The sequence below is a fragment of the Priestia sp. P5 genome (genome assembly GCF_029522155.1).
Lineage (GTDB): Bacteria > Bacillota > Bacilli > Bacillales > Bacillaceae_H > Priestia > Priestia megaterium_E.
Genome location: NZ_JAKWFJ010000001.1, coordinates 922,744 through 980,414, shown reverse-complemented (window position 1 = coordinate 980,414; position 57,671 = coordinate 922,744). Strand labels below are relative to the sequence as shown.

Below are 57,671 nucleotides of genomic sequence, written 5' to 3'. Positions count from 1 at the left end.
ACCGTCGTTACGACAACTCCTTCAGACGTATCGCTTGTTAGGCCTAGCTGGTTTTGTTTTGTTGCAGCTGAAAGCTGACCTACATCCTGAAGACCTACCCCCATATATGGACGCGTTATTTTTCCATTTTTCATCAGCTGTTCAATCGTCGGCTGCACTTCATCACTTGGAAGAGCAAAGCCGATGCCTTCTACATTGTCTTCTGAAATTTTCATACTGTTGATACCGACTACTTCACCGGAAGAATTGATCAAGGCACCGCCGCTGTTTCCTGGATTAATTGCCGCATCCGTTTGAATTGCATCTACGTTCCAATTTTCTGAAATAGGGACAGAGCGTTTTGCTGCGCTCACGATACCTTGTGTGACCGTACGAGAAAATTGTTCACCAAGAGGATTTCCGATTGCAAGCACCGTTTCACCCGCTACTAAATCCGATGATTTCCCGAACTTCGCCACTTGTTCAACATTTTTGTCAGACATCTCAAGCACCGCTAAATCCGTTAGCGCGTCAGCTCCGACAATTTTAGCTTTTTCTTTTTGTCCGTTTGAAAGTGACACTTCTACTTCGCTTGCGCCGTCAATAACGTGGTTATTGGTCACAACGTAAGCTTTTCCATTTTCTTTTTTGAAAATAACACCGGAACCCGTTCCTGCTTCTTGCGTTTGGGTATCTCCAGAAAATGGATTTGTTTGTTGTTGAATATTGTTCACGCCTACAACAGCAGCTGATACTTTATTTACAACTGAAACAAGATCTGACTGATTCACGGTTGTGCTTACTGTTCGAGGCGTTGTGCTCGTTGTTGTTGCGGTTTGAGTCTGCGTTGTTTGATTCGCTGTTTGCGTATCAGCTGAATCCATTAACCCCAGCTGCGGAGCACCGTATAGCACAATTCCTCCCCCTAGCACTGCTCCGGCGATAGAAGATGCAATCACTGGAAATAAGCGTCTTCTTGGAGGCTGTGATGATGACGCAGGCTGATACTGATCGTAGCGCTGCTGGCGATTTTCATATTCTTCTTTTCGTTCTTGCTCTCTTTCATAATCACGTGGATCCATGAAAAACACTCCTTTTAACGTAGCAAATTTTATGTTATCTATACTATAAAATAAAAGTTTGGGATAAGTATCAAAACAATGTGTGAAATTGTGAAAAATTTCTTTATAACAGCAAACACGTAGTATAATAGCGGGTACATAGACCTTTAAAGAAACGCGCATAGATGGCGTAATATTCTTTATTTACCTTAATTTTCATATATTCAGAGGGAGGTGTCAAATTTGAGCTTTACACTATATTTAGTAGAGGATGAACAAAATTTAAATGAAGTTTTAACCCTTTACCTTCAAAAAGAAGGCTGGGACGTTCGCTCATTTTTTAACGGCACGGACGCCAAAGAAATGATTGCAACTCCTCCGCATCTGTGGATTTTAGATATTATGCTGCCTGACATTGACGGGTATCAGCTCATTCGCGAAATCAAGCAGCAAACGCCACAAGTGCCTGTTATTTTTATCTCAGCCCGCGATGCCGATATTGACCGGGTTCTTGGGCTTGAGATGGGCAGCGACGACTATTTATCAAAGCCTTTTTTGCCTCGTGAACTAGTTATTCGAGCAAACAAACTGCTAAACCGCGTATATGGTTCCAATCAAAAGAAAACCGATACCATTACGCTGACTCCTTATGAAATCGATTTACATACCCGTACAGTCAGTGAAGATGGAAAGCCGATTGATTTAACGTCTAAAGAATTTGATTTTCTTGTCACTATCTCAAAAGACCTTGGACAGGCTTTTTCACGGGAGCAGCTGCTGAATCTCATTTGGGGAGAAGATTATTTTGGCACAGACCGAGTGGTGGATGATTTAGTAAGGCGCGTGCGTAAAAAAATGCCGCAAGCACGAATTGAAACGATTTATGGATATGGATACCGGATGATGAAAGCATGAAAAACAAGTCGCTTGCATTTCAAATTTGGCTCGTCATCTCCGGTATTTTACTGCTTATTTCAATTTTGCTCGCTATTTTATTTCCAACGACGCTCAGGCAGTTCTTCACGAATGAAATTTATACCACTATTGAAAATGAACAGCATATTTTAAAAGAATACGGCCTGCCAAGCCGCTCAGGTGAATACTACTTTAGCAATGAAGACAGTGAACCAACACTTGGCAATCGAACCGTGGATCATATTTTATTGCCTGAACATGCGGATATCTCTTATTTTTCATCACGGGTTTTGCCTCAAGACTTTTTGAGAAAAGCACAGGAAGATGCAATCAATCAGCGAAAAATCGTCGCTCGCTATGAAAAAGATCTTGGCAACCGGACACTTTTTTATGTAATTCGAAAAGTAAGTGTAAACGGACAGCCTGCTTTTTTGCTTTCATTTTCGTGGGATACGTATCGCAACGCGCTCACTTCTACTCTGTTTAAACAGCTGCTTCTTGTAATTTCAATTGTATTTCTATTCAGCTGGCTTCCATCTATTTGGCTATCAAGATATTTAAGCAAGCCGCTTGTATCGCTTGAAAAAGATGTGAAAAAAATTGCCGAACAAAATTGGCATGAGCCCGTTACAGTGAACCGTTCCGATGAAATTGGCAAGCTAGGCGCGTCCATCGAGCAAATGCGCAAAAGGCTCGTATCTAAAGATGAAGCACAGCAAACGCTGCTTCAAAATATTTCACATGATTTAAAAACACCGGTTATGGTTATTCAAAGCTACGCTCAGTCGATTCAAGACGGCATTTATCCAAAAGGTGATTTATCTCAAACGGTAAAAGTTATTGAAGATGAATCCAAAAATCTTGAGAAAAAAATCCGCGATTTGCTTTACTTAACCAAGCTTGACTATATGTCCACTCATCAGCTTGCACAAGATGACTTTGATTTTACTGCACTTCTTCATGAAGTAGTGGATCGCTTGCGGTGGAGGCGCCCTGAAATACAGTGGGAATTTGACGACGCAAACGCAACAATTAAAGGAGACAAAGAGCTATGGACAAAAGTTCTTGAAAATGTACTCGACAATCAGCTGCGCTATGCCGAGACGAAGGTTTCACTTTCACTTGCTAAACACCAAACGAACGTTCAATGTACAATCAGCAACGATGGTCCGCCGATTGATCAAAGCGTGCTTCAACACTTGTTTGAACCGTTTAAAAAAGGAGCAAACGGTGAATTCGGTATCGGCTTAAGTATCGTAAAGCGTATTATTACGATGCACGACGGAGCAATTACGGCTGAAAATACAGACACCGGAGTAACGTTTTCACTTACTATTCCTATATAAACTAAAAAAGCAAGGGAGCCGAATCCCTTGCTTTTTTATGAAAAAATTGATGTATAGGCATAAAGAGCCGGTGAACCGCCTGAGTGGACGAACACCACATTTTCATCCTTATTAAAGTAACCTTTTCGAATTAAATCAATTAGACCAGCCATCGCTTTTCCCGTATACACAGGATCCAATAAAATCCCTTCCGTACTGGCCACAAGTTTGACTGCTTCCACCATCTCTTCAGTCGGAACAGCATACCCTGGACCTACGTATTCATCCATACACACAATCTCTTCTTCTTTAAAAGGCGTTTTACTATGTAAATGATCATAAAGTTCACTCGTCAGCTTAGCAACTTTTGCTTCTTGCTCTTCTTTAGCACGACTAACGTTCATTCCAATAACAGATACGTCACTTTGAAGACCTTGAAAGCCTGCCACTAACCCCGCGTGCATGCCTCCGCTGCCGCTTGTGCAAACCACGTGGCTAAGCTTTATTTGCTGCTCATAGCTTTGCATAAGCAGCTCTTGTGCACAGGCAGCGTATCCGGTTGCACCGATAACATTCGAACCTCCTACTGGAATTAAATACGGTTTATGACCTTTTTCAATTAGCTCTCGCTCTACTTTTTTCATTTCCGCTGTCAAATCAGAACCTTCAGCTACAAACCGCATGTCATGAGCGCCTAATAAATGATAAAGAAAATAGTTTCCTGTCGGCTGATCGCTTGCTTTATTTTCCCCTTCTTCTAATACGAGCACGCATTTCATTTGCTCTTTTACAGCCGCAGCGAGCGTCAAACGACAGTGATTGGATTGTATCGCACCGCACGTTACAAGTACGTCTGCTCCTTGCGCCTTTGCATCAGCTACTAAATATTCAAGCTTGCGCGTCTTATTTCCGCCTCCTGTCAGTCCAAGCATATCATCGCGCTTCATATAAATTGAAGGTCCATTTAACTGCTGAGATAAAACCGATAGCTTTTCTAAAGGTGTAGGGGAATCCGTATATTTTCTTCTAGAAAATTGAGTTAAGTTCATGCTCTCATCCTCTCTTTCATATTTGTTCTATTTTACCATATAGAAGCTTTTGAAGAGCTTTTTACGAAAAGGCTTTCTATAACTTGTATACATAAGAACAAGTAGTCAACATACATTAAACCATATAAACAGTTTGAAGGAGTGTTTTCAATGAGTGAAAAAGCAGTACTTTGCAGCGTCTCACGAGTAGTCAAATCACAGCACATTTTTCCAAATGACCTAAACAATCACCACACCCTTTTTGGGGGAAAAATTGTCGCTGACATGGACATGACGGCTTCTCTTTCAGCAGCTAAACATTCCCGAAAGTCGTGTGTTACGGCTTCCATTGATCACGTTGACTTTATCGAACCCGTCACCGAAGAAGATTTTATTTCATATGAAGCATTCGTTGTTGTTACAGGAAAAAGCTCCATGATTATTTTTGTTAAAGTGATTGCAGAAAATTTGTTAACGGGCATTAAGCGTATTGCAGCTACTTCTTTTCTCACCTTTGTTGCATTAGAAAACGGGAAACCTGCCCCCGTTCCTCAAGTTATTGCTCAAACTGAAGAAGAAAAAAGTCTTCAAAAAGTAGCTCTTGAACGAAAAGAGTCCAAAAAAACGCAGGTTGAGCACAGCAAAGCGATTGCGAGCATTTTATCTAAATCTTTGCGCAGCAGTAATTAAGCTCTTCATCTAAAAAGCAGCTGTCTGCTTTTTAGACGAAGTTTTTTTAGTTTGCACATTGTTATTTAATGTAATATGCGATATATTGGTTTTATGAAAAATAACATTCAACCTCTCAAACGACTTTCTTTAAGGGAAGAAGTCTATCAAACACTTAAACACAATATTGTCATGCTTGAATTTCAGCCGGAACAAAAGCTTCAGGATAAAGAACTGGCTGAGCAATTTGGAGTTAGCCGCACTCCTGTTCGAGAAGCATTAAAAAGACTTGAAGATGAAGGCCTTGTCCAAACGACACCCGGCTCTTCTACAAAAGTGGCTCCATTAAACCTTGAGGAGGCAAAACAATCTTTTATTGTCGTCGCAGCTCTTCATGCACTTGCTGCTAAGCTGGCTTGTACTTCGTTACAAGAAGAAGATATGGGCGAACTAATCAAGCACAATCAATCTCTAGAACATGCAATCAAAACAAGAAATGTCCTTAAAGCGATCGAAGCGGATGAAGCATTTCATTCCGTCTTTTTAAAACGGGCGAACAATATAGAGCTAGAACGTGTTGTAAAACAAACAAGCTCCAAAATTCAACGTCTGGAAATCGCTCGTTTTTCGTCTCTTGCTAGCCTTGCTTCCGTTGATCAGCACAAAGAAATCATAAACGCTTGCGGTCAAAAAGATGCCGCACTGACATCGCAGCTTGTCGAAACGAACTGGCTGACGCTAGGTGAAGCGCTGACAAGTGAGGAGGAATCCAAGTGAAGCCTCTTTCATTAGGCATTGCTGCTTCATTCTTTTTTGCTTTTACATTCGTTTTAAATAGAGCGATGGATTTATCCGGAGGCAGCTGGGCGTGGAGCGCGTCGCTGCGCTATTTTTTTATGGTACCTCTTTTGCTTGTACTCGTTTATTTTTGGGGTGGTATTAAACCTGTGGTGGCAGAAATAAAAGCCCAGCCGCAAAAATGGCTGCTTTGGAGCACGGTTGGATTTGGGTTATTTTACGCTCCTCTTTGTTTTGCTTCAGCCTACGGTCCCGGCTGGCTTATTGCAGGAACTTGGCAAATCACAATTTTATCGGGGTCTCTCCTAGCTCCTTTGTTTTACAAGGAAAGAAAGAAGCTAGGAGGCATTCCTTTCAAGCAGCTAGGTTTTTCGTTTATTATTTTAATAGGAGTTGTGCTCATGCAGCTTGAGCATGCGACTGAACTGTCGGCCGCTACTGCCTTGCTTTGTACCGTTCCCATTTTGATTGCCTCTTTTGCGTACCCGCTTGGCAACCGTAAAATGATGGAAGTGTCGTCACTTAATACGTTTCAGCGCGTGCTTGGAATGACGCTTTCAAGCCTGCCGTTTTGGATTATTCTTTCTGTCTATGCCTACGTGACCGATGGACTACCAAAAACAACTCAGATTTATCAAAGCAGTTTAGTTGCTTTACTTTCAGGAGTATGTGCAACGGTCTTATTTTTTGCAGCAACCGACCTTGTTAAAAAAGATTCTCAAAAGTTAGGTGCAGTTGAAGCTACACAATCGATGGAAGTTTTATTTGCCCTGCTAGGAGAGGTCTTCCTTCTATCAAGCCCTTTGCCATCGATTCTTTCTTGGGTTGGAATGGGAGTTATCATAGCAGGCATGGTGCTTCACAGCTACCAAACGAGTCATAAAAAAGCTATACCGCAAAAAGAATTGACCTACTAATCAATAACAAAAAAGAGCGTCTCAGTCGGCGCTCTTTTTGTTTATACAACAGATCTTCTTTCTAAATTGAAAACATTCACCTGCTCAGCATCAAAGCGGCTTAGCAACGAATCTACCCCGTACTCAAGTGCAAAAGCACGTTCATTTTCTGAAATCGGAACGGCCTGCAGGAACGTTACTTTTTTATCAGATAGTTCAATCGTTGAAAAATTATCCCATAAAAACGGCGGAATCAGCAAAATATGCTGCATATGAAAGCTGTCATCAAGGACTGCGATAACGTCTTTATAAATAGCTCCTGGGAAGATGGACACATGAGATTTCATCATATGGAAAATACAGTTTGCTAAAATAGCAGAATAAATACCGAATTCCTCATGACAAGCCCCAACGATTTCAATTCGAAGCGGGATCCCTCCAACTGTGTAGCCTGTCGGACATTGATGACCACCGAGCGTTGCATACGCGGTTACATCTTGACGCGGATGATTTTCACACGCCACAACGTGAATACCATGCTTTTTTCTTTCATCTGAATAATCTTCAATTCGATCCTTTTGACCAAATACATCTATTGCTTTATGTATAATTAATTCTTCATCTTTTGTAAAATTACTCATAAAAAACCTCCTTGCTTGCGACCTTAAAAAGCTCCCTACTGTACAGCATATACTACTGCACTCGCTTACGATATAGTTTTTAGAAAATGTGATAGAAATGTTATCGTTTCGTAACATACTATGAAATTGTATCAAGAAGCAAACAAGAAACCTTAACCAATTTTTTCTTTTCCCATAAAAAAATAGAGCCTGCACCACGGCAGCCTCTATTTTTTATGACATTATTATGAAATAATTTGTAATTCTTTTGGGTACTTCGTTAACGTTTCGTATCCATCTTTTGTAATGATTACATCATCTTCGATACGCACGCCTCCAAGTCCTGGAATATAGATACCCGGTTCAATTGTATATACCATGCCTTCTTGAAGCACATCATCATTGTTGCGGCTCATTGAAGGAAACTCATGCACGCTAATACCAAGACCATGACCAAGACGATGCAAGAAATACTCTCCATATCCTGCTTCTGTAATAATATTGCGTGCTACCATGTCCAAGTCGCCAATGCGAGTGCCGGGCTTGGAAGCTTCAAGTGCTGCCTGCTCAGCGCGCTGTACCGTTTCATAGATTTCTTTTTGCTTATCATTAATAGACTTGTAAGCGACTGTACGCGTAATATCTGAACAGTATCCGTCTAGCACTACACCTAAATCGAACAGAACCATATCTCCTGGCTTTAACGTGCGGAGACCTGGGTTCCCGTGCGCTTCTCCCGTTTTTTCACCAAATAAAACCATCGTTGAAAACGACATCTCGCGAATTCCTTTTCGCTTTAACTCGTATTCAATTTTAGCCAGAACATCCATTTCCGTAACGCCTTCTTTTAAAGCAGCTACGCCTACTTCTACACCAAAATCAGCTAAGGCAGCTGCCTTTTGCAGAATCTCAACTTCACGCTCATCTTTAATTAAACGCAGCTGATTTAATTTCTCTTCTGCTCCGACTAGCTCAGCATTTGGATATAAGCTAAGCAGTTCTTCGGCTCTCGCATACAGCAGCTGCTCTTTCTCTACAGCAACCTTTTTCACATCTATTACGTTTCGTTTATGTAAAGCTTCTTTAATAAGTTCCCAAGGATTTTGATGGTCTTCATATCCAATTACATCAAACTTCCAGCCGGCTTCTTTTGCTTGTCCCACTTCCATTGATGGACAAACAAGCATCGGCTCTGCTTCGTTAAACACAAATAAGCCAAGTAAACGCTCATGCGGATCCGTATGAAATCCAGTTAAATAAAATACGTTTTCGGTTGACGAAATAAAGGCTGCTTCTACGTTCTTTTCTTCCAGCCACGATACGACTTTTTGTAAACGTGCTTCCATTAAAAAAACCCCTTTCATTGTGCAATATTACTATTATAACATAGTTATTTAGCAATATTGTACAATGAATAGAGGTTAAGACAAAGCCGCGTGAAGAGTAGTAAGCTGCTCTTTAATCGCTTTTCGCTGAATACTTACTTTCATCAGCCAGCCATTTTCTCCGTATCTATAAATAAATTCATACGTACCTTTAGGAAAATATTCTTTTACCAGCATGTCTCGGTTTTCAACAAATCCCGGATCGCCAATGAAATAGGTACCTTCTTCAAGCGGAAGCTCATGAACTTTTTTTTCTAGCTGCTTCTCTTCGTCTTCGTCATCATCTATAACAATGTGCAGACCGCAGTCATCACGCACAACATCAAATTCACCGTTTTGTTCAAGCTCGAGCACCGGCACCACTTGCCCATTTACCGTTAGCAGCTGCTTCGTTCCTTCAAGGACCTGGGACCAGTGATCATCGTACAAAGTAGAAGAATAAAAAATATAGCCCTGAGATTTATATAATAAAAGCAGCTGTTCAAAATGATTTTTCGCTTGTTCTTTATCAAACAGAATAACAAAATGCTTTCGATAGAAAAAACTTGTAAAAGGCAGAATAGACGATTGATTAAGCTCTTTAATTATTTCAGCACTATCTTTACCTGAAATAATAGCTCCGGTCAATTCCCCCGCGCCATAAGGTTTCCAATGACTTAACGCCGCTTCTGGAATCAGCACAAGGTTCGAAGATGACACATATATACTCATTCGCTTCACTCCTTTTTTCTGCATTTAGACCTATATTTGATTCTCCGCAAACAGAGACTTTCCTCTTATTCCATTCTTAAAAGGCAGAACTTTTTCCCTAACTATGATAGATTATAACAAATATCCTCGAAAAAAATAACCTTTATTTCCTCTTTCTTCTATTTGTACACTTCTCTTATTTTAGCTGTCTTCGCAGATTTACTAGTGAACGTACTTGCTAATCTAATTCCTTAGTGTTAATTTTATTATGTCGTTTTATAATTTTTTGCATAGTTGGTTTCAAACAAAAAAGTATTAATATTTTTGAATGCGATGGTGAGACATTTGGAAGAACGTACAGAACGTAAACAACATAAAAGAAAAAAGCAAAGAAAAAAGAAACGCTTTAGAAAGCTACTTCTTTTCTTTCTCATTCTTGTAATCGCCGCTGGTGCGTATGTGTATTATCAATACCAACAAGGGTTAGCAGAAGCAGACGGAGCTTTTGGGAAAGATGGACAATTTGATTTTAATGGTGCAAGTGCCAATTTAGATAGCATGAATGTGCTGCTTCTTGGAATTGACTCTCGAGGTGAAGAACATTCGCGTGCCGATACAATCATGATTGCTCATTATGACAAAGACAGCAATCAGCCTAAAATTGTTTCTTTGATGCGTGATTCATATGTGGATATTCCCGGACATGGCAAAAACAAATTAAATTCAGCCTATGCATTTGGCGGGCCCGAATTAATGCGTAAGACAATTAAAGAAAATTTCGGCGTAGATGTAAACTATTATGCCGTTGTTGATTTTAAAGGTTTTTCTAAAGTTGCCGATACGATTGCCCCTGAGGGAATTACGGTTACCGTGCCGCACGAAATGTCATCAGGAATTGGCATGACGCTAAAACCTGGAAAACAAACTCTTCACGGAGATAAATTACTAGGATACGTGCGATTCCGACATGATAGCCAAAGTGATTTCGGGCGCGTAAAGCGTCAACAAGAAGTGATCGGTAAATTAATGGATGAAGCTCTTCAAGTAAGGACGCTGGCGAAAGCTCCTAAGCTATGGGGCGTCATTGATCCATATGTGGATACAAATATTCCGCCAAAAACATTTATCGTGATAGGAAAAGATTTTTTAGTTGGAAATCAGCCAGATTTAAAATCTCTTCGTTTACCGGTTGAAGGTTCCTATTCAAATGAACGAATATCCGGTATTGGTGCTGTTTTAAGCATCGACCTTGAAGAAAACAAACAAGCGTTACAGTCATTTTTAAATTAGGAAAAGGTGTCCATTAGCGGACACCTTTTTTATACTATTCAAAAAAACTTCTGTTTTTCCTCCCTATCCTTCAAAAAATTTTCAGCTTCGACAAAAAATGAAGCCATTTTCCTAGAAACAGCCGTTTCTTTGGAGTTCTATTTTTGCTGTTACATGCGTATATGAAAGGAGAAGGACTTCTTTTTATATTTTTTAGCCAAGGAGATGAAATGATGAAATTATATGGTTTTCAAGCTGAAGAAGAGCGTTCCTTTCTTCATTCTACCTATAAAGTAAACCCGTTACTTTCTCATACTGGAGATGTCAAAATCAGCTTTTTATCTTTTCAAGAAAATGATTATACCCCTCGTCAAGAAGCTACGATTCCACAGCTTCTTTTAGTCGTTCACGGGGAAGGCTGGGTAGCTGGCGATAACGGACTGAAAATTTATATCAAACAAGGTGAATCAGCATTTTGGAGAGCCGGGGAATCTTTTGAAGTCGGGAGTCTAACGGCTATGACAGGACTACTCATTGAAGGATTAGATATTGCTCCTCAAAAGCTGCTTACTTCTTTCTCACGAACAAACGCAAATTAAAAAGCCGCTGTGACACGGCTTTTTTTATTATCTTAGCAATCGAGCGTAGCTTTCCGCACTATCTTGAATAACTTTGTCACTCAGATCACCGCCTGCTCCTTGAAATAAAAATGGCGTTCGGAACTTCATACCTGTTAAATTTGCCATAGCTTGAAAAGGAAGAAGCAGATGATTCATTGGGTAACGGTTGTATCCCCCTTCTTGATAAGCTTCTGCAGGGCCCCCTGTCGAAGTAGCTACGACAAACTCTTTTCCCTGAAGTTTAGTACCTTTGCTTCCATAAGCCCATCCGTATGTTAAGACAACATCTTGCCACTCTTTTAAGAGTGCCGGTGAGCTGTACCAGTAAAATGGAAATTGAAAAACAATACGATCGAATTGAACAGCTAACTCCTGCTCTTTTTCTACATCAATTTTGAAATCGGGATAGTTTGCATATAAATCATGAACGTACACATCCTTCTCTTTTTTTACTCGCTCTGCCCACGCTTTATTAATACGAGAAGATGCTAAGTTTGGATGCGCTAAAATAACCAGTGTTTTCATTTTGATACTCTCCTTCTGATGTCTGTGCTTACTTTTTTCTTTTCTATTTTTTACGCTTGCCTCTCACGGCTTGTTCAGTCATTCTTTCCTTTTCCTTCAGAAAATCCGAGTTAGTTTACACTTATAAACTACCAGTATTATCATTCTGCTTCAATAAAATTGACTTTGCTTTTATCATTTTCAATTTTTTTATGTACCCAAAACGGCAGATAAAGGACAAGAAAGCTAAAAATCATGATTCCTTCAATCCATACTAAATACCAAGGATGAGGTCCAAGAACATCCAGCAAGGAAGCGTGCTCTGGCTTTTTCATCATGTATAAATAATTCGCCCCGAGTAAACGATTCATGACATAGATAAAACCTCCGTACAGATTAACAAATACTACGCTTACCCACAAAGAACGAAACGTCGGCTCATATCTGCAGACAGCAATTAGCATACAGCAAGCAAGTACCACACCGCCATGCGATACATAAAACTGCACATAGCGAAACTGGGCATACGCATAGCCGCCAAGGTCTGGGGTAATCATCGCTTGAACAGAGCTGCTGATTCCTGCGAAGTACACAAAATAAAAAAGAAACCTGCTTTTGGTTATCAGCATAACAGCAGCCAGCAGCACGACTATGTCACTGAGCTGAAGAGGCAAGGAAGTTTCAGCAGACCACTGATGACATACGATTTCCCAAGCCTGGTAGGCCGTTTCTGAAGTAATTAGAACGAGTGAAATCAAAACGAACACAAACCTCTTTTTTCGCAGCTGCTTTCGACACAAAAAAATAAATGCTCCTATGATCACGATAATAGCTAAAGTTACAAGATGTTCAACTGAAAAAAGCTGAAAGGAATGTTGTGCAGGATGACACGTAAAAAATGAATTCATAAAAGCGCCTCCCTTCCATCAGAAAACAAATTCGGTACCTTTAGCTTGTTCATAAGGCCTCATTTTCATTAATGCTTCTCTCGCATAAAAAAGAGATTGAGACCTAACAAAATCACGCCAATCTAAAGACGGACGAATGGAGTAAATAATCGAGTATGAATCAACTGCTAGAACCAACTAAAATAAAAAGATCCGAACGATTCATCATTCGGATCTTTTTTCAACTAACATACTGTTGTCCTAGCTTTTTTCTTCGTTTTTACTCTTTAATTAATCCTTTTTTCACTAAGAATTGATGAGCAACTTCTTCAGCTGTTTTTCCTTTTGCATTTACTTGATAGTTCATTTCACGCATTTCGTCATCACTGATTTTACCGCCCAGTTGATTTAAGATTTTTTTCAGTTCAGGATGCTCTTTTAGCGTATCTTCACGAAGCACAGGCGCTCCTTGATACGGAGGGAAGAACTGCTGATCGTCTTTTAAGACTTTCAAACCAAACTGTTTGATTTCAGGATCTGTTGCGTAAGCATCCAGCATATTAATATCGCCTTTTTCTACAGCGCGATAGCGAAGCTTCGGCTCCATCGTTTTAATATTCGGGAAGGTAAGACCATATTCTTTTTGAATGCCTACATAGCCGTCTTCACGATCTTTAAACTCCAGCGTAAACCCTGCTTTTACTTTATCTGTTGCATTTGCCAAATCTGAAACGGTAGTTAGATTATTTTCTTTTGCAAATTCTTTTGTTACGGTCAATGTGTACGTGTTGTTAAACTTCATTGGATCTAAATAGACAATGCCGAATTTCTTTTGAAATCCTTCTTTTGCCTGCTTGTACACCTCTGTTTCATCTTTGCTGTCCGGCTGTTCCTTTAGATGCGTCACAATGGCTGTACCCGTATATTCAGGGTACAAATCAATTTCCTTGTTACGCAGAGCCTCAAATACAAATACTGTTTTTCCAAGCGACGATCGAAGATTTACTTTCATATCGGTTTGATCTTCAATTAATTCTTTGTACATATTAATTAAAATATCTTGTTCTGCACCAATTTTACCTCCGATAACAAGGTCTGGTTTTGTTGCGCTCATAGCTGCAAACGGAGAAACAAGAATGAGTATTAATACGATGATCATAATAAACGAGCGTTTTTTGGACCCTTTTTTAGCTGAGTGTTCAATCGTTCGCAAAATTCCATCAAAAATAAGCGCTAATAATGCTGCTGGAATGGCTCCTAATAAAATCAAACTATTATCGCTTCGGTCAATACCAAGCAAAATTAAGCTTCCGAGTCCGCCCGCTCCGATAAGAGCCACGATTGTCGCTGTACCAATAATGAGTACCATCGCTGTGCGAATCCCGGCCATAATGACAGGAAGCGCTAGAGGAAGTTCTACTTTAATTAATCGTCTCCACGAGTTCATCCCCATGGCTTTGGATGCTTCAATTAAAGATGGGTCCACTTCTTTAATTCCGGTATATGTATTTCGTACAATAGGAAGAAGCGAATATAAAAACAGTGCAATAACCGCGGGAAAGGTTCCAATTCCGACAAGAGGAATCAGTAATCCTAATAAAGCGAGTGAAGGAATGGTTTGCAGTACGGCTGTTACGCCAATGATCGGTTCAGCAATGCGGTCATGTCTCGTTAAGTACAGTCCGAGCGGCACTGAAATTAATACGGCGATAACAAGGGCCAGTACTGAAATTTGAATGTGTTCAAGAAGAGCTTGAAACAGTGCGTCTCCTCGTTGATCTAGTAATGTGCTTAGTGCATTCATTACAGCGTTCCTCCTTCTTTCGTCTTATCAGAAAGAAACGCTAATAGAGTTTTGCGCGTTACAACGCCAATGCGTTTGCTCCCTTTTTTCACGGCTATTGCTTCATGGTCGTAAAGGGCGTCCATTGCCTGCTGAACAGTAGCGGTTGAAGCTAGCTCTTCAGTAGGTTCTACGTCTGGCTGTTCACTTTCTTTGAGAAACATATCCAATGTCTCAAATAAAGCATTTCCTTGATTTCCAATAAACGTTTTTACAAATTCATTCTTAGGCTTTTGAATGAATTCCTCCGGGGTTCCAACTTGAACAATTTCCCCGTCTTTCATTAGGCAGATACGATCTCCAAGCGTCATCGCTTCGCTCATATCGTGCGTAACAAACACAAATGTTTTTTTGATTTTTTCTTTTAAGCTAATAACATCTTGCTGAAGCTGTTCGCGGCTTAACGGATCGAGGGCACTAAAGGGTTCGTCCATTAAAATAACGGGGGGATCAGCTGCGAGGGCACGTGCTACACCTACACGTTGCTGCTGGCCACCTGAGAGCTCAGACGGCTTTCGATTTCGATACTGCTTTGGGTCTAGTCCTACCAAGGTAAGCAGTTCATCAATGCGCGTTTTGATTTTGTTTTTCTTCCAATGCTTCATCTCGGGTACAATAGCTATATTTTCAGCGATGGTCATATGAGGAAAAAGAGCAATCTGCTGCAAGACATAACCAATGTTCCAGCGTAGCTCATGTATGTTGTGGTCCGATACGAGCTTATCTTTTATGTATAGTTCTCCTTCGGTAATATCATGAAGACGGTTAATCATTTTTAAGGTGGTTGTTTTCCCACACCCACTCGGACCAATTAAAACGAAAAACTCTCCTTCGTTAATTTCTAGATTAATATTTTTCACGGCGGTCGTACCGTCTGGATATTGCTTTGACACATTCTTAAACGTAATCAAATTACCGTTCACACTCCCTGTTGAAATTTAACCCCCCCAGTTTCGTGTACCCAATACTTAGAGGCAATAAACATTCTTTTAAGATTATTTCTGAATATGATTCATAAGACATAGTGAAAAAGATACACATGTTTTCTCACAGCGTCCTAATAAGGCTATCAAACTGTTAAAATTTTCACAAGGCGGGGAAGAATAATTCGGAGAAGAATTTTAAAGCCAACACAGATAAAAAAACCTTCTTTCAACAAGAAAGAAGGTTTTTTAGTATGCTAGCGACAGGGATCGAACCTGCGACCTCTTGCTTACCATGCAAGTGCTCTACCTACTGAGCTACACCAGCGTCTTGGAAAATTATATCACGTTTAAATTCATTTAGGAAGCGCTTTTTTAAATTTTTTTATTAGTATATTCTCTAATTTGCGTCTTCTGAAATTCGCACTTTCTACAAAGTTCCATATTTTATGTTAGAACTCCTTACATAAATTGTGTGAATTTTCTTTTTTTATATTACCCTTAGTAAAAGAGCTTACAAAAGAAGGGAAGAAAATAGATGGAACAACAACCAACCATGACCAAATCAAAAACGGCAACTCCCTACCCAAGAGACTGCACGTTCAGCCTGGAAGATTGGACGACGCTCGCTAAGTATTGGTACCCCGTCGCACGCTGCAGTGATGTAACAGAGAAACCAACGTCCGTAAAACTGCTAGATGTAAATCTAGTTCTATACCGTACCACACACAAAGTAGTAGCGGCTCGTGATTTATGCGTTCACCGAGGCACCCCCCTTAGCATGGGCTGGGTGGAAGATGATGAAATTGTCTGTCCTTACCACGGCTTCCGCTATGCAACGGACGGCGCATGCACATCGATTCCAGCTCACCCTGATGCCAACATTTCTCCCCGCCTGTGTATGGCCGTCTATCCAGTTATTGAACGATTTGGATTAGTGTGGACTTCCCTGACAGGAGAACAAGATAACCTGCCTTACTTCGATGCGTGGGAGGACCCTGATTTTCAGCAAATTGTTTGTCCGAGCTTTGATATCATGGGTTCGGCCGGTCGTCAAATGGAAGGCTTTTTAGACGTAGCTCATTTTGCTTGGGTTCACACGGACACATTTGGTGATCGAAACAACGCCTTTGTGCCTAAATATAAAGTAAGCGATACAGAGTATGGGCTTCATGTAGAATATACGAGCACCATGAGCAATTATTCCAAAGAACAGCAGCATTTAAATCCACCTGATTTTAAATGGCTTCGCGTCTTTGATGTTTATCCGCCGTTTGCAGCTACGCTAAAAGTATACTTCCCAGAAGGCGCAGAGCTGTGGATTATGAATGCAGTCTCTCCTATTTCAGCCCGCGAAACACGTTTATTCGCACCAATTGCTCGAAACTTTGACAAAGATTCTCCCGTTGAAGGTGTGTATGACTTTAACCTTCGCGTCTTTGACGAAGACCGTGAAATGGTTGAAAACCAAAAACCTGAAGACTTGCCTTTAGACCTGCAGATGGAAGCGCATATTATGGCTGATCAAACGTCCATCGGCTACCGGAAATTATTAAAGAAAATGGGCTTAAGCTTTAGATATACAAGCTAAAAAAATCCCCGCTGTCTCAGCGGGGATTTTTTTTCATTTAGCAAATTGCTCGCGTCCTGCTTTTTCCTTTATCACTTCATCTTCACTTGCCGGCGTTGCGCGTTTCATAAACAATGAAAGAATTAAGGCAACTACCACTAGTACTACTGAGACAGCAAACGCATCGTTAATCCCTTGTACCATTGCCTGCATCCCAATCTGTTCTTTCATTTGAGCTGCTCCGGCTGCGGTTGCATTCGCTGCTCCTGCTCCGCTCATTGCATCTTGAGCGAGCTCTTTTGCATGCGTAGCTGTACGGTTTGACATCACCGTTACTAATAGAGCCGAACCAATAGCTCCTGATACTTGTTGAAGCGTATTGTTCATGGCAGTACCATGCGGATTAAAGCGCTGCGGCAGCTGATTTAATCCGTTTGTCATAACCGGCATCATCACCATGGACATTCCGAACATGCGAAGCGTGTAAAGCGTAATGAGCGTTGTATACGTCGTATCAAGCTCTAAGTTACTGAAGAAATACGTCGTAACGGCTGTAATCGTCAGACCCGTTACAGCCAGTGCACGCGCTCCGAATTTATCAAATAATTTTCCGGTAATCGGTGACATCACACCCATTAATAGCGCACCTGGAAGCATTAGTAATCCTGAATGAAGCGGAGAAATGCCTCGTACCGTTTGAACATAAATTGGCATTAGCAGCATGGCTGAGAATAATGCCATTGTGATCACCATTGAAATCGTTGATGATAAAGCAAACATTGGATATTTAAAAATGCGAAATTCAAGCATAGGTGTTTTCAGCTTGAACTGACGCGTAATAAATAAAATCAGAGACACAGCTCCTACGATAATGGTGCCGTATACTTCCACAGAATCCCAGCCTTTATCCCCTGCTGAGCTAAATCCGTATAGAAGTCCTCCAAATCCAATTGTAGATAACACAAGTGATAGGAAATCCAAATTGATTTCCACTTTTTCTTTTTTGTCTTTTAATAGGAAGAAAGCGCCTATTAACACAATTGCTGCAATTGGCGTAACAAGGTGGAACAGCATTCTCCACTCATAGTGTTCAATTAGCCACCCTGATAAGGTAGGACCAATTGCCGGAGCAAAAATCATAACTAAACCGAAAATCCCCATCGCAGCTCCGCGTTTTTCTAATGGAAAACTTGTGAGCAATACGTTCATTAAAAGCGGCATCATAATGGCTGCGCCTGATGCTTGAATAATACGAGCGGTTAACAAGACCGAAAAGACGGACGAAGCACCGGCAAGTATTGTTCCTGCTGTAAATAAAGTCATCGCCGTTAAAAATAAGCCTCTCACAGAATAGCGCTGAATTAAAAAAGCGGTAGTTGGAATCATAATACCATTCACTAACATATAACCAGTAGAAAGCCACTGGACGGTTGACGTTGTCACATCTAAGTCTTTCATAATAGACGGAAGCGCAACATTTAATAACGTTTCATTCAACAATGAGATAAAAGCGCCTATTAACAAAATAGCAATTATGCCATAAGGCGGCTTTTCCATTTGATTTATCGATTGACTCATTATTGTACCCCCTTATACTTTAAGTTCATTTTTTTAGACATATGTTCTACATAGAGTATATTATACTGTGAGTTCAATTTATGCAAGTGAAAAATCCTGCGTTAATTTTCTTTATTTACTGAGCTTTTTTTAACGGTACAGTCCTTTTATATCAATACATATACGCAATATCATAATTCGCTTCAAAAAGAACATTTGTGTAAACGCTTTAAATCATGTATCATAAAGTTGGACCATGAGTCTAATTTTATATTTAGGTGATAATAATGAATAACCGAAAACAGCAAGTTGTAAAAAATGCACACCATCTCTTCGTTGAAAAAGGATTTCAAGCTACTTCTATTCAAGACATCATTGATTATAGCGGCATTTCAAAAGGAACATTCTACAACTATTTTTCTTCAAAAAATGAATTATTAATCGCTGTTTTCACATGGCTTCATACGACCATTGAACAAGAGCGGAATCAGCTGCTGGTTGGTAAAAGTCTGAACGATGTAGATATATTTGTTAAACAAATTGATGCACAGATGAAAAACCATCACAAACATAAATTTTTTACATTACTTGAAGAAGTATTTGTTTCCAATGACCCTGATTTAAAAGCATACATAAAAAAAACCCAGTTTATTGAAGTAAACTGGTTCTACAAACGGTTCATTGATTTATTTGGAGAAGAAAAAAAACCGTACCTGCTAGATTGCGCAATTATGTTTCTTGGCATGCTTCATCGCAACTTTCACTATAATTTTATGGTTAACGGCACAAGTACCGATCCGCATGAAATTATAAGCTACAGTGTCAAGCGCCTGCTTCCTCTTGTAGACGAAGTAGCAAATTCAGGAGACATTTTGCTCAATCCGCAAACGATTAAAGAATGGCTTCCATCTTGCCCGAATACTAAAAATCAAATAGAACAGGACATTTCTGCAGCACTTATCGATTTAAAAAAACAAGTTCACAAACAATTTACGGATGAATTTGAACGTCAAAAATGCACAGAGCTTATTAGTTTTATTGAAGAAGAGCTGTTTAAACAATCAAATCCCCGCAAATTTGTTGTTGATAGTGCTCTTCATTCGTTACAGCAGATGTCTGTCAACAAAAGTAAGACAAGGCTAGAGGATTTACAGACGATGATTGATCAGTATGTGAGTGAACTTCATTAAAAACATATGAAATTCACGTTCATCATAATAACCAAAAACGAACGATTAATTAAATTAATCGTTCGTTTATAATTCTAACTAAAATATTTTTATCCCAGCCTCTTTTTTATTTTCCTCCAGTAAACGAGATTCCTTTAATAAAATATTTATTAAAAAACGCATAAATGAGTAAAATGGGAAGTGTAAAAACCATGGAAGCTGCCATAATATAGTTCCAATAACTGATATACTGACCTTTGAATGTGTTGAGACCTAAAGTTAATGTAAACATATTTTCATCAGACATCACAATTAAAGGCTTCATAAAATCATTCCAAAATCCCATAAATACAAAAATCGTTTGTGCTGCTAGGGCAGGTTTTGCAAGTGGAAGGACTATTTTAAAGAATGTTCCAAACTTTGATAACCCATCCAACTCCGCTGCTTCTTCAAGCTCTTTTGGGAAATTAATAAAAAATTGACGCATCATAAATATAAATGTCGCATTCACCATTCCGGGTACAATCATTCCCTGATAGGTATTTAACCAGCCTAACTCTTTCAAAATTAAAAAATTAGGGATCATGGTTACTTGTCCAGGAATCATAAGAACAGCTAAAATAATAATAAACAAACTTTTCTTTCCCGGGAAACTGAGGCGTGCAAGGGCATAACCAGCCATTGAGTTAAATAGCAAATTCAGAGCTGTTCCTACAACAGCAATAAATAAGCTATTAAACATCCAGCGAGGGAACAACTTTTGTTCCACAAAAATTTGTTTATAGTTGTCTAGCGTAAAGTGTTTCGGAATAAAGTTCACCGTACCTGACACAATTTCTTCAAGCGTTTTGAAAGAAGCTGACAGCGCCCAAATAAATGGGATCAGCGTAATCAGCGCATATATGCTTAAAATCGTATATAAAATGAGGACTCCCGTTTTCTTCTTCACTTTTTTCTTCCCCCCTTAGTACATACTTTCTTCTTTTGAAAACTTTCGCTGAATAACCGTTGCCACCAAAATCACGAGCGCCAGCATAAAGGCTAGTGCTGCAGCATACCCCATGGTACCTAAATTTTTAAATGCATATTGATAAATAAGAAGAACAACAGTCAGAGTGGAGTTATTAGGACCTCCTGAGCCTCCTGAGAAAATAAATGATTGATCAAATAACTGAAACGTACCAATTAGTCCCATGATCACTACGAACGATGTAACCGGCCTCAGATTTGGAACTGTAATATGCCAAAATCGTTGAAACACATTAGCACCATCTAACTGAGCTGCTTCATACAGCGAATCGGGTACGTCCTGCAAAGCTGCCAAATAAATAACCATAAAAAATGGCGCTGTTGCCCAGATGTTCATAATCATAATGGCAATTAAAGCAACTTGCGGATCTCCAAGCCAATTGTAAGTTGGAAGACCAACAAACTTTAGAAACTCGTTCACAATCCCATTCTGATTGTACATCCACATAAAAATAAGCGTTAATACAGCCGATGATGTAAGCGTAGGTAAAAAATAAATAATACGAAAAACTTTTTCTGCTTTTAGCCCTGCATTTAATGTGGCAGCCAGTATAAGTGCCAATGCGGTTTGTACCGGTACAACAATTACTACATACTTCACCGTATTCCAAAGAGCAATTTTAGCTTTGTCATCTTCAAGGACCTTCATGTAGTTCTCAAGCCCTCGAAAATGGAACTCAGTCCCCCCCAACAACTGAACTTTATGTAAGGATAAAAATATGGCGTAAAAAATAGGTGCAATAACAAATAACAAAAGCACAAACAGTGTAGGTGACATAAAAGCATATCCTTGCCCAACATCACGAGGTTTGTACGTTCGTATTTTTCTGTTTTTCATTTCCTCCACTCCCCCGCCTAGTCTTATTGATAAATACTAATCTCTTGGTTTGCCTGCTTTTGTGCTTTTTTCAAAGCTGTTTCTAAATCACTTTGTCCTAAAAAGGCGCTTAAAAACTGGTTATTAAAGTTATTCATGATAATAGGTAAATACGGGCCGTCTTGCCAGACAGTAGCATAAGCAGCTCCTTTTACTAATGGACCTCGTTTTTGGTCTTCAGCAAAACCAAGTTTATCCGCTACGGATTTTCTTGTTGGTAATGCGTAGCCCTTGCTTGTCCAAGTTTCCATTCCTTCTTTTCCTGTTAAGTACTGAATGAGCTCCCAAGATGCTTTTTTCTTTTTTGAATCAGCATTCATTACATACGCGACCGTAAATGCCATTGTATTTTTATGACCGTTTATTGTCGGAACTTCCGCTGTACCGTAATCAAGTTTTGGGAAGGACTCTTGTAAAAACGGAATCATCCAATTCCCTTCAATTACCATAGCTACTTTTTGTTGTGCAAACATGTCCGTACCTGAACTTGCACCTACATCAGAGGGTTGTACAGACGTTTTATCTTTTAAATGCTGGTCGATGAGCGGCTGAAGAGCGTCCACCACTTCTTTCGTAGCAAAGTTTGCCTTATTGTTCTTTACCACGTCTCCTCCGTTTGCCTGCGCCATATAAAAGACACGCGCTAATTCCGGCGTGACCCCAAATGCTTGAATCCCTTTCTTTTTGAATACCTTTGAAACTGCTTCAAACTCATCCCATGTTTTTGGTACTTCTACTCCTGCTTCTTTAAACAGCTTTTTGTTGTAAAATAAGCCTAACGTGGAGTAATCTTTCGGAAAACCATACGTTTCTCCATCTTTTTGAAACGCTTTCAATAATGGTTTCTCAAAATCTTGAACATCAAAATCGGACTTTACATAAGAATTCAAAGGTTCTAAAACCCCTGTATTGATAAGGCCAGGCGCTTCAAGTGCATCAAGGTAAAAAACATCTGGACCGTTTCCCCCGATTAAACGTGTTTTTAAAATATCCATGTATTGATCAGTGATTACTTCATGCTTCACATGAATGGAAGGATGAAGATTTTCAAAGTCTTGAATAGTTTGATTAAGCAGCTTCGTTTCTGTTGGGTTGCCTCCCCAGCCGGCCAACACAATTTCGACTCGATCATTTTCCCCAGAAACTTCTTGTACGTTTGAACATCCAGTTAAAACTGCTCCGGTCACTGCCAGCAGCAGACATAAAGCAAGTATCCACTTCTTCATCGGTTGTCTCCTTTCATTTCATTGACCTGCGGCTTATTAAGTGACGCTTAATAAGCCGCCGTCGAATTAACCTACATGAGCTCTTACTTTACATTGAGATAGAAGCTCGTATTTTGTCGTATTTTCCTTCACGTAAATAATAGTTTCGCTTCCTTCTTTTTTAACCGTTAATGACAGTTTTCCACTGCCAATCACAAGGTTTTCTACAGAAAGTTCATTCATATCGTCTATGAGCAAAGGATTTATCTGTACAGTACCTGCTGTACTATCTGGAAACAGTCGCAGTATTGCCTGTACGAAAGCTAAAGGCGTACCGGCTGCCCAAGCCTGAGGTGAGCAGGCAACGGGATATTTAACAGGCTTGCCAGACTTATTTGAATAGCCGCAGAATAATTCTGGAAGGCGGTCGTATTCAAAATGCCCAGCTGCATCAACCAGCCCTTTTATAATTTTATTGGCTTCTGTTTGCTTGTTCGCTTTACTCAAACCAAGAACAATTAAACTATTATCGTGCGGCCAAATGCTCCCATCATGATAACTCATTGGATTATAGCCTGCTTCTCCTTCTGCCATTGTGCGGATGCCGTATCCCGAAAACATAGATTCTGATACTAGCCTTTCTGCTACTTTGTTCAGCTTCTCCTCATCCATCATCTCAGCTAAAAGTACATGACCTGGATTTGACGTAACTGTTCCTACTTGATGTTTATGTTCATCGAGTGCAATTGCGTAGAATGATACGTCATCCATCCAAAAGGCTTCATTAAATTTTTTACGCAGCTGCTTTGCTTCTTCACGTAAATTATTAGCTTCATTTGTTTTGTTTAACTTATCATATAAAGAAGCAATACCCATTTTTGCTTGATATACATAGCCTTGTACTTCCACTAAAGCAATGGGAGTTTTTGCATATTCACCGCTGCGATGGACAACGGAATCTCCTGAGTCTTTCCAGCCTTGGTTAGCAATTCCTTTACTTGACTCTTGATGATATTCAAGAAATAAATCGCCGTCTCTATCCCCATATTCGTTGATCCATGTCAAAGCTCCATCAATAGTCATTTGCATTTCTTGTACAAACTCCAAGTCTCCCGTCCACTTTACATATTCCGTTAATAAAATTAAAAACAATGGCGTTGCGTCAATTGTTCCATAGTACGGCGTAAAAGGGATTTGATTGGTGTTGGCGAGTTCTCCGTAACGTATTTCATGCATAATTTTACCCGGCTGTTCATCACGCCATGGATCATTTGCCGTTCCTTGATACGCTGCCATCGTACGCAGCGTTCCTTTTGCTACTTCGGGATTAAAAGCCAGCATTTGAAGCGCTGCGATTAGACTATCCCTTCCAAACGGCACGCCAAACCAAGGCAACCCTGCTACTGGAAAAACACCGAATCCTACGTCCGTTAGCAGGACGCGCAGGTCGTTAAGTCCTCTTGTAATAAGACGCTGCATTGTCGGATGATCAGTTGTTACTTTTGTAGAAAATTTTTCCCATTCTTTATATGATTGGCTTAGTAAACTAAATGCTTCACCGGCTGATAAAACATCTTCGTTGGTGTCTTCGCCCATTTGCGGCTGAACCATTAATGTAATTTCTTCTTCTTCTTGATGATTGAGTTCAAAAGAAAATGTAACTTCTCCTTGCTCATCCACATATGAAGCTTTTTTATCCCAGAGAATCCGTGTCGCCCGCTTAATATTATCTGCTCCTTTGTATGTATATGTTAGGCTGCTTTCTCCTTTTATTTGCCCCGTTCGTTTTCCGACATTTCCAGTTTGAAAACCTCTTACGATGAACATATCGTTAAAATCGACATCTGCTTGGACACTTAATGTAAAAGCAATTTTTTTAGGAAAATAGCTTTTTAACTTTATTTTTTCATAGAAAACTCCTCCATATATAAAGCGTTTTCTCTCTATTTCTATAGACTCTCGCCATAGGACGAGATCTCCTTCTTTTTCCATATGCGGATTAGTAAGAAGAATTGTAGCTAATAGGTTCTCCTCTGCACTTGAGGACAATAACACAGGATCTGCATCATTAATCTTCAAACGAAATTTGCTCAAAAAACGCGTATCTTTCATATATAATCCTAAACCATACTGATGGTTTTCATTAATATTTCCTGCTGGATCAGTCAGTAAAAATAAGTCATTTTCTTTAATAACACGGTAATCCATTTCCATCCCCCTAAGTTTTACCGAAACGTTTTGGAAAAAGCGCACAACACCCGAAACGTTTCGGTTTTACATTATATAAAAACCACTATTTGTGGTTTTTAGCTGTTGATTCTCGAATAATCAGCTTTGTATCAAGATATCGCTTCATATTTGTTTCTTTTCCTTCTAGCATTTCAATTAGTAAATCTGCAGCTTCATAGCCAATCTGATATACTTCCTGTCCTACTGTCGTCAGATTTGGAGAAGAGTAAGAGGCAAGGACAATATTATCGTATCCGACAATCGACATCTCTTTCGGTACATGAAGGCCAAGTTCTTTGCATGCTTTTAGTGCTCCAAGTGCCATTAAATCACTTGCACAAAAAATAGCCGTAACCTCTTTATGCCGATTTATAAGCTCCTGAGCAGCTTTCTCTGCTTTTTTTTCTTCAAAATTCCCGCTTACAACCCACTCAGGACGAAACGACAAACCGCATTCTTTAAGCGCTTCTGTGTATCCGTTGAGACGTTCTTGACTGACAAATGCGTCTTCATGTCCGTTAATCATCCCAATATGCTTATGGCCAAGACTCGCTAAGTGTTCAACTGCTTTTTTAGCTCCCAAGGCATTATCAGTGGTGACATAGCCCACTGAATTAGAATGAACGGGAATATCAACTAAAACACAGGGAATATCACTTTCTACTACTTCTTTTAAATAGGGATCTTCTTTCTTAATACCTTGAATAATTGCCCCGTCCACCCTTCGCTCTCGACAAAGCTGGGTATACGTTTTTTCTCGTTGCATCATCGTGTTTGTATTGAATAAAATCAAATCATACCCTAAAGTAGATGCTCGCTCATTTACACCGCACAGCACTTCAAATGTAAAATTATCTTTTACGCTCTCTCTGCTGATTCCTGAAACTAGTAGTCCAATAGTCTTCGACTTTTGCATAACCAGTCCTCGAGCTAACGTATTAGGGCTGTAGTTCAGCTCTCTTGCTACGGCTGCAATCTTTTGCCGTGTTTTTTCATTTACATCTGAATAACCATTTAAAGCCCGAGACACCGTCGTTACAGACACGCCAGCAACTCGCGCTATATCTTTAATCGTTGTCACTCAAAATTCCTCCAAAACGTTTCGGATAACTTTAAATAGATTGTAACGCTTTCATTTATTAAAATCAATACTTTTTTTAATAATCGGTTTACTCTTATCTACCTCTAAAACTTTTGCGTATAAAAAAAGCAGCCCTAAGGCTGCTCTTTATTCACAAAGTGGAAATTCAAGTGAAAAACACGTTTCTTTTCCTTTTACGCTAGACACACTCACTTTTCCCTTCATATAATGAATAATGCTGAAAGATACCATCGTTCCAAGCCCGGTACCTTTTTCTTTTGTTGTAAAATACGGTTCGCCTAGCCGGTTGATTTGTTCTTGCGTCATGCCGCAGCCCGTATCAATAATATCCACAATAACAGCTCCGCCTTCTTTTCCTACTTTAATAGTTAACGTGCCTCCGTTTTGCATCGCCTCAATACTATTTTTAAATAAATTGATTAAACACTGCTGAAGCTTTCTTCTTTCTCCCATTACGAAGCACTTCACCTCTTCATCAAATGTAAAATCAATCGCGACTCCATTCATATTGGCAAGAGGCGTCATAATATGGGTGACGTGATGAATCTCTTCTGAAATATTCATTTTTTCATTTCGTTCTGGTGCAGAATTGGCAAACAGCAAGTAATCATCAATGATTTCTTTTGCGCGGTCTAGTTCATTAATCGCAATTGAAATGTAGCGTTTTTTAGCAGGTTCTTTTTCATCTTCTTGCAGCATTTGCATAAATCCTCTGCTTGCCGTTAGAGGATTTCGCACCTCATGAGAGATGCTGGCAGCTAAATGACTGACAATTTCTAGTTTCTCTGCTTTCATCAGGCGCTGAAGCACTAGTAAATTTGCCCGTATCGCTTCCCACAGTATGGTAATTACAAACATGCCTGCTACATCTAAAATCGCGAATTGAACCCACACGCTAATAGGAATGCTTGTTACATGCAAGACAAAAATAGATACAAGCATAGCTAATAAAGAACCGATTATACTAAGACAGGTGCTCACGATAATTCTATTTTTTAATGAGAAATGTAAAAAGTATTTCGTTATGAAAAATAAAGGAATGGATAAAATCGGAAGAGCAATTAATGTTGATAAAAACCCTACATCATACCCGCCAATTAGCAAGCGCAGCAGTAAAATAAAGACAAAAAGCAAGCTTCCTAGCGGCCAGCCTCCATATAACGTTCCTAAAATATAAGGAATTCTTCGTAAATCCATTCGATAATCATCCGGGACATAAGCTCCGTTAACCGGAAACAAAAGGCAAAAGGTAATAGCTAAAATCGGAAATACCGCGATATAACGATCTTTCCACCAATGAATTTGTTTAGCATACTTGATTAAATAAAACATCTGCACTAAAAACAGCGCCAATAAAATAAATAAAAAATTAATTAACAAATCTTTCGTGACAAAACTCATGCATTCACCGGTCTTTCAAATGAGATAAAAATAAACTCTTTTATTGCATTTACATTTGTAACACAAATTAGAGCGTAATCATAGATAAATAAACGTATTCTATTCACTTTTTTATAACTTCCTATGACTTTATCGTCCGTTCCCTAAAATAGTGAAGGCTAAGAAAACCTTTTCAACTCCACTAAAAATATTCAGAATTTTATTTACATATGAGTTATAATGATCTATAATCAGATCAATGTACTTGGTTTTGAGAGTAGGAGGACGAAACATGGAATTATCAATTACCTTAATGGGATTATTCGTTGGAACCCTTGTAGGCTTAACCGGGGTTGGAGGCGCCGCTTTATTAACACCTTTACTGATTGTACTCGGCATTAACCCTTCCATTGCCGTAGGAACAGATCTTGTCTACAATTCTATCACAAAATTATTCGGAGTCGCTCAGCACTACAAACAGCGAACCATTAACTTTAAATTAGCAAAATATTTAGCCTTCGGAAGTATTCCGAGCGCTGTGCTGGCTATTGTCACACTTCATGCGTTTCCATCTTTTCACGAGCATCAAGAGACGATTATTAAGCACGCTCTTGGATATGTTATGACGCTGGTTGCCATTTCAATTATCTTTCGCGTCTTTTTTGATAAATTAATTCGCCCAAATCGGTTTCAGGAAATGGACTTAAATCAGAAAAAAGGATTAACAATCGGAATTGGCGTAGTCTTTGGATTCATTGTCGGACTAACATCGATTGGTTCGGGCTCATTATTTGCGATTGCGATGCTGTACTTATTTAAGCTCAAAACATCTGAGCTGGTTGGAACTGATATTGCACATGCATTTCTTCTCGTTACAGTGGCTGGTATTTTAAATGCAAGCTTTGGAAGCGTAGATTACATGTTGACTGCTAACCTATTAACTGGATCTATTCCAGGTGTGTTACTCGGAAGCCGTTTATCAACGAAAGTGCCTTCAAGACCGCTTCAAGCCATTATGGCGACCATCATTTTAATTAGCGGAATTAAACTAATTTAATAAATAAAAAGCACATGCCTTTGCATGTGCTTTTTATTAGTTTTTTTAAAGAGATGCATTAAAAATAATAATGTTTTAAACCACTCCCTTCCCTTCTTATACACTTCAACTAATATTTTTATTGAATTTTAGTCAAAGAGACCAATGACACCTTAAACAACCTTACGTTAAAATGTAAAAAAACATAACATCTATATGTAATATCCAAAAAATTGTACGACGAAGGGAGAACACATGACACAAACAGCGGCAAAAAGTAAGCAAAAACCTTTTTACAAAGGTCTTTTCTTTCAAATTATGATGGCAATTGTACTTGGCATAGCCGTAGGATATCTGTGGCCAAGCTTTGGAAATGCTGTGAAACCGATTGGAGACGGTTTTATTAAGCTTATCAAAATGCTGATTGCTCCTCTTATTTTTGGAGTAGTCGTTGTTGGAATTGCGAAGGTTGGAAACATTAAAACAGTTGGGCGTATCGGCGGAAAAACCATTCTTTATTTCGAAATTGTCACAACATTCGCTCTATTGATTGGTCTATTAGTAGCAAACGTAATGAATCCCGGCATCGGTATGAATGTTGACCCTTCAAGCTTAAGCACAAGCGAAGTGGACGCGAAGACTAACGGCTCCGAGCTTCCGAGTGAAGGTGATTTTTTTCTTAATATGATTCCAGACAGTGCAGTTGGGGCTTTTTCAAGCAACTCCATGCTTCAAGTGCTTTTAATTTCTTGTTTGTTTGGCATCGCGCTTGTCCATATAGGCGGAAAAACAGCAGAGACCCTTTTAAATGTATTGGAAAAAGTAAATGATGTATTGTTTAAAATTATGGGATACATTATGAAATTAACAGCTCTTGCCACGTTTAGTGCCATGGCATTTGCAGTTAGTCAGTACGGTCTTGGAACACTTGCTGCATTCGGAAAGCTATTTATCGCTATGACAATTGCTTGTCTAGCATTTGTTCTTGTTTTAGCTGTTATTTTACGAATCTATTTAAAATTAAGTTTGTGGAAAGTCATTCTATATATACGAGAAGAAATTATGCTGGCATTTGCTACGGGTTCCACTGAAGCCGTTATGCCGCAGCTCATGGATAAATTCGAACAAGCAGGATGCAACAAAGCAGTCGTTGGCCTTGTTGTACCTACGGGCTATTCATTTAATCTAGACGGTGCTTCCATTTACTTGTCTCTTGCCCTCGTCTTTTTAGCACAAGCAACGGGCGTGGATTTGAGCCTCACTGATCAGCTTTTAATGCTTGGTGTCCTTCTTCTTACGTCTAAAGGAATGGCTGGTATTCCAGGATCAGCTTTTGTTGCTCTCTCTGCTACCGCAGCAGCAACCGGATCCATTCCGGTAGCTGCCGTTGCTCTGATGCTCGCTCCTGATCGCTTTATGGGTAATTACCGGACCACAGTTAATATTATTGGTTATGCGGTAGCTGCTTTTATTATCGCACGATGGGAAAATTTATTAGATCTACAAAAAGCAAATGATGTGCTGGACGGAAAAATTGCATATCAGCCCAAAAATGCTGAAATTTCTCTCCCAGAGAGTATTCCAGTAGCCAATGAAAAAGCATTTTAATAAAAAAATTTCCTGGCCGAGACAAGTCTATTTTGCTTGTTTTTCGGGCAGGAATTTAATTGTTACATGAAAGGCCTTTTGCTGAAACTTATTTTCTTCGAGTATTTTATATACCATTTGTTTAATCGTTTCTTGTGTTTTGGCATCAGCTGAAACGGAAGGCTCCATATACACATCCAGCTCTACTCTGTCTTTTGAGTAAAGGGAAGAATTCACGCCCCTTGATTCATAGCCCGATTCAGTTAAACCGCTGCTGATTTTATGCCAAATATCCAGTTTGTCCATTTGTTTAATAACAGGCTTTGCTTCTTCGTACACTTGTGCTTGCTGAGTCTTGAAAACTTCTTCTTTTTTAGTAAAAACTGCATACCCCGAACCTACTACTAAAAACGTCATAATAGCAAATGCTCGCATCCTTTTCATTCTCTCACCTCATTTAGAGATATAGATTATAAATATGCGAATAATTGCTGCGGTATGACGGCTTGTATCTCTACTTCTTTTCTACGATACTCAGCAGTCGTTTAGAACCGGCTTCTACTTCTTCTATCATACTGTCAAAAAGCTCTTGCACCGTTGGAATACTATCAATCAGTCCAACGACTTGACCTGCCCATCCATAGCCTTCATCGATTTTATTTTCATAAATATACCGGCAGTTTGCCCCTCCGCTAATGACGTCTTTTAACTCTTCGTACCTCTCTCCTTGGTGCTCACGTTCAATAATGTCAAGGGTGTAGTGTGACTTCAACACGCGTCCAGGTGCTCCGAACGAACGTTTAATAACCACAGTATCGGTTTCTTTTGCTTCTACAATAGCTTGTTTATACGCATCGTGAGCATCTACACATTCTTTTGTCGCGATAAAGCGTGTTCCCATTTCAATTCCTTCAGCGCCTAATGATAACGCTGCCAATAATCCTTGTCCGTTTCCAATCCCTCCGCTTGCAAGGACCGGAATTGACACAGCCGCAGCTACTCGAGGAATCAACACCATTGTGCCGAGATCCTCACGTCCGATATGTCCTCCTGCTTCTTGCCCCACTGCCATGACGGCATCTGCTCCCAGCTGCTCAGCTTTTTGAGCTTGACGCACGTTGGCTACCAGTACGAGTGTTTTAATTCCCGTTCCTTTTAATCTCTCAAAAATAGGTGCGGGATTTGCTCCTGTTATGGAAACAACCGGAACGCTTTCTTCTACTGCTACGTCGAGAAGTTCTTTATAAGAACCTTCTGTTTGACCTCCAACAGCAAAATTAACGCCAAAAGGACGCTCAGTTAAAGAACGTACTTTCTTAATTTCAGCTCGAAGTTTCTCAGGTGTTCGGAGCGTCATAGCTGTAATTTGTCCAAGCCCGCCTGCATTTGAGACAGCAGCGGCAAGTTCTGCGTACGCTAAATACGCAAGACCTCCTTGTACAATTGGATATTGAATTTCTAATAAATCTGTTACCCGTGTTTTCATCTATGTATCCCCTCTCCTTTTATTTTTGTATTTATGAATACTTATTCATAATCATAACAAGAAAATAACGGATTTCCTACGAAAAAATTCCAACATTTCTGTTTGCTTCAACTTTTGATAGGGTACACATTTTGTAATGATTATTAACTGAAGATCAAGGAGGAAGACATGTATGACAAAAAAGCACCCTGTAAATGAAAAAAGCAAGCAAGAACAGCTCGAGCAGTTTAAAACAGATGATCGAAACCAAGCGCTCACAACTAATCAAGGGTTAAAGCTTTCCGAAGATGAATTTTCTTTAAAAGCGGGTGAACGTGGTCCAACCCTTATGGAAGACTTTCATTTCCGTGAAAAAATGACGCATTTTGACCACGAGCGCATTCCTGAACGCATCGTTCATGCACGAGGCTTCGCTGCTCACGGAGAATTTGAACTGTATGACTCTCTCAGTGAATATACAAAAGCTAAATTTTTACAGAATCCGTCTGTAAAAACACCTGTATTTGTCCGTTTTTCTACTGTAGCAGGTTCTAAAGGTTCAGCTGAAACGGTGCGCGACGCCCGTGGTTTTGCAACAAAATTTTATACAGAAGAAGGAAACTATGACTTAGTTGGAAATAACATTCCCGTGTTCTTTATCCAAGATGCGATTAAATTCCCAGATTTAATTCACGCTGTTAAGCCTGAGCCACACAACGAAATGCCGCAGGCGGCTTCAGCACATGATACGTTTTGGGATTTTGTCGCCAATAATCAAGAGTCTGCTCACATGGTCATGTGGTCAATGTCAGACCGTGCAATTCCACGCAGTTTGCGTATGATGGAGGGCTTCGGCGTACATACTTTTCGCTTAGTTAATGCAGAAGGAAAAGCTCATTTTGTCAAATTCCACTGGAAGCCTGTGCTCGGAACCCATTCCCTTGTTTGGGACGAGGCTCAAACCATTTCTGGGAAAGACCCGGATTTTCATCGCCGCGATTTATGGGAATCGATTGAAAACGGAGACTATCCTGAATATGAGCTAGGCATTCAAATCATAAATGAGGAAGATGAATTTAAATTCGACTTTGACATTCTCGATCCAACTAAGCTTTGGCCTGAAGAAGACATTCCCGTCAAACTAGTTGGAAAAATGACCTTAAATCGAAATGTGGACAACGTATTTGCCGAAACGGAACAAGTCGCATTCCATCCAGGGCATGTGGTACCGGGAATTGATTTTTCCAATGACCCTCTCTTACAAGGAAGGTTGTTTTCATACACAGATACCCAGCTTATTCGTCTTGGCGGTCCTAATTTTCATGAACTTCCAATCAATCGTCCAGTATGCCCGTTTCATAACAATCAACGAGACGGTTACGGACGTCAAACAATTAACAAAGGGCCTGTCAGCTATCACAGAAACTCTCTTGCAGCCAATACGCCGGCTCCTGTCCCAGAGTCAGAGGGCGGTTATGCTCACTATCAAGAAAAAGTGGAAGGAAGAAAAGTTCGAAGTCGAAGCGAAAGTTTTAAAGACCACTTTTCACAGGCAACGCTATTTTGGAATAGCATGAGCGACCCTGAAAAAGAGCATATTATCAATGCTTTCAGCTTTGAGCTTGGAAAAGTGAAAAGCAAGTCTGTTCAGCAGCAGGTCGTTGATATGTTTGCCAACGTCAGTACAGTGCTAGCTAAACAAGTAGCACAAGCGATTGGTGCCACGCCTCCATCAGGAGAAGACGCGCCAGTGACCAAGTCATCTCCGGCTCTTAGTCAGGAACAGACGATTAAAAAGCCGAATACGCGTAAAGTAGCTGTCATTGTAGCTGATGACTTTAGCAGTGACCTACCACAGGTGTTAAACAGTTTAAAACAACAGGGCATTCAGCCTGAAATTGTAAGCACAACCCTCCAAAACGTAAAAGGAACAGACGGGTCAGAGCTTGAAGTACAGCACACCTTCTTAACAAGTGATTCTGTTTTATTCGATGCGGTTTATGTTGTCGGAAGTTCGTCAGCTGATGAAAAGTTCCGTAAAGAAGCACTGACGTTTGCTCAAGAAGCATTCGAGCATTTTAAACCGATTGGCACGACAGATGAAGGTGTTAAGTGGCTAAAAGCTGCTGGCTTAGACAGCAGTCCCGGTGTCGTAACTGGAGAAACTACACGCTTTACAGATGAATTTATTGAAGCTATTTCAGCTCACCGCCACTGGAATCGTCACGTTATATAAATACAAAGCCTTTGAAATCATTGATTTCAAAGGCTTTTTTTATTAAACTGATTTTCTAAATGCCATAACGTGCAAATCTTTTACCGGATAAAAATCGTTATCAGGAAAGCGGACGTAACCTCTTTTAGTGTACAGTTTAATGGCATGTTCCATTGAATGATCTGTATGTAAACCTAAATAAGAACACCCTAGCTCCCGAGATTTTTTTTCACACGCTTCAAGGAGCGCATTAGCAACTCCTTTTCGGCGATGCGACGGAGCAACTGCCAGCAGACGAATTTCAGCCCATGGAAATGGCTTTAACAATCCTCCGTATACATCCGTATTCGGCGGATAAAACAAAACGCTCCCTGCCATTTCTCCATCGATTTCAGCTACAATGCACTCAAATTTCTTTTCTTCACTCAGGGTATGTAAAATTCCCTTTCGATATCTTTTCCAGTGTGCTTCTGATTTTACAGCTGCATATTGCTCATAAGCAGCAAGCGTCACTGCTTCAATAGATGGTCTTTCTTCTTCTCTAGCTTTTCGAACGATCAATTTCTTCTCCTCCATTTACCTTCTTCGTTTGTTCTTATTGTCTATGGTGAAGCACGTTTATGCAACACATTTGCATCTCAAAACAGCTTCCTTTGCATATATTTAATCCGTTCATTATGGTTTCTGAAGCAGTCTTTGTGCTGAAACTCTGCTTGTCTTCATATACATGTAAAGAGATTCATAGACAAGGATGAGACAGCATGTACAAAAAATTGATTGCCATAGGAATTGGCAGTGTATTTATTAGTATTGGAATTAATGTTTTTATTCTTCCGCTTCAGCTTGTAACAGGAGGCATTACGGGAATTAGCTTAATCCTTAATTATTTACTTGGCTATAAAGTAGGCGTTATGATTTTTTGCTTAAACTTTCCCATTTACCTTCTGGCACTAGGTTTTAACCGCTCTTATTTTCTAAATGCTATCTATGGCATGGTTCTCTCAGCCGTGATGATTGATTTGCTGTTTCCGCTTCACGGGATTTTTCACCTTCCCATTATCTTAAGCGCTTGCCTTGGAGGTGTTTTTAACGGAATCGGAACCGGCATCATGCTCCGGCAGCACGCAAGTCAAGGCGGGGTCGACTTATTTTCTCTGATACTTGCGAAATGGTTATCTTTAAACCCCGGCATCATTATTTTAGTGATTGACGCATCTATTATTATTTCAGGTATTTTACTGCTTCAAAACGATACAGCTATTTATTCATTATTCATTGTTGTATGCTCCGGTATAGTGACCAGTTTAATTACTTCATTCAAACGCATCATCGTCTATGTATAAGGAAAAAGCCTCAAGACATGCGTCTCGAGGCTTTTCTTTATTTGTCATTTAAGAATTCTTGCAGCGCTTCTTTATTTTTATCTAAATCAATATCAAGCACCATACCAACACCGCTATACGTTTTGTTTTCAAACGATCCGTCTAACGGCAGTCGCAGGCTTTGAACATCTTTCATGTTTCCTGTTATCACATCTTTAGCCAGAAGCATCATGCTTTTTGTATCTAAATTTGTATCGATGTAAGGATCCATTACGCCGAGAAGCTTCGGTATTTTAAACACGCTGTTTAGGCTTGCTACTTCATCTTTAAGCTTCAAAACGACTTCTTGCTGGCGCTGAACGCGTCCAAAATCACTCATGTTATCATGGCGAAAACGCACGTAGCCAAGCAGTTGTTCACCGTGTAAAACTTGAGTACCTTTGTGAAGCGTCATACCAATTCCAGAAGACATGTCGTGAGGCACGGTTACTTCAATGCCATCAGGTGCAATCGTATCTACAATTTTTGAAAATCCTTCGAAGTCCACAACTGCATAATAGTTAATATCGATATCAAAATTTTGTTTGATCGTTTTACGCAGCAGCTCAGGACCTCCGAACGCGTAAGCAGCATTCAGCTTTTGCTTGCCGTGTCCTGGAATATCCACGTACATATCCCTCATAAGCGAAACAATTTTCGGGTGTTTGCTTTTAGAATCGTAGTGAGCAATTAAAATAGAGTCTGTACGAGAATGCTTTTCCCCGCGCGAGTCACTTCCTAACAGCAGCATATTTACTTCTCCGTTATTTGGGAGACTGCCTTGAAACTGTTCAAATGTCGTGCCGTCATCCGCAAATTTACCATCGCTTGCCATCGATAGCCCTTGCTTATATTGGAAATAGCTGTATATGCCTCCAACGATAATAAAAAGAAACAACAAAGCAAAGAACACTCTGCCCCATCGAACTCTTCTTCTTCTTTTGCGTCTTGTTCGCTCCACGTTTCTGTCACCAGCTTTCTTTTTCAATGAAGTTCTCATAAAACAAGCAAGTAGCTAAGCTTTTAAAAAGCTCCTCTACTTGCTTGTTTGGATTGTATGGTGTGAAAGCTTACATTACTTTTCTGTTTCCTGGTCTTTTCCATACATGTATTTTGATGGATCGACCGGTTTAAAGTCATCTAATTTATTAAATCGTAATAAATCACCGTATAACACTTTATCAGAAAGTTCTAGCTCTCTTCCAACTTTCTTTTTATAAGCTTTCGCTTCGTCTGTTGCTGTGATTCTTTCTCCCGTGTTTGTATCGTAATACTTGCCGTCAATTGACGTGTATTTCGGAGAAACATAATCACCGTTTCTAAATGCTACTACCTGATCATGGTCTTTTGATAATAAATCTGTACCGAACTGAACATACTCTTTACTATCAATTCCCACTAAGTGGAGAAGCGTAGGTACTACGTCAATTTCACCGCCGTACGTATGGTTCACTCCACCTTTTACACCTGGTACGTGAAGGAAGAACGGTACGCGTTGAAGCTGAGCATTTTTATATGGCGTAATTTTCTCGCCAAGAACTTTTTCCATTGCTTTGTTATGATTTTCAGAAATACCGTAGTGGTCACCGTAAATCATAATAACTGAGTTGTCATATAAGCCTGAAGCTTTTAGCTCCGTAAAGAATTCTTGCAGTGATTCATCCAAATAACGAGCCGTTTGGAAATAACGGTCTACCGTTCCATCTCCTGTGTTTGCCGGCTCAATGCTAGCATCGCCTTTATCAAGGACAAATGGGAAATGGTTTGTTAATGTAATCATATGTGCATAGAACGGCTGCTTCAATGACTGTAGCATTGGCATAGATTCTTTGAAGAATGGCTTATCTTTTAATCCATAGTTTACTTTGTTATCACCAGTCATATTGTAATAACTTGCGTCAAAGAATTTATCCACACCGAACTGTTTATAAATTTCATTACGGTTCCAGAACGTTTTATAGTCTCCGTGTAAAACGGCACTTGTATAGCCGCCCTCTTGATCTAAGATCGCTGGTGCTGCTTGGTACGTGTTGCGGCCTTTTAAGCTAAATGCTGATCCTTGAGGCAAGCCGTATAATGACGTATCCATCATAAGCTCTGCATCAGCTGTTTTACCTTGTCCTGTTTGATGGAAGAAGTTATCAAAATACATAAATTCATTTCCATTTGCTAATGAATTTAAAAACGGCGTTACTTCTTGCCCGTTTAACTTATAGTTAATTAGGAATGACTGAAATGATTCTAGATGAATTTTAATAATGTTTTTCCCTTTTGCTTTACCGGCATACTCAATATTTGGAGCTGCATAGTGACTTGTACTGAAGTTTTTCACTGTTGTTAAGTCATCACTGCTTGCGAATGCTCGCTGCTTTGAGTTTTTAAACGTTTGAACTGCATCATACACCGTGTAGTTGTATGCTCCTAAATATTTCACTAGGTAGTTGCGATCAAATGTTCTTGTTAATAATTCAGGGCGATCTTTTTCAGCATAGTGCAAGTTAATTGCAAAAGCGATAGCTCCTGCCGCTAGTACCATGAACGTATAGCGGAATTTAAGACGTGCTTTTGGCCATTCGATTTTTCTAACAAACAATAGCGCAATCAGTAAAATGATATCTACAAAGTAAAAAATATCGTGAGTTTTTACTAAATCAGCGATACTGCCTCCTAAATGACCCACATTGCTTGTTTGCGTTAAAGTAGGCAATGTCACAAAGTCATTGAAGAATCGATAATATAAAATATTGCTGTACAAAATGACCGTCATGATTGTACTAAGGATAAGCGTCCAAACGATGGCTCTTTTTCCCTTTGCAAACAATGCTAACCCTAAAAAGATCAAAGTTGAACTAATTGGATTAATAAACAATAACGTTTTTTGCATTGAGTCACTTATATCTAAGTTGAACTCCACTTTGTAAGACATGTAAGACTTGATCCACATGAATAAAACCGCTATAAAAAAGTAAAACAACGGCTTTGAAAATAGTTTTTTCATTTTCAAATTCCTTTCACTAAAAAGTAGAGATTTCATGTTCAGCTAACCTCAGGAAAATCCCCTACATTAAATCGTAACGGTTACGTCCTGCAAAAGATTACCTGAAAATGATTCAATTTGTCAAACAATATCATCTTCATCTCTTTTTTTAGTCATCTACAAAATTTACATTTTAACTTGTAATCTCTTATTTTTTTATCGTGATGTTAATATTACACAATTGTTAATTTGTAAATTTTGTTCTCCCTATATTGCATACATATTAATTTACCACATTTCTGCTCTGCAATAAAAGTATTTTTATATTTATTACGCATAATATTTCACTTACTTAATGAAAAGGTACTATTGTACTGGAAGGTATTCTTCGCTTACTGTTAGGACTAGTAAAAATAGACTTATCTATGCTTAGTCTTCCTCTTCACAAACAGCTACGCGGTCTCCTTGTGCAAAGGGCTGTGAAATAACAAGAAACTCAATCTCTTCGCTCGAACGATTCATCATTTGATGAGGAATGGACGGAAGCACTTCTATTCCTTGATGTGCTTTTACATCATAAATAATTCCGTCTACTTCTAGAGCAGCTGTTCCTTTTAATACAAAGAAAAATTGCTGTGCTCTCGTGTGATAATGCCTTACCTCTTTCGTATGAGGGGGCATGCGCTCATGAATAATACTTACGCCTTTATTTTTCACTAGGTGCCACCCATCGCATTTTCCTCCCCACACGTAGTGTTCTGCGTTTTGCTTACTGACTTTCATGACTAGCTCCCCTTTTTCTAATAAATGAGCACCTGCAGATGAAATAGAAATTCTATGTGATCTTTTTAATCTTGCTATTGGAAATATTTTTTTTAGATGAAGGTTTTGGCTTCAAAGTAAAAAGCATTCCTAAAAAGATCAAAACAATGCCTGCCAGCTGAAAAAGCGTCGGGCGAAATCCCGTGAATGCTGTATCTAGTAAAATAGCAACGGCTGGATCTAAAAACACTAAAACCGAAATCACCTGAGTTTTTAAATAGCGCAGGCTGTCGAAAAACAAATAATACACTAAACCAGTATGTACAAAGCCCGTTACTAAAATAGCTGTCCAATTGGCCGTTGTTAAGAAATAAAAATCACTAAAATGAACAAATGGCAATAATAGAAAAATTCCTACAAAAGTCTGAAGAAATGTAACAGCGTAAGCACTCGTATGAATAATTCCTTTGCCAAGCAGCGTTGTGCATGCATAAAACAAAGCGGCTAAAAGCGCCCACAGTATTCCTGACGACATAAAGCCATCAATCGTAAGTTCCTTCACCCCAATAACCAGAAGTGTTCCCACAAAACAAATGAAAATAGACATAACGCCCAGAACCGTTAATTTCTCCTTAAAGATAAAGCTCCCCAGAAGCAATACTAAAACGGGCGCAAGATGATAAATAGAAATAGCTACCGTAACGGACATCATTTCAAATGCTTTAAATAGAAATACCCAGTTAAACACAAGAAATATTCCGCACAGTAAAATCTGCTTTATTTCTTTGGCATTCCATTTCTCCCTTTTATATTCACCCGTTACAAACCAGCACATTCCGAGAAAAAGCGTTGCACAAATACAGCGAACAAACACTAAATCAAAAGAAGGCAGTCCAGTTTGTGTGGAGAAAAAGCCAATTGAACCAAAAATGCTCATTGAAACCATCATTTTCACCATTGGGCCTGCTTTCATTTTTCCACCTCACTTTCAGAAAACTATTATTATTCAAACACAAAGAAGTCTATTTGTAAATTAATGGTTCATAAGCGCTGTTCCATGAAAAAGCAAAAAGCGCAAAGACACGGGGTCAGTCCCATCGTCTTTGCGCTTTTCTGTCTTTCTTTTAATCTTCAACCGGGAACCAGCCTGGTGTGTTAATAACGGCTTGCCACAGCGGGTCAGGAATCACAAGCTTTTCCTGATCTTTTTTGCTTAATGTTGTCACAATTTCATTTTCGCGGCCTTCTTTGACTTTTTGAACCCAGTCTGGATCCATAATTAATTCACGGCCAATCGCGAGCAGTGGAATACCCGTTTCAAGAGCTGCTGCTGCTTCGTCTGCTGTATGAATAGAACCTACGCCCATCACAGGCACGCGACTTCCTACTCGCTCTTGAATAATTTCAATACGTGAACGAGTATCTTCTACGCCTCGGCGCGGTTTTGACCAGAATTCCATTAGGGATACGTGAAGGTAATCAAGGTCTGTTTCTGCTAGTGCATCAACTAACTTCAACGTATCAGCCATTGTAATTCCTGGCGTTTCAGGCTCTTCTGGCGAGAAGCGATAGCCTACTAAAAATGGCTCTTTTGCATGTTTGGAAACGGCTTGCTTTACTTCGTCTACGATTGCCAGCGGGAATGTTAAACGTTTTTCTACGCTGCCACCCCATTTATCTTCGCGGCGATTAGAATGCGGAGAAAAGAACTGCTGAATTAAATAGTTATTTGCTCCGTGGATTTCAACTCCGTCAAATCCTGCTTCAATAGCACGGCGCGTCATCTCACCAAAATCATGAATAATGCCTTCGATTTCTTCATTTGTTAACTCTCGAGGCACCGGTGCTCCTTCTTGTTCTGCAGCAACAGCACTTGCGCTAACAACCTCTCCATTTGGAACAAGCTCAGGCGGACACATGCGGCCTCCGTGGAAAATTTGAAGAACTGCTTTTGCTCCTTGATCTTTAATTGCTGTTGCTAAGCGGCGCAGGCTAGGAATCATTTCATCGCTGTCTGCAGCAAACTCTCCGTGAAATCCTTTGCCGTTCGGCGTTCCGTATGTACATGCTGTAATGACCATGCTAACACCTTTTGAACGTCGTACATAGTAGTCTACTTCTGCATTTGATACTGTTCCATCTTCATTTGATGAAAAATTTGTCATAGGCGCAAGAATAACGCGGTTATCTAATTTGATGCCATTTGAAAAAGTAAATGGCTGTAAAAGCGGCTCATACTTTTTATTTGTCATTTTATTTCCCTCCAAAAATGATACGGTCAAAAATAGTGGCACATTATAGGTAGCAACTATTTCCCTTCCTATAACATGTGTCATTTAAAACTGTAACTTTAAAATATACTGTGATTTTAATCTGTACAGTTTTGCCTGTCAAAGAATAAGACTTTCTCATATAAAAAAGCACTCATATACTGAGTGCTTTTTTATCATTGCGAAAGAGGTTCCTGATTATACATGAATGCTTTCACTTTAACATATTGAGCTTCTAACTCTTGAAGTGTCAGTTCGTATAGATGCCGATTTCCTTTTTTATAAATACCAAAATTCAATAGCGCATTAATAAACCAATTTTTCTTATGTTCCGTTTCAGGCTGTGTGTGTTGTTTCACGATTTCCACCACCTAAGTTTATCTCATATTAATTTTGCAAAGCATTCGCTTTTACATAAATGATTTTACTTCTGTACGATGAAAAAACAGTGAAATAGATAGCTTTTTTATTTAAATTTCCGCAGCCGGACCCGACATTTTTTTGCGTCTTTTTACTCCTGTTAATATTTTTTCAATATAATAAATAACGATAATAAAAACCGACATAATAGCAAAATAAGTACCGATTACAACAAAAGGATTTGGACTTTCAAAACCGCCTTCTTTTCCTTTCATCCCTCTTTCCAAACCTTCGCCATCGTGATCAAAGTTCGGACGTTCGTGACCAGCAGATGCCGTCGCAGGAGATTTGTTCTCGCTAAATGAATGGCGATCAAAATCCGGCTTCCCACCGTCTTTTTGCGGCATATCTGAGGAACTTAAATTCAACACTCTCGCTACTCCTCCAAGTTTTCCAAGAAAGTCTGTCTCATTTATTTCGTATATGCCAACGACTAACAGTGCAACGGTTGCGAGCTTAGCTGCTATGCCTAAGCTTTTCTTTGACTTTTTGAATTTCGTCATATTTTTACATACATTTATAACCCATTGCCAATGAAGACCTATGTGAGCGGCTACTAAAATTAACACTAAGAATGATACCGAAATATGCGAAACCTTAAACCACTGTTCGTTCCCAACATTAATATTTGGAAATACTACTCTTGAAATAAAAATACCGCTAATCATAATAAATGACATCGTAATCAACAGCATGATATTTAAAAAATAACCGAACTTTGTTCTGCGCGGAAGCTTGCGGTCAAATAATTTAACCGTAACTTTCTTTACCCACTGCCAGTTTAGCAGCACGTGGGTAAAAAACGCGACGGCAATCGCTAGCCCCGCAATTTCATGAAACGTTAACCCTCCCAATACTTGTTTGTTAAAAAATAAAACAAACGTAACGGCCATTAAAAGATCCAGTCCAAACCGGACGTACATCATCTTTTTCACTCTATTCATTCTCCTCAGCTATGTATTTGTCAAAACAACCTCTTTTTCATATTTCTTAATGTAATCAGAGTTGGTGAAAATTAGGTGAAACGACTGATTTTTTTACCAAAATAACCAGTCCTGAGTTCTATAAAAAACAAAGTTCCATCATTTTATTTTTTAGAAAATAGCTGTTGACAAAAAAAAAAGAAGCACGTATAGTAATGGTTATTCATCAAGAGTTTTCAGATTTTAATCAAAAACACAGCGATTGGGAGTAGTAGAAGCTTATTATTCGGTCAAGAGAGCTACGGGTTGGTGTAACGTAGTCCAATAATACTTTGAACTCGCCCAGGAGTGGTAATTCAGAAAGAATGCAGAAGTATTCTCTAAGTTTTAACGTCTAACCTTCGTTATCAGGTTTTAAGCAGGGTTCTTTAAGAGCCAACAAGAGTGGTACCGCGGTTAGCTAAAGCTTATCGTCTCTTCTCTCATTTGATAATGAGGTAGGAGACGATAAGCTTTTTTTATTTTATAAAAAAGTGGAGGGAAAAGTCATGAAGAAGGACAACCAAGGTTTGCAGCGAACAATGACTTCACGTCACATTATGATGATGGCGCTAGGTGGAGCAATTGGCGCTGGTTTATTTAAAGGAAGCAGCTCAGCTATTGATATGGCAGGACCATCAGTTATCATTGCTTATTTAATTGGCGGAATTATTTTACTATTCATTATGCAAGGTCTTGCTGAAATGGCGGTTCGAAACAGTGACGCACGAACGTTTCGTGATTTAGTTCAGTCGATTTTAGGAAGCTACCCCGCTTATTTTTTAGACTGGATTTACTGGAAAATGTGGGTGTTAAACATTGCAGCTGAAGCCGTTGTAGCAGCTATTTTTATTCAGTACTGGCTTCCTGATTATCCAATTTGGATGCTTGCTTTAGGCGTATCCGTTATTGTCACAGTTATTAACTTGCTTTCGGTTAAAGCATTTGCTGAAACAGAATACTGGTTAGCATTAATTAAAATTACGGTCATTGTGATCTTTATCATTGCTGGACTTCTGTTACTATTTGTATCATTTGGTCACCATACCGCAGCGGGTTTTTCAAACTTGAGCGATCACGGCGGTTTCTTCCCTAAAGGACCAACTGGGTTAATTACGGCGATGTTAGTGGTCATCTACTCTTACGGTGGAACTGAAATCATCGGAGTGACGCTAGCTGAAACAAAAAATCCTGAGAAAGTAGTACCAAAAGCCGTGCGCAGCACATTAACGCGCATCATTGCTTTTTATCTGTTCCCGTTTTTTATCATCGTGAGCTTAATTCCTTGGAATGAAGTAAACGGCGTTTCTCAAAGCCCTTTTGTGATAGTATTTAAAATGATTGGAATTCCCGGAGCAGATCATATTATGAATGCCGTTATCTTGTTAGCCGTTATTTCTTCAATGAACTCAGGACTTTACGGCTCATCACGTATTTTATATACGCAAGCAGTAGACGGTCGAGTGCCAAAGATATTTTCGAAACTTTCTGTTAACAAAGTTCCTGTCTATGCAATCTTAATGTGTACATCATCCCTTTATATGGGCGTGTTGATTTCCTTATTTGCAGGAAGTAAAACATTTGATTATTTGATGGGATCCTTAGGATATACCGTGTTGTTTATTTGGTTGATTATTGCGATCGCACACTTAAAGTCCCGCAAAGTTCAGCCAGAAGCATCGAGCAGCTACTCTGTTAAATGGTTTCCTTATACGACGTGGGCTGCCCTAATTGCACTAAGCGCTATTTTAATTGGTGTTATCTGCACAACCTCCGTTGTTATTACGACTATTACACTAGCTATCTATTTATTTATTACAGCTACGTATATCTTTAAAGGCCGCTTTTATCGATCATCAGCGGTCAAGCACGCTAAATAAAAAAACGCCTCCTTTGAGTCATCAGAGGAGGCGTTTTTTTATTTAAAATGTTAAGTACCAATAGCCAAGTGCAAAACCGATATAGTTACCAATAATATAGCCAAGCGTTCCTACTACCAAGATAGGACCAACCAAACTTCCCCATCCTTTAGCAATCGCCATTGCACTTGCTGTCGTAGGTCCCCCTACCGTTGCATTGCTCGCCAGTAAAATATGTTCTAAATCAATTTTAAATACTTTTCCTAAAAGCAGCCCCATTATTAAATTACTTAGTCCCACAATGAGCACAAACAGAATCAAAAGAGGTGCTTTTTCAACAATTAACGGAATGGACGCCGGCACTCCAATGACAACAAAGAAAATATAAATGAAGTACGTGCCGATTTCTTGGCTTCCGCTAATGTTTTTAAAATAAGAAGGAAACAGATAAATGACAAGAAACGTAAGTGTGGAAAGCAATAAGTATTTTTCGCTCAAAATAGTATGTAATAATGTTTGAACTACCGAAACATTTGGACCGGTTGGAATGATTGTTCCAAACCATTCGGCTAATTTAAACGATGCAACCACTAGAAAAAATGATGTACCAATTGAAGCCGCCACGTCTTTTAACGAAATTTCTTTTTTTGCCCAATATTTTTCTGCAAGCGTATGACGATCATTTTCTCCATATTGCCCAGCCTCTACTTCTTGAATATGAGGCGTCTTAAAATGTTTTCTAAAAAACTTCATAGAAGGAACAAACATATACACGGCAAACAGCAAAGCCATGACCATATTATCAGCAACCACCGTCGCGGAAACCATTTGACTTGATGGTTCAAATTTAGCCGTAACGGTAGCAAAGTTAACCCCTCCGCCTACATAAGAAGCGCCGATAGCAGCTGCAATTTTTGCTAGTTCAGGAATATAATCTTTTAATAACAAGAAGCCTGCCGTGCTCCCTATAACCGTTCCTACTGCACAGATTAAGAAAATAAAAAGCAGCTTCCGGCTTTCTTGAAATAATTCTTTCATATTGACTTGAAATAACAATAATGGAATGGCAAGCGGTACTAGATACGCCCAAACCGCATCATAAACCGGAGACTCTGTTGGAATGATTTTTAAATTTGATAGGATAAGCGCTCCTGCTAGCGCAATAATAGCTCCTGACAGAAAAGAAGCCCACTTATACTTTTGTTCGAGAAAAATACTAACAGAAGCCCAAATCGCTAGAATTCCCCATAGTGCCCACGTATCATCAGCTTGAATAATAGTAAAAATCACAAGCTACTCCTTTCTTTCTCTTTTTAAGAAATAGAATTTTCAGAAAATATACTTTAAATTTTATCAATATATGCCAAATTCAGTCAATCTATAAAAAAGAGTCGGGGACAAAGTAGTCTAGTTAAAGTGAAACACGAACTATCTATCACAAAGGATGAATAGTTCGTGTTTTTTTATGATTATGGTGAACGTAGGTTTTATGTAGGTAGCTACTTCTAGCTGTTGATTGGAGGACAAGGCGAAGACTCCTGCGGGAAAAACGGCACAGATGAGATGCCGCAAGAGCACAAGCGACGAGGAGGCTCAGCGGCCTCCCGCGGAAAGCGAAGCCTTGCACGGAAATCAACAGCAGTGTCACAAGCAGTCCAGCTCATGTATCCCGATTGTTAGTCTTTAGATTAGATTCATTTTGTGATGTCCCAGCCTCACTTTTTATTTACGAACAAGAACTGGAATCTGCTGCTGAATCTGCTGCAAAGGAGCGCTTGTTTTCTCTGTTAACGAACGCAAGATTCCTCCTTCGATCATACAGTTAATCACAACTGCAAGCTCTCCTGCCTGCTTCTCTTGAAATCCGCTCTCTATCATTTTTTCTCTAAAAAGTTTTTCCCAATCTTGAAACGCTGCGTAGCAGACTTCGCGCAGCGGTTCATTAATAAGGGCCGTTTCTCCAGCCAGCAGTCCAACAGGCATACCAGCAATACTTTCTTCGTGTTCAAACTGCTTGGACAATTCTTCAATAAAATACTGAATAGCCTGCGCTGCGTCAGAAGATTTATTTAGACTTTCTTTAATTTGAACTTGTACGTATTTATTCGTATATTGAACAGCGTGAATCGCCAGTTCTTCTTTCCCTTTTGGAAAATAATAATAAAGAGACCCTTTTGGCGACCCACTCTCTTTAATAATTTGATTTAATCCTGTTGCATGATAGCCTTGCAGCTGAAAAAGCCGCGATGCTGTTTCTAAAATCTTATCGCGTGCATTTGCTTTCTTCACAAAACGATGCCTCCCCTATATAATAAGTGGTTTCTATAACACTACTTATCATATAAGGAAATGAAATTTTTGTCAAAATAAAGTGAATATTTTACCATTTATTTTTTCTTTTTTTCATTTCTTATGACCTAATAATTGTTTTTCTTACTTCTTCCGCTAACGGTTGAAGAGGCGTAATAATACGGTCGCTTACCTCCGCCGCCGCTTCTACCATTGAGAGCTGCGCCACTGAAACAACAGTGTTATGCTCTTTTATTAGCTCATGTAAGACATGTTTTACCTTCTGTTTATACTTCTTTAGGTTTCCAGTCATTACTAGTTCAAAAGCACCTTCTATTACAACAGGACGAACCTTTATCTTTACATTTTGATAAAATGCAAATTTGTCTAGGCGCTTCATTGTTCCTTCTACGGTCTCCGGATTTGTAAACACGATAAGCTGCGGTTCTTCTATTTCACATATTCGGCGAAAATAAGGCTCATCGATTTTAATAATTGGAATATCGCTTGTAAATGCTTCTGGTAAAAGAGCAATGTAATTCGTACACGTAAGTAAAATGGCATCCGCTGAACATTCTTCCATCCACTTTAACTGCTTTTCTACTTTTGCAGCTGCTGCCTCCGCTGCAAACTTAGGGTCGGTTGTTACCCGATGTACAAGGCCGGGGTCTACGAAATGCATACAGTTCGCAAACGGCAGCGCTTTTTCTATATAAGAGATGTTCGAATGATGAGCGTGCAGGCAAGCAATTTTCTTCATCGTTTTCCTCCTGTATGATGGTCTTTAAAATACTGAATTAAAAATTCCTGGAACTTTTTCGCAACAGGAGTTAAATATTTATCCTTGTTCCACGCAATCCCAATTACCCTTGAAGCTGTGTCTTCTTTGAGTTTTATTTTTTTTATACCTCGCAAGTCTACTCCCTTTATTTCAGGAAGCAAGGCGACCCCTAAATGTGCTGCTACAAAGCCAATCACCGTTAAAAATTCTTCTCCTTCAAACGTAATATTTGGGACCATTTCGGCTTCTTCAAACAGCTGATCAAAAATTGTTCGGCTTCCATATCCTTTTTTTAACGCGATAAACGATTCATGAGCCAACTCTGAAATCGAAAGCACTTGCCTTGAGGCAAAAGAATGCGTATCAGGGACATACGCGTACAGCTCGTCCTTCCATAAATATTCCCACTGAATTCCTGCCCTAGATTCCGTTACGGAAGACATACAAAAATCAATTTCCCCCGTTTGAAGCTGATCGAGCATGATGTTCGTGGCGTTCTCAAAAATTTGAAATTGAACGTTCGGATACTCTTGTAAAAAAGCATGAACTAGTTTTGGGACCGACGAAGCGCCTAATGATTTTAAAAAAGCAAACGAAATACTGCCGCGATGAGGGTGGATTAAATCTGAAAGCTCACGTTTAGCTTCTTCCATTTCGTTTAATACTTTAGCCGTTCGTTCGTAAAAAAGCCGTCCGTATCGATTTAAAATAACTTGCCTTCCTTTTCGTTCAAATAGCGGCACGCCAAGCTCTGATTCTAATTTAGAAATTGAGCGGCTGAGCGTAGGCTGTGCGATTGATAATTTTTCTGCGGCCTTTGTGAAATGTTCCGTTTGAGCTACAACATTAAAATATTCGAGCTGCTGCCATTCCATTTTTTCACATCCTTTACTTATTACATAATACTATTAATTTCATATAAATTATACATTGGACGTCATAAAAAATTCATGTTTAAATGAAGAACGTAGCACTTGCTAAAAATGTTATGTGTCTGCATAGAATAAGTGTTGAAAGAAGGAATTAGTTTATGGATGTTTCAATTGTTTTAACAATGTTAGCCGTCGGACTGATCTTAGGATTTGTCGGAGCAGGCGGATCAGGTTTTATTATTTCAATTTTAACGCTGCTGTACGGCGTATCTGTACACGTTGCACTCGCAACAGCTCTTACCGCAATGATTTTCTCTTCTTTATCTGGCGCAGTCAGTCATTACCGCGAAGGTAACGTATCTTTAAAATCCGGTATCTCTGTTGGTATCCTCGGCGCATTAGGCGCTTGGATTGGGTCTAACCTTTCATCCTTTATCCCAGAAGGCGAGCTAAAATGGCTAACAGCCGGTATGCTTTTATTATCTGGTGTTCTACTTTGGCTGCGAATGTTTTTATTTTCCCGTCAGCAAAAAGAACGTACGATTCCAACAGGAGCTAAATTTGTCGTCTACTCTTTACTAATTGGCTTAATTACCGGCGCTCTGTCCGGAATGTTTGGAATTGGATCAACTCCATTTATCCAGCTTGGCCTTATGATGGTGTTAGGCTTGTCTATTCGTCAGTCGGCCGGAACGACAATGCTCGTTATTATTCCGATTGCCATCGGCGGAGGAATGGGCTATTATCAGCAGGGCTTTTTAGATATTCCACTGTTGATCCAAGTAGTAGTCGGCACAATGGTCGGTTCATATATTGGAGCAAAATTTACAAATCGTGTACCTGCTCCCGTATTAAAAACGTCCCTTGTAGCGCTGCCTATTTTCTCTAGCTTCCTACTTGTTATATAAGAAAAAAGCTTGAACTCTTGTTCAAGCTTTTTTTATGTCCATCTGATAAACAAACTGCTTTCCTTGGCTTCCAACAATATGCCGGTTTGTATCCACAAAGCCGCTTCGTTTATACAGGTGCTGCGCCGCCGTGTTTTTATGGTTCACCCCTAGCACCACTTCATTTTTAGTCGGAAAGTGCTTTTTGATAAAAGAAGGAAGAAGCTTTAATGACTTTTTCCCAATCCCATTTCCTTGATAATCAGGATGAATGGAATACGATCGTATTAAAAGTGCGCCGGATCTTTTAATATATTCTTTAACGGCTTCCCCTGCGTCGAGCACGAAAAAGCCGGCTAGTTTGTTTTCTGCCAAAATCAAAACAGGCGTTCTGTCTCTTTCCTGCTCACACTTAGCTAAGGCTTCAGCGGGAAGTGCCGTATAAATGAGCTGTTCTTCAGGCAGCGTATAGCTATGTATAGATGACTCGTAGGCTTCACTATAAAATGTTAGTGCTACGTTTATTGTATTATCCATTCTATACCTTACTCCTTTTTCCATAGTATAACATGCACAAAAAAAGCCGCATAAAGCGACTTTTCCTTTATCTAGCGTCGGATACAACGGTAAAGCGTTCGTTTACATGCTCTCCTCGCTCAATCTCATCAATAACAGCAATGGCATAATCAGCATAGCTGACATGGCTGTTTCCTTCTGAGTTTAAAATAACATGATCTTTCCCAGTTTTATAAGCATCCGTTCGTTTTCCTGAAGGATTAAAAAATGCTGCTGGGCTAATAAACGTCCAATTAATATCGCTTGTACTTTCTAAATCTTTTAAATTTTGAGCTTGATTGTCAGCTGTCGCTTTGTACTCTTTTGGAAAATCAGGCGTATCCGCTAGACGCGTCGTTTTCTCCTCATCAACAAACAAACTGCCTGCTCCTCCTACAACAAGAAGACGAACGTCCGGAGCTTGTTTAAATACATGAATTAACGACTGCCCCGCTTCTACATGCAGATGTTCTTTTCCTTCAGGAGCTCCAAACGCATTCACTACTGCATCCAAGCCTTCGATATCTTTTGCCGTGATATCAAAAATGTCTTTTTCCAGTGTACGAACATCTCGTTCATCTACTTTGCTCGCATCACGTACGATTGCCGTTACATCATGCCCGCGATTTAAAGCTTCTTTCACGATAAAACTTCCTGCTTTTCCTGTAGCACCTACGACTCCAATTTTCATTTTAAAACCTCCAGTAAAATTCTCTATATTTAGGTAATAGCCTTTTTTTGCTGTGATAAAACACTGCGAAACGGTTTAAGCAAGATAGAGAGAACAAATTGGATAAATAAGTTAGTATGGATTACTTTTAACACCGCGGTTGATTTCCGTGCAAGGCTTCGCTTTCCGCGGGCGGCCGCTGAGCCTCCTCGTCGCTTACGCTCCTGCGGGGTCTCACCTGTTCCGCTTTTCCCGCAGGAGTCTTCGCCTTACCCTCCAATCAACCGCTAGAAGCACCTACATACACGAAATCTACGTCCTCCATTCATCGTTCGGCCCTGCTCTTCCTTCAACTAAAATACGTTTCTTCCAGTTTCTTTTGAAAAAATAAATAAGTGCTTATTCAATTTCAATAAATAACACGTGAGCCATAGAGTGAATCGATTTAATCAATTCTACTTTATTCCCTTTCTTTTTTGCTTTTCCTTTTATTTCAACAAAATAAAGCAGTTCACCTTGATGATGATCCTGGTGAATTTCATAGGATGAAATCATAATACTTTCCCTTTCAATCTTATCAAGGAGCTCATAAATATCCTCTTGATTCGCTGCACGAAACTTAATTAAAATGGAATGAGTAGAAAGAGATGTAAACATTACGTTCAATATTTCTAAGCCAATCAGCACCAATATAGTTGCGCTAATGCCGACTGTATACATACCCGCCCCAATGGTTAAACCAATTCCCGACGTTGCCCATACGCCTGCGGCTGTTGTGAGCCCTCTAATATGCTGCTTTTGAATAATAATCATACCTGCTCCTAAAAAACCAATACCGCTTACTACTTGTGCGGCAACCCGGCTCGGATCAAGAGCCATATGATCTTGATGAAGCACATCTGAAAAGCCATATTTCGAAATTAACATAATCAGCGTGCTACCGACAGCAACTAAAAAATGAGTGCGAAAGCCCGCTTCTTTTGCTCTAAATTCTCTTTCTAATCCAACCAAAGCTCCTAGCAGACCTGATAGCGCGAGACGACTAATAAAAGCTGCAGTCACTTTTTTTCCTCCTTTCTCTTCAATTTTTCATAAATACACCTATTAACTATTTCTATTTTTGTTATAATTTACTATAACTTTTTTTGAATAGGAGGCTCTTTAAAATGGATAAAGTCATCGATTATTACAGCAGATTTGATGAATGGGGACGGTTAGAACGAGAACCTATTGAGTTTCAAGTAAACTGGCATTTTATAAAAAAACACCTTCCTCCTAGCGGTCATATTTTAGATAACGGTGCCGGACCGGGAAGATATGCCTTGAAACTAGCAGAAAACGGCTATGAAGTAACTTTGACTGATTTGACGCCCCAGTTAGTTGAAAAAGCCAAAGAAAAAGCTTTAGAACAGCAAGTATTTAATGTATTTCGTAATTTTTATGTGGCAGATGCACGAAACCTTCGCTATTGTTCAGATGAACAATTTCATGCGGCATTAATGCTTGGACCAATGTATCATTTACAGAAGAAGCAAGATCGTATTCAAGCCGTTCGAGAGCTGTATCGGGTAACAAAGCCAGGCGGAACTGTTTTTATTTCATTTATGCCGCGTGTTCAGCACGTGATTTCTTCTTTAACATCACCGGAACGTTTAAAACCAAACAACACGGCAAAAGCGCTTCATGATTTTTATGAATCAGGCTGCTTTGATCATGCAGAAGAAGGCCGATTTACTCACGCTTATTACACTAAAATTGAGGATATTATTCCTTTTTTAGCGAACCATGGATTCCAATGTGTTGAGCTAATTGCCTCTAACGTTGCTTCGTCAGTTAATTCAAAGGAATGGAAGTACTGGCAGGAAACTTCTTCTGAAGAAATGAATAGCATCGTTCAGCTCCTTATTCAACAAGCATCGAACCCTTATCACCTTGGCCTGTCTTCTCACTTACTTTACATCGGGCGAAAAAATTAATAATCACCTCTATTTATCATAGAATAAATAGAGGTGATTATTAATGAACCGTTTATTCAAATGGAGTACGAGCACTTTGCTATGTTTGATGTACTGCTTTTTAATTCCCCTTCCTTCTTATGCAAGCGGTGACTATTATTCCTCTTATGCAGAACTGCAGCAGCACGAGATTCTCCATCAAGACTACGATATTCGCTACGAACAGCGCTCTAGCTACCTATCCATTATGGCCATTCACGGCGGAGGAATTGAACCGGGCACATCAGAAGTCGCCAAAGAACTCGCCGATCGCTTTTCCGCTTCTTATTATTTATTCGAAGGCATCAAGTCCAATAACAACGGAGTTCTGCACATAACCTCAGAAAACTTTGACGAACCGATTGCTAGAGGAATGGCTCAGCAAAGTATGTCCGTCATGACGATTCACGGCTATAGCGGGAGTCAGCCTATCGTATATGTAGGCGGAAAAAATCAGCTTTATAAAGAGCTGGTAAAGCAAGCGCTGCGCAAACACGGCTTTACAGTCCGTGACGCTCCTTCTGACATTGCCGGAACAAGCGAACAAAATATTGTGAATGATAATTTGCTAAAAGCCGGAGTACAGCTTGAACTGACGGCCGAACTAAGAAAATCATTTTTCGCAAACTATGACTGGTCGAGAAACAACCGCATGAATGTAACGCCGCTTTTCCATACATTTATCACTTCCTTACAAGAAGCATCTTCTTCCTATCAAACTTTCCTTTACTTTCAAGTTCACTAACTTATCAACTCTTGCCTGTTCCTTGATTTCCAGACAAAAAACCGGCGCAGTCTGTGTAATCAAACGCGCTGGTTCTTATCTATTTCTCTCGCTGAAATAGACCGTTTAAAGTCTTTTTGTTTAAAGAACTCTTTAATTTCACTTCTTATTGGACGAACCAAGCTTTAAACAGCGAATCTATGCCCGTTTTTATTTCTTCATCAGACAGTCCTGCAAATCCAAGCAATACATAAGGCGTGTTGTTGTCATCGGCACTATGATAATAAATAGACGCTGGATAAATCGTTACCCCTTGCTTGGCAGCTGCTTCAATTAGTTTTTGTTCACTCATTCCGTTTTTTACCTTAAGAAGAATATGCAATCCAGAATGTTCTCCAATAACATCTACACGTTCTCCCATAATAGCAGTCAAGCAATCTAGCAGCAGCGCTTGTTTCTTGCGGTATGCTGTTCTCATTTTATTCAAGTGACGTTCCCAGTGCCCTTCTTTCATAAACAGAAAAAGCGTATGCTGATGAAGCCTTGAAACAGGCTGTTTAAAAAGTCCACAGTGCTTTACATAGCTTGGAAGAAGCCGGTGTGGCAGCACGGCATAGCTTATTCGAAGAGAAGGCATCAAAGACTTTGAAAACGTTCCCGTATAAATAACGCGATCGTCTTGATCTAATCCTTGAAGTGCGGGAATCGGTTTTCCTTTATAGCGAAATTCCCCGTCATAGTCATCTTCTATAATATAGCCATTCGTTTCTTCCGCCCACTCTAGTAGTTCAAGTCTTCTTGCTATCGGCATGACCATACCAATGGGAAATTGATGAGACGGCGTAATGTATACCGCATCCGCTCCGCTTTCTTTCAGTTCCTTGACTTTCAAGCCAGAATCATCAAGAGAAACAGGGAGCACTGACATACCTTGCCTTTGAAAAACGTTCCTCGTTCGGTGAAAACCTGGATTTTCGAATCCAATTATTTTTTCTTTCCCCAATGTAACAGAAAGCAGCCACATAAGATACTGCGTACCTGCACCTATCACAATTTGCTCCGCTGTGCAGCGCACTCCTCTTGAGTGGTAAAGGTAGGCTGCAATTTCTTGGCGAAGAAGCAGTTCGCCCTGCGGATGTCCGCTGTAAAAAAGCTGGCTTTCATCATGATAAATAGTTTGCACCGTTAGCTTTTTCCACGTATTATACGGAAATTTTTCCACATCTATCTTTCCGTGGCTAAAATCAATAGCAGTCGATTTCCGTTCTTCTTGCGGTAAAGAGACATAGGTGGGAGACAGTTCTTGAAGCACGACTTCATTTTTTATCTCTTTTACAAATGCTCCTTTCCTGGCTAGTATCTCAATATAGCCCTCTGCTTCTAACTGTATATAAGCTGCTTCAACCGTATTTTGGCTAATGCTTAAATGAAGAGCTAGCTTTCGTTTAGAAGGCAGTTTTTCATAAGGTGGAATGGTACCTTTTTGAATTTGTTTCTTTATGTAAGTATAAAGCTGCATGTATATGGGATCTGCTTTTCTTTTATTGAGCAAGGGCATTAACTCTAACATGGTATTCTTTCCTTTCTAACTGATACTATTAAATTCGCTGTTTCTGACACTTACTCTCAGTTCAGGTTCTTCATATACTGGACTATATCTTATAAATCAAGGAGATGACGCAATGACTATCACGTATAAAACCAACGTTTCAATCCGTGCGGAACAAGTCGCTAAAGTGTTTGTACATTCAGGTATTAAACGTCCTGCACAAGATCTTGATCGGATTCAAAGAATGCTTGATCACGCTTCTCTTACTGTTACCGCTTGGAGCGACAGCGAACTCATTGGCATAGCCAGAGCGTTAACAGATTTTAGCTACTGCTGCTATTTATCGGATTTAGCTGTCGTAAAAGATTATCAAAATCAAGGAATCGGCACACAGCTCCTCAAACACGTTCAATCAGAAATCGGTGAAGAAACCGCGCTGATATTACTTTCCGCTCCTTCTGCTATGAACTACTATCCAAAAGTCGGTTTTCATCAAATTGATAATGGGTTTAAGATTGAAAGAATTCGATAGGTAAAAAAGATAAAAAAGTCCCTTTCTTACTAAACTATTATTATTTTACATCTTTTCAATATGATGGTACAATATTCAAAGATTAAGGCTATGATACTTCTTCCTTCTCATCCAACTCTTAGAATTTAGAGGTATCCCTTTCCTTAATCCATTAACTTAACTATACATATATTCAAAGTCAGGAAGCACAGCGCCTGGCTTTTTCTGTGCAAATCATACATGGTGGTGTTTGAATGAAAAACGATATTTTTTTAAGAAGACAGTCTAAAGTAATTGTAAAACAAGGATCAGATATATTAGCCCCAGCTTATGTAGCTTCCATGTTAAAAAACATTGAGGCATTAGGATTTACAGCTTCAGCTTCTTTAATTGATCGGTTACTCACTCTTTCGTTCTACGAATTTATGTCTTTTTATGAGCAGCTTCTCTTATCTTTAAAAAGACTTTTTGGCGCTCATGTCAAATATAAACCGATGTATCCTAACTTTCCAAACGAAGTCATGCAAGCTTCCGAAGCAGAACTATACATAAATGCCGTGGTTCACTATCTGACTGGGGTTTTACCAAACAGTGAAAAACAAGATGTTTTTCCACTGTTAGATACTACAGATTTACGGATTATTGACCTCGGAACGGATGAAGAATTCGGCCTTATGATGCGCCAATTAATTTGCGCCAATACCTCATTATCGCAAATGGATCGATCAGACATTGAATGGTCTCTTGTCAATTTACATGTATTAGACCTACTTCCAGCAGTCATTCCTCAAAAAGAAAATGCTGCATTTGTTAGCTCTGTTTTAATTAAAACAAAAAAATTACCTATTGATGTCTTGTCTTCTTATTTAAAAACAGCAACAGATGTTTTACGTTTGGCAACTGCTTTATCTGATGGCGATATTAGCCTTTCATCACCCACTTTATTTAAGAAGTTTAGTCGTTTTGAACGCCGAAGCTTGTTGCAGCTGCTAGAAAGAACTTCAAACGTAGAAGAAGATATGTTTCGTTATAAAGTAAAGTGGATTCGTTTAGGTGAAATTTTACATCCTGGAGAATACAAACATCGATTTCCTAACGCTGCTAAAGGATTCGATGCTGTTCGAAACCATAAAAAACCATTGACCTTCTATAGTAAAGTAGAGAAAGCACTCGAGCAAAAAGACGTCTCAAAAGCAGTTTCACTTTTAGAAAAACGTCCAGGTGACTTTGCTAGACGAATTGACCATTTACTGCGCTTATCTACTGGGGAACAAGAAGCAGCTTCTATTATTACAGCATTTGCAACGGTCACTCATCATGTCTCTACGCCAGTACTTCTTCAGCTCTATTCACATATGAAGCATCGACATCATAGACAAGATATGCGCGTAGTGTTTCCAAAAGGGAATGTGTCCAAAGTAATGGCGCTTGATAATCCCTTACCTTCTCTTCGTAAAAATTTTTGTGATGATGTAATAAATGCATGCAAAGATGCTTTACATGAACGTTTTGCTAAGTTGCCACCTCTTGGAAATGTATGGATTGATGAACGTTTGCGTGAACAAACTATACCATTTTCACAGCGTTCAAGCAGCAAAACGTTAAAAACGATTAGTAGGGGCAGTAAATTAACAATTCCTGAAGGCGATACACTTCGTTTTTTCATTTGGTGGAAAGAAGGCTTTGTAAATGGTGAACACACCGGTAATGTAGATATTGATTTATCTGCCGGAATTTACGATGAAAACTGGCAGTATAAAGAGCATATTTCTTATACAAACTTATCTTCAAAAAGCTTCAAAGCTTTTCACAGCGGAGATATTACATCTGCTCCTAACGGGGCATGTGAATTTATTGACTTGCATATCCCTACGATTCTAAAAAAAGGCGGCCGTTATATATTGATGAGCGTTTATTCATTTTCTATCCACCCTTTTGTTATGCTTCCCGAATGTTTTGGAGGATGGATGGTGAGACAGCACGTAGAGTCCGGCGAGATATTCGAACCTTCTACCGTACAAAATAAAGTAGATCTTGCTAGTGATTCCACGATTTCCATCCCCTTAATTTTTGATTTACAAGAGCGAAAATTAATTTGGACGGATATTTCGCTACATCATCATGTTGAATTTGAAAATAATCTCGAACAAAACAATGGATCTGTCTCTCTTATGGGAAAAGCCATGACAAAGCTGTTGAAGCCAACGCTTTATGACCTTTTTTCATTTCACGCACAAGCTAGAGGAACACTTATCCACGATAAACAAAAAGCTGACACTATTTATTCTCTTGATGAAGGTGTTACCCCTTATGATATTGAAACAATTATTGAAACCTACCTAAACTAATTAATTTACAGGAAATTAAGAATAAATAAACGAAAAGACCTCTTTCC

The 57,671-nt window shown here is 39.4% G+C and carries 54 protein-coding genes, 1 tRNA gene and 1 other annotated feature (1 of these 56 running past the window's edge); of the genes, 20 read left to right on the top strand and 35 right to left on the bottom strand.

The window, feature by feature from the left end; translation table 11 throughout:
- Positions 1-1,061: the 5' portion of a S1C family serine protease gene (locus MMB69_RS05005; RefSeq protein WP_013084577.1), read on the bottom strand. The gene continues 214 nt to the left of window position 1, outside the view; the window shows 1,061 of its 1,275 coding nt (coding positions 1-1,061); it begins with the start codon at positions 1,059-1,061; its stop codon lies beyond the left edge, outside the window.
- Between the two features lie 222 nt (positions 1,062-1,283).
- Here MMB69_RS05005 and MMB69_RS05000 point away from each other — a divergent pair, with 222 nt between their 5' ends.
- Both MMB69_RS05000 and MMB69_RS04995 read left to right on the top strand, forming a co-directional pair.
- Complete coding sequence (locus tag MMB69_RS05000) at positions 1,284-1,955, top strand: response regulator transcription factor (protein ID WP_153255262.1); 672 nt, start codon at positions 1,284-1,286, stop codon at positions 1,953-1,955.
- Positions 1,952-3,301 carry a sensor histidine kinase gene (locus MMB69_RS04995; RefSeq protein WP_221783642.1) on the top strand — a complete coding sequence of 450 codons (1,350 nt, stop codon included), beginning with the start codon at positions 1,952-1,954 and terminating at the stop codon, positions 3,299-3,301. Before MMB69_RS05000 ends, MMB69_RS04995 begins: the two co-directional genes overlap by 4 nt.
- Positions 3,302-3,336: 35 nt before the next feature.
- Here the strand turns inward: MMB69_RS04995 and cuyA are convergent, their stop codons facing one another.
- Positions 3,337-4,329, bottom strand: coding sequence for a D-cysteate sulfo-lyase (gene cuyA, locus MMB69_RS04990; protein WP_153255264.1), 993 nt, complete (start codon positions 4,327-4,329; stop codon positions 3,337-3,339).
- A 150-nt stretch (positions 4,330-4,479) separates the two neighbouring features.
- Here cuyA and MMB69_RS04985 point away from each other — a divergent pair, with 150 nt between their 5' ends.
- The 3 genes from MMB69_RS04985 to MMB69_RS04975 all read left to right on the top strand — a co-directional run bounded on the left by MMB69_RS04985 (position 4,480) and on the right by MMB69_RS04975 (position 6,692).
- Positions 4,480-4,998, top strand: coding sequence for an acyl-CoA thioesterase (locus tag MMB69_RS04985; protein WP_013058600.1), 519 nt, complete (start codon positions 4,480-4,482; stop codon positions 4,996-4,998).
- A gap of 75 nt (positions 4,999-5,073) precedes the next feature.
- Entirely contained in the window at positions 5,074-5,754 is a 681-nt protein-coding gene (locus MMB69_RS04980; RefSeq protein ID WP_221783638.1) for a GntR family transcriptional regulator, read from the top strand.
- Positions 5,751-6,692: a DMT family transporter gene (locus tag MMB69_RS04975; protein WP_269870267.1), complete on the top strand. Its 942-nt coding sequence runs from the start codon at positions 5,751-5,753 to the stop codon at positions 6,690-6,692. The genes MMB69_RS04980 and MMB69_RS04975 overlap by 4 nt, the downstream gene beginning before the upstream one ends.
- 41 nt (positions 6,693-6,733) lie before the next feature.
- Here MMB69_RS04975 and MMB69_RS04970 read toward each other — a convergent pair whose 3' ends face one another.
- The 3 genes from MMB69_RS04970 to MMB69_RS04960 all read right to left on the bottom strand — a co-directional run bounded on the left by MMB69_RS04970 (position 6,734) and on the right by MMB69_RS04960 (position 9,387).
- Positions 6,734-7,312, bottom strand: coding sequence for a suppressor of fused domain protein (locus MMB69_RS04970; RefSeq protein WP_013084584.1), 579 nt, complete (start codon positions 7,310-7,312; stop codon positions 6,734-6,736).
- A gap of 224 nt (positions 7,313-7,536) precedes the next feature.
- A complete protein-coding gene (locus tag MMB69_RS04965; protein WP_153255266.1) occupies positions 7,537-8,637 on the bottom strand; it encodes a M24 family metallopeptidase in 1,101 nt (366 codons plus the stop codon).
- A 75-nt stretch (positions 8,638-8,712) separates the two neighbouring features.
- Positions 8,713-9,387, bottom strand: a complete 675-nt coding sequence (locus MMB69_RS04960) for a hypothetical protein (RefSeq protein WP_269870268.1) — start codon at positions 9,385-9,387, stop codon at positions 8,713-8,715.
- Between the two features lie 312 nt (positions 9,388-9,699).
- Here MMB69_RS04960 and MMB69_RS04955 point away from each other — a divergent pair, with 312 nt between their 5' ends.
- Together MMB69_RS04955 and MMB69_RS04950 are read left to right on the top strand one after the other, a co-directional pair.
- Positions 9,700-10,656, top strand: coding sequence for an LCP family protein (locus tag MMB69_RS04955; protein ID WP_430070424.1), 957 nt, complete (start codon positions 9,700-9,702; stop codon positions 10,654-10,656).
- A gap of 209 nt (positions 10,657-10,865) precedes the next feature.
- Positions 10,866-11,234, top strand: a complete 369-nt coding sequence (locus MMB69_RS04950) for a cupin (protein ID WP_228540864.1) — start codon at positions 10,866-10,868, stop codon at positions 11,232-11,234.
- Between the two features lie 27 nt (positions 11,235-11,261).
- On the opposite strand, the gene MMB69_RS04945 is transcribed toward MMB69_RS04950, so the two are convergent.
- The 5 genes from MMB69_RS04945 to MMB69_RS04925 all read right to left on the bottom strand — a co-directional run bounded on the left by MMB69_RS04945 (position 11,262) and on the right by MMB69_RS04925 (position 15,740).
- The gene (locus tag MMB69_RS04945) at positions 11,262-11,780 is read right to left on the bottom strand and encodes an NAD(P)H-dependent oxidoreductase (protein WP_221812541.1); all 519 of its coding nucleotides are present in this window, start codon (positions 11,778-11,780) and stop codon (positions 11,262-11,264) included.
- Between the two features lie 140 nt (positions 11,781-11,920).
- Positions 11,921-12,667: a YwaF family protein gene (locus MMB69_RS04940; RefSeq protein WP_277447279.1), complete on the bottom strand. Its 747-nt coding sequence runs from the start codon at positions 12,665-12,667 to the stop codon at positions 11,921-11,923.
- A 259-nt stretch (positions 12,668-12,926) separates the two neighbouring features.
- Entirely contained in the window at positions 12,927-14,450 is a 1,524-nt protein-coding gene (locus MMB69_RS04935; RefSeq protein WP_277447278.1) for an ABC transporter permease/substrate-binding protein, read from the bottom strand.
- Positions 14,450-15,400 carry an ABC transporter ATP-binding protein gene (locus MMB69_RS04930; RefSeq protein WP_277447277.1) on the bottom strand — a complete coding sequence of 317 codons (951 nt, stop codon included), beginning with the start codon at positions 15,398-15,400 and terminating at the stop codon, positions 14,450-14,452. Before MMB69_RS04930 ends, MMB69_RS04935 begins: the two co-directional genes overlap by 1 nt.
- Before the next feature lie 267 nt (positions 15,401-15,667).
- A tRNA-Thr gene (locus tag MMB69_RS04925) sits at positions 15,668-15,740 on the bottom strand.
- Between the two features lie 210 nt (positions 15,741-15,950).
- Here MMB69_RS04925 and MMB69_RS04920 point away from each other — a divergent pair.
- Entirely contained in the window at positions 15,951-17,003 is a 1,053-nt protein-coding gene (locus tag MMB69_RS04920) for an aromatic ring-hydroxylating oxygenase subunit alpha (protein WP_277447276.1), read from the top strand.
- Between the two features lie 33 nt (positions 17,004-17,036).
- On the opposite strand, the gene MMB69_RS04915 is transcribed toward MMB69_RS04920, so the two are convergent.
- Positions 17,037-18,560, bottom strand: a complete 1,524-nt coding sequence (locus MMB69_RS04915) for a DHA2 family efflux MFS transporter permease subunit (protein ID WP_277447275.1) — start codon at positions 18,558-18,560, stop codon at positions 17,037-17,039.
- A gap of 266 nt (positions 18,561-18,826) precedes the next feature.
- Between MMB69_RS04915 and MMB69_RS04910 the strand changes: the two genes are divergently transcribed.
- Positions 18,827-19,729: a TetR/AcrR family transcriptional regulator gene (locus MMB69_RS04910; protein WP_277447274.1), complete on the top strand. Its 903-nt coding sequence runs from the start codon at positions 18,827-18,829 to the stop codon at positions 19,727-19,729.
- Positions 19,730-19,835: 106 nt separating this feature from the next.
- Here the strand turns inward: MMB69_RS04910 and MMB69_RS04905 are convergent, their stop codons facing one another.
- The 6 genes from MMB69_RS04905 to MMB69_RS04880 all read right to left on the bottom strand — a co-directional run bounded on the left by MMB69_RS04905 (position 19,836) and on the right by MMB69_RS04880 (position 27,551).
- Complete coding sequence (locus MMB69_RS04905; RefSeq protein ID WP_014458643.1) at positions 19,836-20,657, bottom strand: carbohydrate ABC transporter permease; 822 nt, start codon at positions 20,655-20,657, stop codon at positions 19,836-19,838.
- Between the two features lie 15 nt (positions 20,658-20,672).
- Positions 20,673-21,575, bottom strand: coding sequence for a carbohydrate ABC transporter permease (locus MMB69_RS04900; protein WP_060747159.1), 903 nt, complete (start codon positions 21,573-21,575; stop codon positions 20,673-20,675).
- A gap of 23 nt (positions 21,576-21,598) precedes the next feature.
- Complete coding sequence (locus MMB69_RS04895; protein ID WP_264408477.1) at positions 21,599-22,840, bottom strand: ABC transporter substrate-binding protein; 1,242 nt, start codon at positions 22,838-22,840, stop codon at positions 21,599-21,601.
- A gap of 66 nt (positions 22,841-22,906) precedes the next feature.
- Positions 22,907-25,027, bottom strand: a complete 2,121-nt coding sequence (locus MMB69_RS04890; RefSeq protein WP_221783614.1) for an amylo-alpha-1,6-glucosidase — start codon at positions 25,025-25,027, stop codon at positions 22,907-22,909.
- A gap of 85 nt (positions 25,028-25,112) precedes the next feature.
- Positions 25,113-26,129 (bottom strand): LacI family DNA-binding transcriptional regulator, encoded by a 1,017-nt coding sequence (locus MMB69_RS04885; RefSeq protein WP_221783612.1) that lies wholly within the window; start codon positions 26,127-26,129, stop codon positions 25,113-25,115.
- Positions 26,130-26,276: 147 nt separating this feature from the next.
- A complete protein-coding gene (locus MMB69_RS04880; protein ID WP_221783610.1) occupies positions 26,277-27,551 on the bottom strand; it encodes an ATP-binding protein in 1,275 nt (424 codons plus the stop codon).
- Between the two features lie 271 nt (positions 27,552-27,822).
- Here MMB69_RS04880 and MMB69_RS04875 point away from each other — a divergent pair, with 271 nt between their 5' ends.
- Together MMB69_RS04875 and MMB69_RS04870 are read left to right on the top strand one after the other, a co-directional pair.
- Complete coding sequence (locus MMB69_RS04875; protein WP_028415040.1) at positions 27,823-28,587, top strand: sulfite exporter TauE/SafE family protein; 765 nt, start codon at positions 27,823-27,825, stop codon at positions 28,585-28,587.
- A 234-nt stretch (positions 28,588-28,821) separates the two neighbouring features.
- The gene (locus tag MMB69_RS04870; RefSeq protein ID WP_269870277.1) at positions 28,822-30,174 is read left to right on the top strand and encodes a cation:dicarboxylate symporter family transporter; all 1,353 of its coding nucleotides are present in this window, start codon (positions 28,822-28,824) and stop codon (positions 30,172-30,174) included.
- Positions 30,175-30,201: 27 nt separating this feature from the next.
- Here MMB69_RS04870 and MMB69_RS04865 read toward each other — a convergent pair whose 3' ends face one another.
- Together MMB69_RS04865 and MMB69_RS04860 are read right to left on the bottom strand one after the other, a co-directional pair.
- A complete protein-coding gene (locus tag MMB69_RS04865; RefSeq protein ID WP_116372278.1) occupies positions 30,202-30,597 on the bottom strand; it encodes a hypothetical protein in 396 nt (131 codons plus the stop codon).
- Between the two features lie 70 nt (positions 30,598-30,667).
- The gene (locus MMB69_RS04860) at positions 30,668-31,639 is read right to left on the bottom strand and encodes an NAD(P)H-dependent flavin oxidoreductase (protein ID WP_221783606.1); all 972 of its coding nucleotides are present in this window, start codon (positions 31,637-31,639) and stop codon (positions 30,668-30,670) included.
- A gap of 172 nt (positions 31,640-31,811) precedes the next feature.
- On the opposite strand from MMB69_RS04860, the gene MMB69_RS04855 reads away from it, so the two are divergent.
- Positions 31,812-33,854, top strand: a complete 2,043-nt coding sequence (locus tag MMB69_RS04855; RefSeq protein ID WP_221783604.1) for a catalase — start codon at positions 31,812-31,814, stop codon at positions 33,852-33,854.
- 42 nt (positions 33,855-33,896) lie between these two features.
- Here the strand turns inward: MMB69_RS04855 and MMB69_RS04850 are convergent, their stop codons facing one another.
- On the bottom strand, positions 33,897-34,394 hold the full coding sequence (locus MMB69_RS04850) for a GNAT family N-acetyltransferase (protein WP_221783602.1): 498 nt from the start codon (positions 34,392-34,394) through the stop codon (positions 33,897-33,899).
- A gap of 200 nt (positions 34,395-34,594) precedes the next feature.
- Here MMB69_RS04850 and MMB69_RS04845 point away from each other — a divergent pair, with 200 nt between their 5' ends.
- Complete coding sequence (locus MMB69_RS04845) at positions 34,595-35,176, top strand: YitT family protein (protein WP_042992429.1); 582 nt, start codon at positions 34,595-34,597, stop codon at positions 35,174-35,176.
- A gap of 37 nt (positions 35,177-35,213) precedes the next feature.
- On the opposite strand, the gene MMB69_RS04840 is transcribed toward MMB69_RS04845, so the two are convergent.
- From MMB69_RS04840 to MMB69_RS04810, 7 genes are all read right to left on the bottom strand, one after another.
- Entirely contained in the window at positions 35,214-36,182 is a 969-nt protein-coding gene (locus tag MMB69_RS04840; RefSeq protein ID WP_221783600.1) for an LCP family protein, read from the bottom strand.
- A gap of 87 nt (positions 36,183-36,269) precedes the next feature.
- The gene (ltaS, locus tag MMB69_RS04835; protein WP_221783598.1) at positions 36,270-38,192 is read right to left on the bottom strand and encodes a lipoteichoic acid synthase; all 1,923 of its coding nucleotides are present in this window, start codon (positions 38,190-38,192) and stop codon (positions 36,270-36,272) included.
- Positions 38,193-38,600: 408 nt separating this feature from the next.
- A complete protein-coding gene (locus MMB69_RS04830; RefSeq protein WP_221783596.1) occupies positions 38,601-38,954 on the bottom strand; it encodes a cupin domain-containing protein in 354 nt (117 codons plus the stop codon).
- Positions 38,955-39,006: 52 nt separating this feature from the next.
- Positions 39,007-39,906, bottom strand: a complete 900-nt coding sequence (locus MMB69_RS04825; RefSeq protein ID WP_221783595.1) for a DMT family transporter — start codon at positions 39,904-39,906, stop codon at positions 39,007-39,009.
- A 151-nt stretch (positions 39,907-40,057) separates the two neighbouring features.
- Positions 40,058-41,185, bottom strand: coding sequence for an NADH-dependent flavin oxidoreductase (locus MMB69_RS04820; protein ID WP_221783593.1), 1,128 nt, complete (start codon positions 41,183-41,185; stop codon positions 40,058-40,060).
- A gap of 194 nt (positions 41,186-41,379) precedes the next feature.
- On the bottom strand, positions 41,380-41,565 hold the full coding sequence (locus tag MMB69_RS04815) for a Fur-regulated basic protein FbpA (RefSeq protein ID WP_013058636.1): 186 nt from the start codon (positions 41,563-41,565) through the stop codon (positions 41,380-41,382).
- A gap of 108 nt (positions 41,566-41,673) precedes the next feature.
- A complete protein-coding gene (locus MMB69_RS04810; RefSeq protein WP_260506662.1) occupies positions 41,674-42,549 on the bottom strand; it encodes a DUF4405 domain-containing protein in 876 nt (291 codons plus the stop codon).
- 246 nt (positions 42,550-42,795) lie between these two features.
- Positions 42,796-43,027 (top strand) — a binding site (T-box leader).
- 67 nt (positions 43,028-43,094) lie between these two features.
- On the opposite strand from MMB69_RS04810, the gene MMB69_RS04805 reads away from it, so the two are divergent.
- Positions 43,095-44,465, top strand: a complete 1,371-nt coding sequence (locus MMB69_RS04805) for an amino acid permease (protein ID WP_264408490.1) — start codon at positions 43,095-43,097, stop codon at positions 44,463-44,465.
- Between the two features lie 42 nt (positions 44,466-44,507).
- Here MMB69_RS04805 and MMB69_RS04800 read toward each other — a convergent pair whose 3' ends face one another.
- A complete protein-coding gene (locus tag MMB69_RS04800) occupies positions 44,508-45,734 on the bottom strand; it encodes a DUF819 family protein (RefSeq protein WP_264408491.1) in 1,227 nt (408 codons plus the stop codon).
- 222 nt (positions 45,735-45,956) lie between these two features.
- On the opposite strand from MMB69_RS04800, the gene MMB69_RS04795 reads away from it, so the two are divergent.
- Entirely contained in the window at positions 45,957-46,124 is a 168-nt protein-coding gene (locus tag MMB69_RS04795) for a hypothetical protein (protein WP_221783585.1), read from the top strand.
- Positions 46,125-46,166: 42 nt separating this feature from the next.
- On the opposite strand, the gene MMB69_RS04790 is transcribed toward MMB69_RS04795, so the two are convergent.
- From MMB69_RS04790 to MMB69_RS04780, 3 genes are all read right to left on the bottom strand, one after another.
- Complete coding sequence (locus MMB69_RS04790; RefSeq protein ID WP_075419365.1) at positions 46,167-46,733, bottom strand: TetR/AcrR family transcriptional regulator; 567 nt, start codon at positions 46,731-46,733, stop codon at positions 46,167-46,169.
- 121 nt (positions 46,734-46,854) lie between these two features.
- Positions 46,855-47,493 carry a hypothetical protein gene (locus MMB69_RS04785; RefSeq protein WP_277447271.1) on the bottom strand — a complete coding sequence of 213 codons (639 nt, stop codon included), beginning with the start codon at positions 47,491-47,493 and terminating at the stop codon, positions 46,855-46,857.
- Complete coding sequence (locus MMB69_RS04780; protein WP_277447270.1) at positions 47,490-48,389, bottom strand: LysR family transcriptional regulator; 900 nt, start codon at positions 48,387-48,389, stop codon at positions 47,490-47,492. The genes MMB69_RS04785 and MMB69_RS04780 overlap by 4 nt, the downstream gene beginning before the upstream one ends.
- Before the next feature lie 155 nt (positions 48,390-48,544).
- Between MMB69_RS04780 and MMB69_RS04775 the strand changes: the two genes are divergently transcribed.
- On the top strand, positions 48,545-49,294 hold the full coding sequence (locus tag MMB69_RS04775) for a sulfite exporter TauE/SafE family protein (protein ID WP_013058643.1): 750 nt from the start codon (positions 48,545-48,547) through the stop codon (positions 49,292-49,294).
- A 21-nt stretch (positions 49,295-49,315) separates the two neighbouring features.
- Here MMB69_RS04775 and MMB69_RS04770 read toward each other — a convergent pair whose 3' ends face one another.
- The 3 genes from MMB69_RS04770 to MMB69_RS04760 all read right to left on the bottom strand — a co-directional run bounded on the left by MMB69_RS04770 (position 49,316) and on the right by MMB69_RS04760 (position 51,560).
- Positions 49,316-49,810 (bottom strand): GNAT family N-acetyltransferase, encoded by a 495-nt coding sequence (locus MMB69_RS04770; RefSeq protein WP_221783578.1) that lies wholly within the window; start codon positions 49,808-49,810, stop codon positions 49,316-49,318.
- 67 nt (positions 49,811-49,877) lie between these two features.
- A complete protein-coding gene (locus MMB69_RS04765; RefSeq protein ID WP_098792038.1) occupies positions 49,878-50,519 on the bottom strand; it encodes an NAD(P)-dependent oxidoreductase in 642 nt (213 codons plus the stop codon).
- 378 nt (positions 50,520-50,897) lie between these two features.
- A complete protein-coding gene (locus tag MMB69_RS04760; RefSeq protein ID WP_277447269.1) occupies positions 50,898-51,560 on the bottom strand; it encodes an MgtC/SapB family protein in 663 nt (220 codons plus the stop codon).
- Between the two features lie 104 nt (positions 51,561-51,664).
- Between MMB69_RS04760 and MMB69_RS04755 the strand changes: the two genes are divergently transcribed.
- Both MMB69_RS04755 and MMB69_RS04750 read left to right on the top strand, forming a co-directional pair.
- The gene (locus MMB69_RS04755; RefSeq protein WP_277447268.1) at positions 51,665-52,474 is read left to right on the top strand and encodes a class I SAM-dependent methyltransferase; all 810 of its coding nucleotides are present in this window, start codon (positions 51,665-51,667) and stop codon (positions 52,472-52,474) included.
- A gap of 43 nt (positions 52,475-52,517) precedes the next feature.
- Positions 52,518-53,237, top strand: a complete 720-nt coding sequence (locus MMB69_RS04750) for a poly-gamma-glutamate hydrolase family protein (protein WP_277447267.1) — start codon at positions 52,518-52,520, stop codon at positions 53,235-53,237.
- A gap of 145 nt (positions 53,238-53,382) precedes the next feature.
- Here MMB69_RS04750 and pdxR read toward each other — a convergent pair whose 3' ends face one another.
- Positions 53,383-54,786, bottom strand: coding sequence for a MocR-like pyridoxine biosynthesis transcription factor PdxR (gene pdxR, locus MMB69_RS04745; RefSeq protein ID WP_277447266.1), 1,404 nt, complete (start codon positions 54,784-54,786; stop codon positions 53,383-53,385).
- A gap of 112 nt (positions 54,787-54,898) precedes the next feature.
- Here pdxR and MMB69_RS04740 point away from each other — a divergent pair, with 112 nt between their 5' ends.
- A complete protein-coding gene (locus MMB69_RS04740; protein ID WP_277447265.1) occupies positions 54,899-55,297 on the top strand; it encodes a GNAT family N-acetyltransferase in 399 nt (132 codons plus the stop codon).
- Positions 55,298-55,530: 233 nt separating this feature from the next.
- On the top strand, positions 55,531-57,624 hold the full coding sequence (locus tag MMB69_RS04735; RefSeq protein ID WP_277447264.1) for a TerD family protein: 2,094 nt from the start codon (positions 55,531-55,533) through the stop codon (positions 57,622-57,624).
- The last annotated feature ends 47 nt before the right edge of the window (positions 57,625-57,671 follow it).

What these genes read in the sequence shown, in the direction of transcription:
- MMB69_RS04955 (WP_430070424.1), top strand. Translation starts at nt 9,700, where the DNA reads ATGGTGAGACATTTGGAAGAACGTACAGAACGTAAACAACATAAAAGA.
- MMB69_RS04820 (WP_221783593.1), bottom strand. Translation starts at nt 41,185, where the DNA reads ATGACAAATAAAAAGTATGAGCCGCTTTTACAGCCATTTACTTTTTCA.
- pdxR (WP_277447266.1), bottom strand. Translation starts at nt 54,786, where the DNA reads ATGTTAGAGTTAATGCCCTTGCTCAATAAAAGAAAAGCAGATCCCATA.
- MMB69_RS04865 (WP_116372278.1), bottom strand. Translation starts at nt 30,597, where the DNA reads ATGAAAAGGATGCGAGCATTTGCTATTATGACGTTTTTAGTAGTAGGT.
- MMB69_RS04950 (WP_228540864.1), top strand. Translation starts at nt 10,866, where the DNA reads ATGATGAAATTATATGGTTTTCAAGCTGAAGAAGAGCGTTCCTTTCTT.
- MMB69_RS04965 (WP_153255266.1), bottom strand. Translation starts at nt 8,637, where the DNA reads ATGGAAGCACGTTTACAAAAAGTCGTATCGTGGCTGGAAGAAAAGAAC.
- MMB69_RS04775 (WP_013058643.1), top strand. Translation starts at nt 48,545, where the DNA reads ATGGATGTTTCAATTGTTTTAACAATGTTAGCCGTCGGACTGATCTTA.
- MMB69_RS04780 (WP_277447270.1), bottom strand. Translation starts at nt 48,389, where the DNA reads ATGGAATGGCAGCAGCTCGAATATTTTAATGTTGTAGCTCAAACGGAA.
- MMB69_RS04845 (WP_042992429.1), top strand. Translation starts at nt 34,595, where the DNA reads ATGTACAAAAAATTGATTGCCATAGGAATTGGCAGTGTATTTATTAGT.
- MMB69_RS04980 (WP_221783638.1), top strand. Translation starts at nt 5,074, where the DNA reads ATGCGATATATTGGTTTTATGAAAAATAACATTCAACCTCTCAAACGA.
- MMB69_RS04875 (WP_028415040.1), top strand. Translation starts at nt 27,823, where the DNA reads ATGGAATTATCAATTACCTTAATGGGATTATTCGTTGGAACCCTTGTA.
- MMB69_RS04765 (WP_098792038.1), bottom strand. Translation starts at nt 50,519, where the DNA reads ATGAAAATTGGAGTCGTAGGTGCTACAGGAAAAGCAGGAAGTTTTATC.
- MMB69_RS04940 (WP_277447279.1), bottom strand. Translation starts at nt 12,667, where the DNA reads ATGAATTCATTTTTTACGTGTCATCCTGCACAACATTCCTTTCAGCTT.
- MMB69_RS04870 (WP_269870277.1), top strand. Translation starts at nt 28,822, where the DNA reads ATGACACAAACAGCGGCAAAAAGTAAGCAAAAACCTTTTTACAAAGGT.
- MMB69_RS04805 (WP_264408490.1), top strand. Translation starts at nt 43,095, where the DNA reads ATGAAGAAGGACAACCAAGGTTTGCAGCGAACAATGACTTCACGTCAC.
- MMB69_RS04945 (WP_221812541.1), bottom strand. Translation starts at nt 11,780, where the DNA reads ATGAAAACACTGGTTATTTTAGCGCATCCAAACTTAGCATCTTCTCGT.
- MMB69_RS04735 (WP_277447264.1), top strand. Translation starts at nt 55,531, where the DNA reads ATGAAAAACGATATTTTTTTAAGAAGACAGTCTAAAGTAATTGTAAAA.
- MMB69_RS04985 (WP_013058600.1), top strand. Translation starts at nt 4,480, where the DNA reads ATGAGTGAAAAAGCAGTACTTTGCAGCGTCTCACGAGTAGTCAAATCA.
- MMB69_RS04895 (WP_264408477.1), bottom strand. Translation starts at nt 22,840, where the DNA reads ATGAAGAAGTGGATACTTGCTTTATGTCTGCTGCTGGCAGTGACCGGA.
- MMB69_RS04900 (WP_060747159.1), bottom strand. Translation starts at nt 21,575, where the DNA reads ATGAAAAACAGAAAAATACGAACGTACAAACCTCGTGATGTTGGGCAA.
- MMB69_RS04855 (WP_221783604.1), top strand. Translation starts at nt 31,812, where the DNA reads ATGACAAAAAAGCACCCTGTAAATGAAAAAAGCAAGCAAGAACAGCTC.
- MMB69_RS04755 (WP_277447268.1), top strand. Translation starts at nt 51,665, where the DNA reads ATGGATAAAGTCATCGATTATTACAGCAGATTTGATGAATGGGGACGG.
- MMB69_RS04830 (WP_221783596.1), bottom strand. Translation starts at nt 38,954, where the DNA reads ATGAAAGTCAGTAAGCAAAACGCAGAACACTACGTGTGGGGAGGAAAA.
- MMB69_RS04915 (WP_277447275.1), bottom strand. Translation starts at nt 18,560, where the DNA reads ATGAGTCAATCGATAAATCAAATGGAAAAGCCGCCTTATGGCATAATT.
- MMB69_RS04890 (WP_221783614.1), bottom strand. Translation starts at nt 25,027, where the DNA reads ATGGATTACCGTGTTATTAAAGAAAATGACTTATTTTTACTGACTGAT.
- MMB69_RS04740 (WP_277447265.1), top strand. Translation starts at nt 54,899, where the DNA reads ATGACTATCACGTATAAAACCAACGTTTCAATCCGTGCGGAACAAGTC.
- MMB69_RS04785 (WP_277447271.1), bottom strand. Translation starts at nt 47,493, where the DNA reads ATGAAGAAAATTGCTTGCCTGCACGCTCATCATTCGAACATCTCTTAT.
- MMB69_RS04750 (WP_277447267.1), top strand. Translation starts at nt 52,518, where the DNA reads ATGAACCGTTTATTCAAATGGAGTACGAGCACTTTGCTATGTTTGATG.
- MMB69_RS04910 (WP_277447274.1), top strand. Translation starts at nt 18,827, where the DNA reads ATGAATAACCGAAAACAGCAAGTTGTAAAAAATGCACACCATCTCTTC.
- cuyA (WP_153255264.1), bottom strand. Translation starts at nt 4,329, where the DNA reads ATGAACTTAACTCAATTTTCTAGAAGAAAATATACGGATTCCCCTACA.
- MMB69_RS04825 (WP_221783595.1), bottom strand. Translation starts at nt 39,906, where the DNA reads ATGAAAGCAGGCCCAATGGTGAAAATGATGGTTTCAATGAGCATTTTT.
- MMB69_RS04970 (WP_013084584.1), bottom strand. Translation starts at nt 7,312, where the DNA reads ATGAGTAATTTTACAAAAGATGAAGAATTAATTATACATAAAGCAATA.
- ltaS (WP_221783598.1), bottom strand. Translation starts at nt 38,192, where the DNA reads ATGAAAAAACTATTTTCAAAGCCGTTGTTTTACTTTTTTATAGCGGTT.
- MMB69_RS04770 (WP_221783578.1), bottom strand. Translation starts at nt 49,810, where the DNA reads ATGGATAATACAATAAACGTAGCACTAACATTTTATAGTGAAGCCTAC.
- MMB69_RS04960 (WP_269870268.1), bottom strand. Translation starts at nt 9,387, where the DNA reads ATGAGTATATATGTGTCATCTTCGAACCTTGTGCTGATTCCAGAAGCG.
- MMB69_RS04920 (WP_277447276.1), top strand. Translation starts at nt 15,951, where the DNA reads ATGGAACAACAACCAACCATGACCAAATCAAAAACGGCAACTCCCTAC.
- MMB69_RS04810 (WP_260506662.1), bottom strand. Translation starts at nt 42,549, where the DNA reads ATGATGTACGTCCGGTTTGGACTGGATCTTTTAATGGCCGTTACGTTT.
- MMB69_RS04880 (WP_221783610.1), bottom strand. Translation starts at nt 27,551, where the DNA reads ATGAGTTTTGTCACGAAAGATTTGTTAATTAATTTTTTATTTATTTTA.
- MMB69_RS04995 (WP_221783642.1), top strand. Translation starts at nt 1,952, where the DNA reads ATGAAAAACAAGTCGCTTGCATTTCAAATTTGGCTCGTCATCTCCGGT.
- MMB69_RS04935 (WP_277447278.1), bottom strand. Translation starts at nt 14,450, where the DNA reads ATGAATGCACTAAGCACATTACTAGATCAACGAGGAGACGCACTGTTT.
- MMB69_RS04860 (WP_221783606.1), bottom strand. Translation starts at nt 31,639, where the DNA reads ATGAAAACACGGGTAACAGATTTATTAGAAATTCAATATCCAATTGTA.